The following is a 57671-nucleotide window of genomic DNA, read 5'->3' as shown; positions in this document are numbered from 1 at the left end:
CAACTGCTTGGACAATAATTGGAGGTTTATAACATATGGCAATTCAGAACCCTTATGCCGCCTATCAGAAAAATTCTATTGAGACTGCAACACCTGCCGAGTTGACGCTTATGCTTTATGAAGGCTGCTTAAAGTTCATTAGACTAGCGAAGTATGCCATTCAAAAAGAGGATGCAGAAACGAGAAATGTGAACCTGAAAAAGGCTCAAAACATCATTCAAGAATTAAATGTCACCTTAAATCGTTCTTATGACGTATCAAATAGTATGGCAAGTATGTATGATTACATTTATCGCAGACTGATTGAAGCCAATCTTCAAAATGACGAAGAGATGTTGAATGAAGTAGAGCAATACGTAACTGATTTTCGTGATGCGTGGAAGGAAGTTATTCAAACCGATCGAAAAGGGCGCCACCACTCTATCGGGGGATCTCTATGAGTATTGTGGACCAGCTGCATGACCAAACATTAAAAATGGCAGCCGAAATAACGGCAAATCCGCAAAGTGACACCTTGGTTGAAGACTTTGATGCCTTTTTAATTGAGAGAGACGAATTAATGAGAGATATTCAGCATGAGCTGACGGATCAAGAAAAAGAAAAAATCAAAGAAATCATCCAAACAGATCAACAGATGGCGAAGCAATTAACTGTGATCCAAAATGGGATCAAAGCAGATATTCAAGCCATTCAAAAAAAGAAAACGAAACAGCTGAATTATCAAAATCCATACCAGCCTATGACGAGTGACGGCGTATATTACGATAAACGGAAATAATTAGGTGAGACCTGTGGCGTATCGTTCAGATGACTATATTTTATTAACCACATATTATGAACTTCTATTTACGATAGAAGAGAGTCTAAAATATTTAGATGAAATTGAGAAGGATTTTGCTAAAACAGAAGGGGATCGGATCTTTAATGATCTGATCCATGCCTTCTTTCATTTAGAAACAACACATCCCCTTCTGCTTTCAATTATAGAAAATGAGCACTTTGCCAAAACGATTCGTTCGTTTGATCAAATTTTTTTAAGTTTTGATATACTAGCTTTCTATACATTCCCTTCAATACACTTCCAATCATTCCTTAAAGCATATTTTATACCTGAATATAGAAAGTGGATGGATGAAATACATGCCTGTATGAGGCCGTATGTCATTCATTAATTTTTGTTCAATTCAGACTTTCGGAGGAAATTATGAGACTAAAAAATCAATTTTTGTTTGGGCTTATTGTCATATGTGTATTGTTTGTCAGTATTTTAGGATTCTCAAGCTTTATCTATTACAAAACAGATCAATCCTACAAGACGCTCCTCAGTAAAGAAGTGAAGCTTTATCAGACCTCACTGGAATTAGAGGCGCTTTTGCAAAAGCAGGAAGCACAAATCAAAACCTATGTTGTCGTGCAAGATGCTGAAAATTTACAGAAAATTGAGCAAACATATGAAGAGATTAATAAGAAAACAACGGAAGCTACAAAAATGAGCTCTGTCAAACAAGCAAAAAATCTATTAGATCAAATCTCAGAAAAGAATTATCTCTACTACACCTCAACAAACCGACTATTTAATTCATTGAATATGCAAAATCAAAAAGAATTTAACACACGCCTCAATCAAGAATTACAACCTATCGAACAAGAAATACATACCTTTACAAAAGAATTTGCTCAAACCCAGTTGAAGCAACGTGACCAAAAAATCAATCAGCTCAACCAAGACAGTAATCAATTACTATTCACTCTCATTCTAGTTAGTGCGGTCATTATTGTTGGCTTTTTGTTGATTGGGACAAGATTCGTTTATCGTATGACAAAGCCGATTGTGTCTGTCACAAATGCTGCGAGAAGGATGGCAGATGGTGACCTTACACTTGAAGAGATTGAAGTGACCTCTAAAAATGAGATTGGTCAACTCGGTACTGCTTTTAATCAAATGACAAAGCATTTGCGTCAGCTCATTTTACAGGTGCAACATGGATCAAGACAATTAGCTGATTCTGCTGCTCAGTTTGAGGAAACGATTCATCAAACCATATCGGCCAGTGAGCAGACATCTAGCTCGATTGAACAGGTCAGTGAAGCTTCACGTGAACAATCAGACGCGGTCGGAAAAGTAGCTTCTGCCATTCAAGAAGTCTCGACTGGTATGCAAAATGCAGCTGAACACACATCCGATGTTTCGGGTCACTCAATTTCAGTGACTGAAAAGGCTGAAGAGGGTGCAGCGCTTATTCAGCAATTCGTAAAACAAATGAGCTCTATCAAAGCGTCTGTGAACGAGCACCATTCCACAATGGCTCATGTACAAGCCCAGTTTACAGGCATTGAAGATTTGTTAGGTCATATCCATGCCATCGCTGATCAAACGAATTTGCTTGCTTTAAATGCTGCTATTGAAGCGGCAAGAGCAGGAGAGCATGGGAGAGGCTTTGCGGTGGTAGCAGATGAAGTGAGGAAACTGGCGGAAGAATCTAGTCAGCTGACAGATCAAATTAGTCAATTGCTCGCGAACGTGAACAAAGATACTGAAAAATCATCACATTCGATGACAAAGGTTGAGCAGGATGTAGCAGAAGGTGTGAAAGTATCGCAATTGTCAGAACAGAGCTTTCATGAAATCCTGGAATCTATTCGTGATATTTCGATGAAAGCAGAGGAACTTTCAGCCACTGCAGAGGAGATTTCAGCTAGTACAGAGGAAATATCTCAGACGGTTGAAGTCATTGAAGAAGGAGCCAAACGCAATTCAGAAGAGACGGAGTACATGTCTGCGGCTGTTGAAGAATCATTGGCAGCAAATGAAGAAATGCAAGCAGCGGCGGAGGACTTAAAAACCTTATCTCAATCGCTGAAAACATCAATATCATCTTTCACCATTTAAATGTGCGCTGGTCTTTTTCAAGAATGAGCCGAATATATATTCATCACCTATCAAGTAACAGTTGACGCACCGCAAAATTCGACAAATTTCAATAAAAATTCACATTTTTTTTACGTTTGAGCAGGAGAAAAGGAGGGAAAAGTAGAAATAGGTTTACATATCCTTAATTTTAAAGGAGGCGTTCTTTACATGAATTACAATGTCAGAGGAGAAAACATCGACGTAACACCTGCACTAAGAGATCATGTCGAGAAAAAAATTGGAAAGCTGGAGCGTTATTTTGAGACAGACGTAGATGCTTCAGTCAACGTGAACTTGAAGTTTTACAATGATCAAGAATCTAAAGTTGAGGTTACCATTCCAATGACTGATCTAGCACTTCGAGCTGAGGTGCATAATGAAGATATGTACAATGCAGTAGACCTAGCAGCCAGTAAATTAGAACGTCAAATTCGAAAACACAAAACAAAAGTAAACCGTAAATTCCGAGAGCAAGGTGCCAAAAAGCACTTATTTGCTGGAGGAAATGGGACGGCTGATGTAGCTGTTCAAGATGACGAAGAAATTGATGAAACAGAAATCGTCAGACAAAAACGTTTCAATTTAAAACCGATGGATAGCGAAGAGGCCATCCTTCAAATGAACATGTTAGGTCATAGTTTCTTCGTCTTCACAAATGCTGAGACAAATTTGACCAATGTAGTCTATCGCCGAAATGATGGAAAATATGGACTGATTGAGCCGAACGCTTAATCTGATCTAAAAACAACCTAAAAAAAGTAAACCCGTTCCCTCCATGAGGGGCGGGTTTTTTGTGCGAAATCATTGCAAATTCTTTGGAAATGAAGGAAGGTATGGTATGATAAATGCAGGTAAATATGGACCTGTCAATCTTTTGGACATGCCGAAAAATTGCATGAAATAGAGGAGCGTTATTATATGCTTGGAATCTTAAACAAAGTGTTTGATCCTACGAAACGTACGATCAGCAAATATGAAAAAAAAGCAAATGAAATTGAAGCTCTTGCTCAAGATTTTGAGAAATTATCTGACGAGGCTTTACGAAATAAAACGAACGAATTTAAAGAAAAACTTGAAAAGGGACAATCCGTGGATGACCTGTTGGTTGAAGCATTTGCAACGGTTCGCGAGGCATCACGCCGCGTGACAGGAATGTTCCCATTTAAGGTGCAGCTCATGGGGGGGATCGCGCTTCATGAAGGCAACATCTCTGAGATGAAAACAGGTGAAGGTAAAACGTTGACTTCAACAATGCCTGTTTATTTAAATGCTCTTTCTGGAAAAGGCGTCCACATTGTGACAGTCAACGAATATTTGGCAAGCCGTGATGCAGAGGAAATGGGCAAGATTTTTGAGTTTCTTGGCTTAACGGTTGGCTTAAACTTAAACAGCTTAGACAAAGATGAAAAAAGAGAAGCATATGCTGCTGATATTACGTATTCAACAAACAATGAACTTGGCTTTGACTATTTACGAGATAACATGGTGCTTTACAAAGAGCAAATGGTTCAAAGACCGCTTCATTATGCCGTGATTGATGAGGTTGACTCCATCTTAGTTGATGAAGCGAGAACACCTCTTATTATTTCTGGACAAGCTGCGAAATCTACAAAGCTTTACGTACAAGCGAATGCATTTGTTCGTACATTAAAAATAGAAGATGATTTCACATACGATATTAAAACAAAAAGTGTACAGCTGACAGAAAGCGGAATGACGAAGGCAGAAAAAGCATTCGGCATCGAGAACTTATTTGATGTTAAACATGTCGCACTGAACCATCACATCGCCCAGGCGCTAAAGGCACATGTTGCGATGCAAAAAGATGTGGATTATGTCGTTGAAGAAGGTCAAGTCGTTATTGTTGACTCGTTCACAGGACGTCTAATGAAAGGACGCCGTTATAGTGAAGGTCTGCATCAAGCCATTGAGGCAAAAGAAGGTCTCGAAGTGCAGAACGAAAGTATGACCCTTGCAACGATTACGTTCCAGAACTACTTCCGTATGTATGAAAAGCTTTCTGGTATGACGGGTACAGCGAAAACGGAAGAAGAAGAATTCCGTAACATTTACAACATGCAGGTTGTGACAATCCCGACCAATCAACCAGTGGTTCGTGATGACAGACCTGATTTAATTTACCGCACAATGGAAGGTAAATTTAAAGCAGTGGCTGAAGATGTTGCACAGCGCTATATGACCGGGCAGCCAGTGCTTGTCGGAACAGTAGCGGTTGAGACGTCTGAGCTTATTTCTAAGATGCTTAAAAATAAAGGGATTCCTCATCAAGTGTTAAATGCGAAAAACCATGAGCGTGAGGCACAAATTATTGAAGAGGCTGGTCAAAAGGGTGCCGTCACCATTGCGACCAACATGGCAGGACGTGGTACGGACATCAAGCTTGGCGAAGGCGTCAAAGAGCTTGGCGGTCTAGCTGTAATTGGGACAGAGCGTCATGAATCACGACGTATTGATAACCAGCTGCGCGGACGTTCTGGTCGTCAAGGAGACCCAGGGATTACCCAATTCTATCTCTCAATGGAAGATGAATTGATGCGACGATTTGGTGCAGAGCGCACGATGGCAATGCTTGACCGCTTTGGCATGGATGACACTACGCCTATCCAAAGTAAAATGGTGTCTAAAGCCGTTGAATCATCTCAAAAACGCGTTGAGGGGAACAACTTTGATTCCCGTAAACAGCTTCTGCAATATGACGATGTGCTTCGTCAGCAGCGTGAAGTGATTTACAAACAGCGCTTTGAAGTCATTGATTCTGATAACTTAAAATCGATTGTGATCAATATGATTCAGTCTTCAATTGAGCGCGCTGTTGGTTCTTATACGCCGAAAGAAGAGCTTCCTGAAGAATGGAAACTAGATGGGCTTGTTGAATTAATCAACACGAACTATTTAGATGAAGGAGCCATTTCGGTCAAGGATATTTATGGTAAAGAAGCAGATGAAATCACCTCCTTCATTATGGATCGTATTAAAGAAAAATACGATGCAAAAGAAGAAACATATGGCGATGAACAAATGCGAGAATTTGAAAAAGTCATCGTTCTTCGTGCGGTGGATTCAAAGTGGATGGATCATATCGATGCAATGGATCAACTGCGTCAAGGGATTCATTTACGTGCGTATGCACAAACAAATCCGCTTCGTGAGTATCAAATGGAAGGATTTGCGATGTTTGAGCATATGGTCGCTTCAATCGAAGATGATGTGGCCAAATATGTCTTGAAATCAGAAATCCAAAACAACTTAGAACGTGAAGAAGTCGTTCAAGGTCAAACAACAGCTCATCAGCCTCAAGAGGGTGATGAGGAGAAGACAGTGAAAAAGAAGCCGGTACGTAAAGTCGTAGACATTGGTCGAAACTCACCATGTCACTGCGGAAGCGGCAAGAAATATAAAAATTGTCATGGGAAGACAGAATAAGTAATGGAAAGAGGTGAAAACCTCTTTCTATTCATGTTAGCCCCCATACATCTATGAGGTGAAGGATATGGAATTAGTAGAAATTAGACAAGAGCTTGAAAATATGGCTAGCAGGCTAGCTGATTTTAGGGGGTCTCTTTGACCTCGAAACAAAAGAAGCCAAAATTGCAGAACTCGAAGCGACCATGTCAGAGGCTGATTTTTGGAATGATCAGCAAAAGGCACAAGGCATCATCAATGAAGCCAATGCACTAAAGGATAATGTGAATTCATACCATGAGCTCAGTGAATCTCATGAAGAGCTGCAAATGACACATGACCTATTAAAGGAAGATTATGACGAGGAGCTTCATGTAGAGCTTGAGAAAGAGCTGAAGAACTTAACTAAGCAATTTAACGAGTTTGAACTGCAGCTTCTCTTAAGTGAACCATATGATAAAAACAATGCCATCCTCGAGCTTCACCCAGGCGCAGGCGGTACTGAATCACAGGACTGGGGTTCTATGCTTCTGAGAATGTATACTCGCTGGGCAGAGCGCAGAGGCTTTAAGGTTGAAACGCTTGATTATCTTCCTGGTGATGAAGCAGGAATTAAGTCTGTGACACTGCTCATCAAAGGGCATAACGCATACGGGTACTTAAAAGCAGAAAAAGGCGTCCATCGTTTGGTTCGTATTTCTCCTTTTGATTCATCTGGCCGTCGCCATACATCGTTCGTTTCCTGTGATGTCATGCCTGAGTTCAATGAAGAAATCGATATTGATATTCGAACAGAAGATATCAAAGTAGATACGTATCGTGCAAGCGGCGCAGGTGGACAGCACGTCAATACGACTGACTCTGCCGTTCGTATCACACATATTCCAACCAATGTCGTGGTGACATGCCAAACAGAAAGATCACAAATCAAAAACAGAGATCGTGCGATGAAAATGCTGAAATCGAAACTTTATCAAAGACGGATCGAAGAACAGCAGGCTGAATTGGATGAAATCAGAGGAGAGCAGAAAGAAATTGGCTGGGGAAGCCAAATTCGCTCTTATGTATTCCATCCGTATTCTCTTGTGAAAGACCATCGAACCAATACGGAGATGGGAAATGTTCAAGCGGTCATGGATGGAGATTTAGATTCATTTATCGATGCTTACTTACGTTCGAAATTATCATAAAAACTCGGCTTCTTGCCGGGTTTTTTTTATTGTGAGAAAATATAATGAATATAAAGGAATACATACGCCATACTGACTCTATATCCTTTGTATGATGAAATTAGCAAATAAAGGGGGAAATATTTTGGGATTAACAACATTACAAGAGACGTGGGATTTAGATGCCTTTTTTAAAGGAGGCAGCTCTTCACCAGAATTTAAAACATACTTGCAACACATTCAGCAGCTATTAGATGAATTACGACAAAAGGTCGATGCCTTTTCAAAAGAAGATACACACATTGAAAATAGGTTAACGTCTGTCCTTGACACGTATGAAACCACATATAAAAAACTGTCTCAAGCAGGTTCATTTGTTTCCTGTCTTCAATCTCAAAATACAAAGGATATGAAGGCTGGCAGTCTTCGAGGTACGATTGCTAAACTGGAAGCTGATTTAGGTACCATTCTTGCGCTGTTTGATCAGGCGCTTGCTGCCATCTCTCCTGAAAAATGGGAGGATCTCATGAATTCAGAGACCTTTTCAGATGTTCGCTACATATTAAATGAACGCAGAGAGCGCGTGAAGGATCAATTGCCTGTTGAACAAGAAACATTGATTCAAAAGCTAGCCGTTGATGGCTACCATGCGTGGGATGAGCTTTATTCTAGCTTAGTGAATAAGATTACGATTCCGTTTGAACAACATGGTGAAACGCAGATGATCTCTGTTGGCCAAGCGGAAAATGCGATGGATGATTCAGACCGTGAAGTCAGAAAGGCTGTTTATCATAACCTAGAGCATGCATGGACGCAGGACGAACATCTATTTGCAAGTACGCTCAATCATCTGGCAGGTTTTCGTTTGCAAGTATATGAAGCAAGAGGCTGGGATCATATCTTAAAAGAGCCGCTTGATATTTGCCGGATGAAACAAGAAACCCTTGATGCCATGTGGTCTGTGATTGATGAACATAAGCAGCCATTCATTGATTATTTACATCGAAAGGCTGACATGCTTGGAGTGGATAAGCTAAGCTGGTTTGATGTTGGGGCTCCTATTGGCAGTGAGACCAAGATCTATCCGTATCAGGAAGCAGCTGCTTTTATTGTGAAGCATTTCGCTGGATTTGGAGAAGAGCTTGCTGCTTTTACAGAAAAGGCCTTTAATGAGCGCTGGGTAGAAGCTGAGGATCGCCCGAACAAACGAGTAGGCGGTTTTTGTACAAATTTCCCTGACAGCGGAGAGTCACGCATTTTTATGACCTTCTCAGGCAGTCCATCCAATGTGGCGACACTCGCGCATGAGCTTGGTCACTCGTTCCATCAGGAAGTGATGCAGGATGTTCGCATTCTTAATCGCAAATATGCGATGAATGTAGCTGAAACGGCGTCGACATTCGCAGAAATGATTGTGGCTGATGCTTCATTAAAAGAAGCGGCAAATGAAGAGGAGCGCCTCAGCTTGTTAGAGGATAAGCTGCAGCGAAGTGTAGCTTTTTTCATGAACATTCAATCTCGTTTCTTATTTGAACAGCGCTTTTATGAAGAGCGTAAACAAGGAGAAGTGCCGGCGGACCGGTTGAATGAGCTGATGGTAGAAGCGCAGAAAGAAGCCTTTGGCGACTCACTAGATGAATACCATCCGCATTTCTGGGCGTCTAAGCTGCATTTCCATATCACGGGTGTACCGTTTTATAATTTCCCGTACACATTCGGCTACATGTTCTCACTAGGAATTTATGCAAAGGCCTTGCAGGCTGGTACTTCGTTTGAAGAAAAGTACATTGCATTACTAAAGGATACAGCTTCAATGACAGTAGAAGATTTGGCCTATAAGCACTTAGGTGTCGACCTTACCCAAAAAGACTTTTGGGAGGAAGCCATTAGCCTCGCTGTAGCAGATGCTGAAGAGTTTTTAGAAGCGACGAAAAAGTGAAAATAAAAAGCTCCCATTACGGAAGCTTTAGATTGTTGACAAAGGGCTAAAATGATCTTTATTTTAGCCCTTTGTCTTCTTTTGGCGTGATAGAAAACCTTTGAAGTCTAGGAAGGACGAGCACTGGCACGGGGCGAATTTGACATTTGTGAGCACCAGCGCGCAGGACTGACAACGAATGCGAGGGTTTGTCTACACGCTGAACCTTCCATTACGGGAGTTTTTTTGCTGGTTTTAGCCATCTAAGCACCGTCTGAATGATATCCTTTTGCTGTGTGAGGGCTGGAATGTCCGCTGGCTGATCACCTTTTTGTTTACCATACAGGCCAAACTGAGCATGGTTCCCGCCTTTTATTTCATGATAAACGGTTTGAGACGGCAAATTTGTTTTCGATTGCTTGATTTTCTCTTGTGTCGCAAGTCCATCCTTTTCACCTGATATAGAGAGGACGTTCAAGGACGATGATTTCAGCTCATCTGATGCTGGATAAGACGCAAGGAAAAAAAGACCGTCGAGCTTGCGCTGATTTTTTTCTGCAAACATAGCGGCGGCTGTTCCGCCTAGTGAATGACCGCCAATATACCAATGTTTGATCGTTTGATGATCTTTCATGATATCTTGTGCTTTATTTGTATGAAAAATCGCAAACGAAAATGGCATGTCAGGGATAAAGACAGAGTAGCCTTTTTTCATCAATTCATTCCCGATATAGGCGTATGAAAGTGGTTCTACCTTTGCTCCTGGATAGAGAATGATGCCCGTATCGCTTTTTGTTGATGCAAATGTATAGATGTCGTTTTTATGTTCCACTTGCTCGATGTTCACTTGCTTTTTTAATGCGGCAGATGGTCCGTATGTAAAGCGGCTCCATGTATAGAAAGCACCAAAAGCCAAAATGATCAGTGCAAGTAATGTAATGCCTATGATCTTCAGTATTTTCTTCATCGCATGTCCCTTCTTTCTCTTGTACATATTAAATATACCATCATTTGCTCCTATGCCAAACGGCAAGCACGCTGATCCGTTTGTGTGATAAAGTATTAATCCATTAGCACTGCATTTGGCTGTTATTTACATTCGTAATAGGAGGGCTTAAAATAGGTGTGCATTCAGAAGTAACGGAGGAAGACAGACATGAAGCAGGGACATTCACAATTATGGATTGAAGCAAAAAATTACTTGTTCATTTTAATCGGATCAGCCATTGTGGCGATTGGATTTAATACGTTATTATTACCGAATCAGATTGCCGCAGGTGGTGTGAGCGGGATTAGTACGATTATGCAGTCATTCGGCTTTGAAGCGGCATATGTGCAGTGGGGGCTCAACATTCCGCTGTTTATCGCTGGCTTTTATTTATTAGGCGGTACATTTGGCGTGAAAACGCTCGTTGGCTCTATTTTCTTACCTTTGATGGTGTTTGTCACAAGACATATTGCACCTGTGACACATGAAGCGCTCTTAGCAGCCATTTTTGGCGGAGTGGTGATTGGGATCGGTATAGGGCTCGTGTTCCTTGGAAATGGATCAACAGGTGGAACGGCGCTCGCTGCCAAAATCATCAATAAATATACAGGCCTCACGCTTGGCACCTGTTTAGCGATGATGGATGGCCTAATTGTACTGGCTGCGATGACTGTTTTCGGGATTGAAGAGGGACTGTACGCTGTCATTGGTGTGTTTATTTCAAGTAAAACGATTGATGTCGTACAGGCCGGCTTCAGTCATTCGAAAATGGCGATGATCATTACAGGGCATGAGGATGAAGTCAGACAGGCAGTATTTGATCAAATTGACCGTGGTGTCACAAAAATCTCAGCAGTCGGAGGATATACCGACCATGACCGTCCAATTCTAATGTGTGTCGTTGGACAGTCACAATTCACAAAGTTGAAACAAGTGGTGAAAGCAATCGATGCATCAGCATTTGTCATCGTAATGGATGCAAAAGAGGTGCTTGGTGAGGGTTTTAAAAGGGCGTAAACAAGGATATAATAGCGTTGACCAAATGATTGTAAGGGAGGGAAATTGATGCAAAAGAGCGGATTAATGATGCTGTTTGTAGTGATGCTTCTTGTTCTTGCGGCTTGTGGAGGTAATTCAAGCAGCAGTGACAGTGACAAAGAAGGCAGCAAAAGTGCTTCAACTGTGAGCAGTGGTGAGGAAATTTATCAGCAAAACTGTATTGGCTGTCATGGGAAAGACCTATCTGGCGGAGGCGGACCAAGCCTGAAAGAAGTAGGGAAGAAATATAATGAAAGCCAAATTGCAGATATTGCACAGAATGGTAAAGGCTCTATGCCAAGCGGAATGGTAGATGAGAAGCAAGCAAAAGAAGTAGCAAAATGGCTTGCAGAGAAAAAATAAAACCTTTGTCTAATCGACAAGGTTTTTTTGTTTTTATATGTAGAAAAAGACTTTTGAATAGTATGAAAACGCATTATATTAAATTTTATTTAAAAAATAAGGGTAAAAAGACACACTTTTCGGTTTTAAACGTTGTTTTTACCTTTTAACGATAAGTTTTGAAATATAAATGTAATACCATTGCGTCGATTCATGACGTATAATTGGAGTTGTTGAAATTTAGACGATTCATTTTTTTCATCTTTTTGGATGAAAAGGACATAAATTGCTTGTACGTATCGAAGGGTATGTGCGTGACCATACATAACGTTTTTTGACGATAAGTGTCAAAACATCATGATAAGCTGTTAGTCAGCAATAAGAAAAGATTAGGTGATTACATGATTGAAATGAAGGAAGTCTACAAGATCTATCCTAACGGTGTAAAGGCGATCAATGGAATCAATGTCTCTATCCACCCAGGAGAGTTTGTGTATGTTGTTGGTCCCAGTGGTGCTGGTAAATCCACTTTCATCAAAATGATGTATCGTGAAGAGAAGCCAACCAAAGGGAAAATCTTAATTAATAGCAGAGATTTAGCCTCAATTAAGGAAAAAGAAATTCCTTACGTAAGAAGAGAAATTGGCGTAGTGTTCCAAGATTTCAAACTACTTCCAACCCTCACGGTGTTTGAGAACGTGGCATTTGCTCTTGAAGTCATTGGGGAACAGCCTCATATCATTAAGAAAAAAGTGCTGGATGTACTTGATTTGGTACAGCTCAAGCACAAAGCACGACAATTTCCTGACCAGCTGTCTGGCGGTGAACAGCAGCGTGTATCTATCGCTCGTTCAATCGTGAATAGTCCTGAGGTTGTCATTGCAGATGAGCCGACAGGAAACCTTGATCCAGATACATCTTTGGAAATCATGAAGACACTCGAAGAGATTAATAACCGCGGAACAACAGTCGTCATGGCGACACACAACAAAGAAATTGTAAACAGCATGAAGAAACGCGTCATCGCAATCGAAGATGGAATGATTGTGCGTGACGAAGCAAGAGGGGAGTACGGCATTTATGATTAAAACTCTCTCGCGGCATTTACGTGAGAGCTTCCGTTCACTTGGAAGAAACACGTGGATGACATTTGCATCAATTAGTGCGGTCACTGTCACATTGATTTTAGTTGGGGTTTTTCTTGTGATTATGCTCAACTTGAACAACATGGCATCGAATGCTGAAAAAGAAGTAGAAGTAAAAGTGTTAATCGAATTAACGGCGAATCAAAAGCAGCAGGATGAATTAAAAGCAGAAATTGAGAAGATTCCTGAAATTAGTGATGTCAAGTACTCATCTAAAGATGACGAACTAAAAGCGCTGATTAAAAGCTTTGGTGAAAATGGACAATCCATGGGACTTGTTGATCAAGAAAACCCATTAAACGATGCGTTTATTGTGAAAACATCAGATCCACACGATACACCAAAAGTAGCGAAGAAATTAGAAAACCTAAAAGGTACGTATAAAGTAACCTACGGAAAAGAAGAAGTCAGCCGACTCTTTAATGTGGTTGGAGTGGCGCGAAATGTAGGGATTGCGCTCATCATTGGGCTTTTATTTACAGCTATGTTCTTGATCTCTAATACGATCAAAATTACGATTTTTGCTAGACGTAAAGAAATCGAGATTATGAAACTCGTAGGTGCAACGAACTGGTTTATCCGCTGGCCATTCTTCATTGAAGGATTACTGCTTGGTGTATTTGGTTCCATTATACCAATCGCTCTATTGCTTGGCACATATCAATATGCAGTGGGCTGGGTGGCACCAAGAGTACAAGGCTCATTTATTTCCATGCTTCCATATAACCCATTTGTCTTTCAAGTTTCACTGGTCCTTCTATTGATCGGTGCAATCATTGGTGTATGGGGCAGCTTGACATCCATTCGTAAATTCTTAAAAGTATAAATCTATTTTTGATGGCAGCACTCGAGAATTTGCTAGAAGATGTGACCGGTTGAACCGATTCATCCGGTCGACTCTTCATGCAGGCAGTTGTCATAGGAGGGGAATATCGTTTTGAAAAGAAAGCTGATGATGGCTGGAATGGCAGCGTTTATTGGAACAACGTGGCTATACATTCCAGGGAACGAGAATCGTGCATTCGCATATGAAGACCTAGATCAAAAACGTCAACAAATCGAAGAGAAAACATCAAAGACTGAATCAACTTTGAAGAAAAAGAAATCAGAGCTGGCTAAGCTTGAAAAGAAAGAATCCAAGCTCAAAAAAGAAATTGAAAAGATTGACCACAAGGTAAGTGCTGCAACTGAAAAAGTCGCTGAAAAAGAAAAAGAAGTCAAACAAACGAAGCAAGAGATCAAGAAACTAAAAAAAGACATTCAAGTCATCAATGATCGAATTGAAAAAAGAAAAGCTATATTCAAAGATCGAATTCGTTCGATGCAAAAAAGCGGCGGTACGATCAACTATTTAGATGTGCTGCTGGGTGCTCGCAGCTTTAGTGATTTTGTCGGTCGTGTTGGGGCTGTCACAACCATTGTCGAAGCAGACAAAGACATGATTACAGAACATGAAAATGATTTAAAGCTGGTGGAGCAAAAAGAAGCAGAGCTAAATAATCAGCTAAGTGGACTTGAAACATCTCTGAAAGAGCTAGAAGAGTTGAAAAAGGATTTGTCTAAACAGCAAAAAGAAAAAGAGAAAATCTTAGGGAATGTAACAGATAAAAAGAATCATACTCATGATGAATTAGGCAAACTTGAAAATGAACAAGAAATTTTAGCGAACCAAAAAGCGGCTGTGAAGTCTGAGGAAGCACGCCGCCAAAAGGAAGAAGCAAAGAAAGCGAAACAAGCAGCTGCTGAAAAAAGTGCACCTACACCTCAAAGTGGCGGTTCAGATCAAGTATCTGATACACCAGCAAGCAGCTCAGGCTTTGTTAAACCAGCTGCTGGCCGATTCTCATCTGGCTTTGGCGGACGTTCTGGCGGAAACCACTTTGGATTAGATATTGCAGCAAAAGGCACAGTATCTGTCGTCGCAGCTGCATCTGGAACAGTCACGAACTCAAGCTACTCATCGAGCTACGGGAATGTAATATTCATTACGCATAATATCAATGGACAGACCTATCAAACGGTATATGCTCACCTATCTACAAGAAGTGTGTCCACAGGGCAGAGAGTCGAGCAAGGACAATTCCTTGGATATATGGGGAATACAGGCCAGTCACATGGTCAGCATCTCCATTTTGAAATTCATAAAGGATTATGGAATGGCGCAAAATCAAATGCAGTCAATCCAGCGCAATATATTCGCTAATCAAAAAGCCGATAACATCACGTTATCGGCTTTTCTTATTCTAAATAAAATTAAAATAACAGCAGTAAACCGGCAATAATAGGTGTTAACAGTACAGCCGATTTCAATAAAAGCTTCGGTGCAAGGCGTGTGAATTTTGCGCCAATATATGCGCCTAATACTGTTCCGATTAAAATTTGAATGAGCAAGATAAAATCAACATAGCCCTCTGTAATATATCCAATTCCACCACCGATGGAAATCGGAATAATGACAAGCATTGTCGTGCCAACTGCCTGTCGAATGGAAAGTCTCAGTAAAATCAAAAGTCCTACTTGGATAAATGGTGCGGACCCGATACCAAACATACCTGACAGCAATCCGGATACAATTCCTAAAATAATACCCCTTATGAGCAGTTGATGTGAAGAAAGCGGCTGATGCTCAGCTTCTTCCTTCAGAACAAATAATTTGATCATCATAAACACAGCGGATAAAAAGAGCATGCCAGCTGTTAAATAGTGCAGATTTCCTTCTGGGATAAAAGGAGCAATCTTAGCTCCTGCAAAGGAAGCAAAACAAGCCAAAGCTCCGACGATCAAACCAGATTTCAGCTGAATATTCCCTTCCCGGTAATGGCTGTATGCACCTGATAACGTCGTAAATGCCATTGCGGCTAAAGATGTCCCAAGTGCGGTATGGATAGGGATATCAAAAATTAACGTAAGCAATGCGATAACAAAACCAGCACCGCCTGCACCTACAAATCCTAATAAAATTCCTAATAATAGCATCGTCAATATAATATACATAGCGAAGACTCCTTCTCGATCATAACAAAATAAAAATTACACCTAATAAAATAATTAGTCAAGCCTTCGCGACAGAATGTCTTTACATGAAATCCCTTCTTCTGGCATATAATAACTCAGGTCATCAGGAAGAGTTGAAGAAGGAGGCCAAATATGAAAAAACAAATCGCATCTATTATGGCAAGTGTCGTTCTATTAATCAGTGCAGGGGTGATGACGCATAAAGAGGGAACTCATGCAGAGTCACCGCAAGCAGCTGCTGCAATGGCTGGACAAGCTCAATCAAGTGATAAGGCGAAAGAGAATGGGATGGAGAAAATTGAGAAAGCCTATGACCTTATTTCGAATGAATATGTAGAGGAAGTGGATCGCCAAAAGCTGCTTGAAGGCGCCATTCAAGGAATGCTTTCAACTTTAAATGATCCGTATTCAGTATACATGGACAAGCAAACCGCCAAGCAATTTTCTGATTCGCTTGATTCTTCTTTTGAGGGAATTGGGGCAGAAGTGGGGATGGATGAAGGAAAAATCATTATCGTCTCTGCCTTTAAAAAATCCCCTGCAGCAAAAGCAGGTCTAAAGCCGAAAGATGAAATCATCAGCATTGATGGTGAGTCGATGAAAGAAAAAAGCTTAAACGATGCTGTACTGAAAATAAGAGGGAAAAAAGGAACATCCGTCGCTCTGAAAATCAGACGAAATGGGATTGGAAAAGAGTTAACATTCCATATCAAACGAGAAGAAATCCCACTTGAAACCGTGACTTCCTCTATGAAAGAGGTGAATGGTCATAAAACAGGTTATATCGCGATCTCAAGCTTTTCAGAAGATACTGCGAAGGATTTCACATCAAGCCTGAAACAGCTCGAGAAAAAGGGCATAGAAGGTCTTGTGCTTGATGTAAGAGGAAACCCTGGCGGCTATCTGCAAAGTGTAGAAGACATTTTGAAACACTTTATTACAAAGGATCAGCCTTATATTCAAATTGCAGAACGGAACGGCGACAGGAAACGCTATTTTTCAAAGCGGAAAGAACAGAAGCCTTACCCAGTTAATGTTTTAATTGATAAAGGCAGTGCATCCGCTTCTGAAATACTTGCTGGTGCTATGAAAGAAGCCGGAAAATATGAAGTCGTCGGTGATGTCTCCTTTGGTAAAGGCACTGTGCAGCAGGCGGTTCCAATGGGTGACGGCAGTAACATTAAATTAACGTTGTATAAATGGCTCACGCCAAAAGGGAATTGGATTCACAAAAAAGGTGTCGTACCAACGATTGCGATTCATCAGCCAGATTACTTTACTGTAGGACCGCTTCAGCTGAAAGAACCACTTCAGCTTGATATGAACAATGAAGAAGTGAGACAAGCACAGACGCTATTAAAGGGATTGTCATTCGACCCCGGCAGAGTAGACGGCTACTTTGATGAAGAAACGAAAAAGGCGGTATTAGCCTTCCAAAGCACATACAATCTCGATAAATCAGGTGTAATTGATCTGAAGACAGCGAAAATGATGAACAAAATGGTGGATGAAGTGAAATCCTATGAAAAAAATGATCTTCAACTGCAGACTGCACTAAAAGCACTATATCTTAAAAAATAAAGAGGCGAATAAATGCCTCTTTTTTTTGGTTCATAAGTGTCACAAACATGTAATAGTTTATTCTTAAAAATAAATTATATCGAGAAATATATTCATTTATTTTACAAAAAACATAACATTCCTTCGATTTTACCCGATAACTTATTTATATAAGAGACTTTCTGTTGATTTAAACATGTCATGAAAATGAAACTTTTGAAAGTTGTATGTTACATAAATAATTCTTACAATATAAAGTAGCACTCATTTTAAATATTTTATTTTTTGCGGATATTCAGCTTGAGCATTAAGCTGTACCGAGGTTTGCGCTTTTCTTAAAAGAACTAGTAAATGGGGGTACACAATTGAAAAGGGCAAGTATTGTGAGAGAGAAAAAATATTACGAGTTGGTAGAGGAGCTTAAGAGTCGTTCGAAAGATGTGACGTTTTCCGCTACAAAGGCATTAAGTCTGCTCATGCTGTTAAGCAGGTACTTGGTCAATTACACAACGGTAGAATCAGTCGACGAAATCGATGAAGACTGTGCTGAGATATACTTCAATTATTTAATGGATAATCATAAGAGACTTGGTATAAACTTAACCGACATCAAGAGGTCGATGCAGCTGCTCGGCGGCATACTAGATGTAGATGTCAATCACTACTTAAAAGATTTTTCACTGTCGAATGTCACACTTTGGATGAATCAGGAGAAATAAACCTGGTGTCAAGCATCGATTTATTTGATAGAATAAGAGAAAATGCTTGACTTGGGCGGTGAACGATAATGAGCTCGGAGTGGATGGGAGCTGGATTAAAAGCGGTCGGTCTGTTTTTAATCCACCCTCTTTTTTATTTCATGATATTAATCAGCCTGTTACATGGCTACATCCGCGTAAAGCGGGAGAGAAAAGCGTTTCAAACAAGAATAGAAGATGTATACGATGAACTTAAATTTACATATTCAAAAGGATGGATTCTAGGAATTTGCCTATCCGTCATTTCAGTAGGCTTAGGGATTGCCCTCCCACCTGGATTCATCGTGCTGATTGCAGCGATGACCATCGTTTGCTCTTTATTCTTTAAGGCGAGTGCGCTTTCGTCTGCATACACACTCGGTTTCAGTTTTATTGCGGCACTAGGACTCATGTATTTCCAAGTGAGTCATTCATGGCTGCCGCAGCTCTCAATGATGAATGCATCAGCCGTTGTTATTCTGCTAGGTCTTTTATTAATGACCGAGGGGATTCTAGCCTATCGAACGGCGCATTTACGAACATCGCCTGCAATGGTGATGAGTGCGAGAGGACTTTTGATTGGCCAGCAGCGGGCAAACCGTCTGTGGCTTTTACCGCTTGTTTTGCTGATGCCGGCAGGTGAATTTACTTCTTCTCTGCCATGGTGGCCGGTGCTTCAAGTACACGATCAAAGCTTTTCATTTATTTTGATTCCATACATCATCGGTTTCGGGCAGCGGATTCAAGGATCGCTGCCAATTGTGAGCATTCAAATTACGGCACGGCGTATTCTCATACTTGGACTCGCTGTTGCTTTACTAGGTGCTGCAAGTATTTGGTTTACGCCGATTGCATGGGCAGCTGTATTAATAGCGATTGCCGGAAGAGCTTTCCTTTCATGGAAACAGAGAGTCAACGACAATGCGGCTCCATTCTACTTCTCTAAGCGTAATCAAGGGCTAATGGTGCTGGGAATCATTCCGAATACACCTGCAGCTGATTTAAAGCTTGAGATCGGAGAAGTCATTACAAAGGTGAATGGAATTGAAGTCAAAACCGTTTCGGAATTTTACGAAGCCCTTCAAACCAATCGTGCTCTGACAAAGCTTGAGATCATTGGCTTGAATGGTCAGACAAGGTTTGAGAAACGTGCTTCTTACGAAGGGGAGCATCATCAGCTTGGCATCCTGTTTGTGAAGGATGATCCACAGCAAGAATCAACGGCGATTTCATCATAAAAAAAAGCTGCTAGAGATGGCAGCTTTTTTCTTTTGGGCGCGCTTCTTTTCCATAGGATTGGCCCCATTCACGCATAGCGAAGATGATAGGCTTTAACGTATCTCCTAGAGAAGTGAGTGAATATTCGACACGAGGAGGGACCTCCTCATAGACTTCTCTGTGAACAACGCCGTCTTGTTCTAGCTCGCGCAATTGCAGCGTAAGAACACGCTGAGAAATTCTTGGCAGAAGCCGGCGTAATTCGTTGTATCGTTTTGGACCGCAAGTCAAATGATAAAGGATCACTCCTTTCCATTTTCCACCTATTACACTCGAGGTGGTTGAAACGGGACAGCCATGATTGACAATACTGACTGGATTGGATGGTGCACTCATTTTTACACTCCTTTCTAAGACGAAATGGGTGATAAACGAACATGATTGTAACTAACGAACAAAAATGTGCGTACTTGAATCAAAGGAAACTTTTCTTTTAACATAGAGGTATCACATCACACATTCGGGCTGTTTGTTTTCTTATCATAACAATTTCTATATGGAAATGGAAAGAAATTGGATTGATGAAACACACCCTAATCGTTCACTAGAAAGGATGAATACCATGAGAGACAAAGAGCAATTAAAAAAAGAAATCATAGAGGCGTTTGAATTCCGTCATGCGACAAAAGAGTTTGATCCGGCGAAAAAGATTCCAGAAGATGATTTTTCGTTCATTTTAGAAACAGGAAGACTTTCCCCAAGCTCTGTCGGATTTGAGCCTTGGAAGTTCCTCGTCGTTCAAAATGAAGCATTTAGAGAGAAATTAAAAGAATATACATGGGGTGCGCAAAAGCAGCTTCCAACTGCCAGCCATTTTGTGATCATTTTGGCAAGAACAGACGCCCGGTATGATTCACCATATGCAGAATACATCAACAAGGAAATCAAGGGAATGACAGACGAAACGTTTGAGATGGTAAAAGAACGCTACAAACAATTCCAAGAGAATGATCTTCATTTGATGGAAACTGACCGTACGCTCTTCGATTGGGCTTCCAAACAAACGTATATTGCCCTTGGAAATATGATGACAGCCGCGGCACAAATCGGCATTGATTCATGCCCTGTTGAGGGATTCAGCTACGATGAAATTCATCGTATGCTTGAGGAAGAAGGATTACTTGAAGATGGTCAGTACGACATCTCTGTCATGGCTGCCTTTGGGTATCGAGTCATTGAGCCAAAGCGCGGCAAAACGCGTCGTCCAATGGATGAAGTAGCCGTTTGGATTCGTTAAAAGAAAATGTCTGAAAAAGGCTGTTGACAATTGCGTGGTTAGTCAGTATATTTAAAAAATAAAATCTTTTATAAATAGACAAATTGACTATAAAACGCTTTGACTTGAGAATAGTAAATGAATATCCGTTTTCTAAGAGAGCTGCGGGTTGGTGCAACGCAGTAAAACGGATCATTGAACTCGCTCAAGGAGCGGCAAGACTGAATGAATAGTAAGTCTTTACGTGTGACCTCCGTTATCGGGTTTCAAGTTGGATTCAGCTATGTCTGAGTCAATAAGAGTGGTAACGCGGTTGCAAGGTCAGTCGTCTCTTCAAGGAGATGACTGGCCTTTTTATATGCTTTTATCTTATATTTGTCTGAAGATTCAAATTTAAAGGAGCTATAGAAAATGGAAAAGGAACATGTGCAGTTAAAACGAACAATGACGTCAAGGCATATCATGATGCTCGCACTTGGCGGAGCCATCGGTGCTGGTCTGTTTAAAGGAAGCAGTTCTGCCATTGATATCGCGGGTCCTGCTGTCATTTTGGCATATATGATTGGTGGTCTTATTTTATTATTTATTATGCAAGGACTTGCCGAAATGACGGTTGCACGACCTGGCGCTAGAACATTCCGTGATTTAATTGAACCTGTGTTAGGCAAATACCCCGCCTATTTCTTAGATTGGATCTATTGGAAAATGTGGGTGTTGAACATTGCAGCAGAAGCGATCGTTTCTGCAATCTTTATTCAGTACTGGTTCCCGCAAGTACCGATTTGGACACTTGTGTTAATCATTTCACTTGTTGTGACATTGATCAATGTTTGTTCAGTCAAAATGTTTGCTGAGACAGAGTACTGGTTAGCTTCTATTAAAATTGCTGTCATTCTTTTATTTATTATCATTGGGTTAACGATGCTGTTTGTCTCATTCGGACAGCATGCAGCACCGGGATTATCCAACTTAACCGAACACGGAGGATTTTTCCCGAATGGAACAGGCGGCTTAATTGCGGCAATGCTGGTGGTCGTGTATTCATATGGCGGAACTGAAATGATTGGGGTTACATTAGCAGAAACGAAAAACCCTGAAAAAGTCATCCCAAAAGCCATTCAAAGTACATTTGTACGAATCATCGGTTTTTATGTACTTCCGTTCTTCATCATCGTCAGCTTAATTCCTTGGAATCAAGTAAACAATGAACAAGTGAGCCCATTTGTCACGGTGTTTGCAACGATTGGTGTGCCATATGCAAGTGATATCATGAACGGGATTATTTTATTAGCGATCTTGTCTTCTATGAACTCTGGTCTGTATGCTTCTTCAAGGGTACTATTTACACAGGCAATGGATGGTCGTATATGGAAGGGCTTTTCGAAGCTGTCGAAACAGCAGGTGCCAGTCAGAGCGATTCTAGTATGTACATCTACTTTGTATGCAGCCGTATTAATCTCTCTTTTTGTAGGAAGTCAAACCTTTAATTATTTAATGGGATCTTTAAGCTACACGGTCTTATTCATTTGGTTTATTATTGCTGTCGGGCATCTAAAGTCTCGAAGCGTAGCAGCACCAGGAGGATATCGCGTCAAGCTGTATCCTTTCACAACATGGTTTTCTGTCATTGCGATCATTGCCATTTTTATTGGCGTAGTATCAACAACTCCGATTGTCCAAACCTTGGTCACAATGGGTATCTATCTCATCATCACGCTTTCTTTCTTCATCAATAGAAAGCGGTTTGAAACAGCTGTTTAATTTAAAAGCGTGCAGGACTTTTGAAGAAGGTCTCGCACGCTTTTTTTAATGCAGTTTTATTGTTTGAACGAAAGCAATCGACTATCCTTTTGAAAGGAATTGATGCATAAAAGTAGATGATCAAAAAGGGGCTGAAAATAGCTGTTCAAATTTAGGCGACTGATGCGTATATTTGGATGAAACGAATGACCTTACCTACAAAATCTAATTGGTTATATCGTATGCAGGTCTTCATCGATTGGAGTATTTGGCAGCTGGATGATGGCTGTCGTACCGTATCCTGGCTCAGATTGAATAACGAACGTGCCATGATGTTTTTTCATGATTTGATAGACAATAGCTAGTCCAAGGCCTGAGCCGCCATCTTTTCTCGTACGTGCCTTATTTACTCGGTAAAATCGCTCAGAAACATGTGGAAGGTCTTCTTTTGGAATGCCGTTGCCCTCATCTGTCACTCTCAATTCAGCTTTATGTTGGTGAACTAGTAATTCAATCGAGACCGATTTTCCAGAGGGAGTGTAATGAATGGCATTGTCCAGTAAATTACGAACCACTTGTTGCAGTCGATCGCTATCGCCATACACAATACAATCCTCATCAAGTGTCCGTTTCAGATAAATGCCCTTTTGATTAGCGATAAATGCCATTTGATCAAGAACGTCATGAATCAGCTGAGCAAAGACGATTGGCTCCATCGTTAGTGGATAAGAATCTCCTTCTAGCTGCGCAAGGTCTAAAAGATCGTGCACAAGCCGGCTTAAACGAGCGGCCTCATCCTGGATGATGTGCATTCCTTTTTTTTGATCAATAATCCCTTCTTCAATACCTTCAGCATATCCTTTCATATAACTTAGCGGAGTTCGAAGTTCGTGGGAGACATTCGCAAGAAATTTCCTGCGGTGCTGCTCAACTTTTTCAAGGGTAGAAGACAGTTTGTTAAAAGAGCGGCCCAGCTGGTTTAATTCATCTCCGTTTTTGGTCACAGCCATCCGTTTTGAAAAATCGCCAGATTCCATTTCCATTGCAATTTCTTTCATTTGATTAATTGTCCGAACGACTTTATTGGAGCTTTTATATCCGATAAAGAAAATCAGGAGCAGAATTAATAAAATGGATATGCCAAGTGTCAATCTGATTTGGACAAAGGGTTCATATACATCCGATAAGGGCATGGATAGAAAAATTGTCCCTGATAGCTCATCTTTGCTTGAGAAGACAGGGATGGCGATGCCAAGAATATCTTGATGAAACTGTGAGTGTTCTCTAATCAACACGACGGTTTCCCCTTGAAGGAGCTTTTGGCGTTCCTTGAACGTGATGAGGTTATCATTTGTGTTCGTATCAAAAGGAAGACCACTTGAAAGTTCCATTGGGTCATCTGTAAAAATAATGTTCGCCTGACTCGAGTCGTTAGCCCATTTTATTCTATCGGTAAAATACGTATCTTTCCCGTGTTGATGATAGATTTGTGCCAGCTTTTTACCTTGTAAACTTAAGGAATCAATCTGCTTATCAACATATAAGTGCTGGTATAAGTAATAGGTGAGGGCAAGAGCTGAGGCAGCAACGATTCCGGTCACTACAAGGATTAAGAAGAGCACTTTCTTTTTAATCGATAAAGGCTTCATTCTTCCTCCTCAAACTTATAGCCGACACCCCAAACGGTTTTTATATGCCGTTCCGCTCCCTTTAATTTCAGTCTCAGCGTTTTGATATGTGTATCGACTGTTCGTAAAGAGCCGCTAGTAGAATGTGATTCCCACAATTTTTGATAGAGCTGTTCTCGTGAAAACACTTGGCCTTGATTGAGTAAAAGAAACATGAGCAAATCGAATTCTCTTCTAGTTAAATTAATGGGCTCCTGATGGATATAGACTTGTCTACCATCCTGATCAATCTCCATGTCACCAAACTGTATGCGGCTGCGCTTTAGCGAAAGACCTCTAATTCGTCTCAAAGTTGTTTCAATTCTTGCTGCAAGCTCACGTAGACTGAAAGGCTTCATGATGTAGTCATCCGCACCAATTTCTAGGCCTCTAATTCGATCTTCCTCATAACTTCTAGCTGTTAAGAATAAGATGGGGATTTGAGAAGTTTGTCGAATACGCTGGCAGACTTCAAATCCATCCATATCAGGCATCATGATATCTAGTACTACAAGGTCAACAGGTTCTTTTTCAAGCTGACGTAAGGCATCCAATCCATTACTAGCTGTGATGATGTGAAAGCCTTGTCTTTTTAAGAAGGACCCGATTAACTCAAGCATATCGAACTCATCGTCTACGATTAAAATATGCATTTGTTCTTTCATTTCTTTTCCTCCAACACGATAGCATAAGGTCCTGATGGGACATTCAGTCGATTTTTCATCATGAATGTATGTTTATCGATAATTGATACTGAATTGTCATCTAAGTTACTCACATATATTGATGTGGTATCAGCGGTGATATAATTCGGATTTTGACCAGTTTCAACAGAAGCAAGCTGCTTATTCGTCTCTGTATCTACTTTGTATAGCGTATGATCTCCATGACAAAGTACATATAAAGTAGAAGAATTTTTCTCTGAAAAGAATGCAACAGGCATAACGCCTAGTTTTATTTCTCGCTGTTTTTTACCTGTTTGAGGGTCGTAAGCAAAAATGCTCTTATTTAAGGTGCCTGGTTTACCGTGACCACCGATCCAAATGGATTGTCCATCAAAATGAATACCAGAAGGTCGTTCAAGTACAGAGAACGTACGTATATGTTTTTCCTTCTCAATATCTATGACAGAGACAGTATGACTTTCTGCATTTAAAACAAATAAAGTACCTGACGGAGAAAGTGTCATAGAAGAAGGTAACTTTCCGGTCTTCACAGTTGCTTTTATTTTTTTACGCTGCGTATCAATAAAATAAACGACATTTTTCTGTGAATCCGCTGCAATTAAGGTGTGAGAAGCTGCATCATATGTAAGGGAAGTCAGCCCTTTATTCACATCCATATAATCTGTTGCTGTACCTTTTTTTAAATTAATTTCGATAAGCGATTCTCCTTCTTTACTAGTTGCGATGATGACGTCTTTGTTGATTTGGATAAGATCAGTGAGCGGATGTTTTAAATCAACGGAAGAGATCATTTTATTCTTTTGTAAATCAACTATTGAAAAGGAGGCTTTTTTTAATTGAGAGATGACCGCGATCAATTGAGAGCTGCCAGGTGGAGTAAACTGCTGGTCTTTTCCACAGCCTGACATGAATAACAATAGAGCTGATAAATAGATCAAAACATATTTTACACGTTCCATTCTTCCGCTCCTTTGCGTCCTCTATTTTCAAAAAGCATACCACAAAAATTGTGAAAAAAAATCGAAGTTATCAATGCTGAAAGAGTTGAAAAACAGATCTTAGGTGGATGAATGAGGACAATTCGATTTAAAGTTCCTTTTTTGTCTAGCCATATGGCTTTTTTTCCTCTTTAAAAAAGGATTTTCAATATTTGATTCCTGTGCCAGCTATAGCTTACAGTGATAAAAATAATGAAAACTCCCCCGCTCTAAATCGACATAGAGCGCAGGGAGTCATTAGGCAGAATGCCCAGATGATGGAGAGGTAGATTTCGTTTTGACGCGTTGGGATAAAAGGAAGCCGAGGATTCCTGCGCCCATTAATACAATAAATAAAGGTTGGAAACCACTCATGATACCAATCAAAGTCGACGAAATGATACTGCCAAAATATCGAAAGGTTGAGAAAATACCAGAGGCCGAACCAGATAAACTTTGATCAACAGCTGTTAAAGAAGCCATCTGCATACTGGTCATACCAATCCCTGATGAAATTCCACCTGCGACTAGTGTCACGATCAGCAGTGGTAAGGTTGGGTACTGACTCAGTGTAATTAACATGATGCCTGTTAAAGTAAGGCAGAGAAATGAAAAGCGAATCATTTTTTTCGCGCCTTTTTTAGGATGGAGTCTTGCGCCTAATAAACCGCTAAGAGACATACAAAGAGAAAATACCGATAGAATCATACCGCTTTGTGTATGAGAAAGGGCAAGTTGCTGTTCCATAAACAGCGGCATAATGAGAAGGATGGCATACATCACAAAATTACTTAGCATGATCGACAGATTCGCATTTGTAAATGAACTGTTTTTAAATAGGGATAAATCGATAATTGGATTCTTTACTTTCCGTACATGTTTAAAGAATAAAGGAATGACAATCAATGCTAGAATGCCATAAATTAAATATTCATTTAGTAGCTGGCTTTTTGTGCATAGAATGACTGTGGCAATTCCGATGGTTAAATACAATGAACCGATCATATCTACCCTTGCGTGTATGCGTGTATGCTTTATGTTTGGAATGAGTAAAACGCCGGTGACTAGTGTAAGAAATAGGAATGGGATATTCACTAAGAATATGGAATGCCAATCAAAACTCTGAATGAGAATCGATCCAAGAAAAGGCCCAAGTGCGGCACCAATACCAGCACCAAATCCAAAGTAACCCATTGTTTTAGACAGTTTTTCGGGTGAGACTGTTCCACGAATCAAAGCAATGCTATTCGGTGTTAAAATAGCCCCGCCAGCTGCTTGAATGGAGCGAAAAATGATGAGAAATGCTAGATTAGGTGCTAAAGCACAGCCAATCGAGCCGATTAAAAAGAGTGTCACTCCGGTTAAATACATGCGGCGGTGTCCGTATATATCTCCTAACTTACCAGCGATAGGCTGGGTGACCGCCATGACAATAAGATAAATCGTGACAACCCAAGTAATGTTTGAAATGGATTGATCATAATAAGTTGATATGGATGATAAAGCGACTGCGATCATCGTTGAGTTGACCGGAACTAGTATAGCTCCAAGTAACAAAGAATAGATGATCAAACTCTCTTTTTGCAATTTCAATGTGTGTATACCACCTTTTGGAAAAAAGAAGAATTCCACCCTTTAAGCGGGAGAAATTCCTCTCATGAAAATGTGTGTGTATGTCTCAATAAAATCATCTTTTTGTGTTAATACGAGCTGGAAGTCTTGCTCAAGCTGCTGAATAAAAAAACCGAAATACGTACTAATGAAAATGTCTGCATAAATGTCTTCTTTTCCATTTAAGAGATGATGCTGAGCACTCATCTTTTTGAAATATTGCATCAGCATTTCCCTTAGTTCTTGAGGATAAATTTTTTCATGACTAGTCAAATCTTTAAACATAGCCGGTTCTCGCATGCTGATATAAATAAATTCTTTTTTTGAAGTTAAATCTTCAAGGAAATATGAACCGAGAAACTTTAAATCGGTGTGTAAATCGCCTTTAAATTCTGCTTCTAAGGTTTTTGTCGGTGTTGATTTCATTTTCATAATGGCAGCAATGACGCCGCGTTTGTTTTTAAAGTTGCGGAAAATAGTCGCTTCACTGACATTCGCTTTTGTGGCTATTTCTTTGGTTGTGGTTTTTTGATAGCCCTTTTCAGTTAATAAATCCATTGTTGCGCGAATGATTCGTTGATTTGTAGATTTTAACAAGCATACTCACCTCAGGTCATGAATGTGTTTGCAACAAAGTAAGTATACCGATAAAACCTATGACCGCCAATATGATCCAAAATGATAAAGTTAGGCACGTGCATGCTGTTTTAATATCTGAATGCGTCCATTGCTTCCATCTACTGTCACAAGGTCACCGGATTGAAGTGTTTCAGTCGCTATTCGGGTACCTAGGACAGCTGGCATCATATACTCTCTAGCAATAATAGCTGAATGAGACAAAATGCCTCCAGCATCGGTTATGACTGCTTTTGCATCTCTAAATAAGCTCGTCCATAAAGGTGTGGTTGTTTTGCAAACTAAAATATCATCCTTTTGAAATTGTGAGAATTCCTCAGCACATGTAATGACTTTTACTCTTCCAGAAACAATACCGCTAGATGCGCCAATTCCATAGATCATATCGCTTGTGTTGTTTTCATTTTCTCTTAATGAACCGAGCATTCTTTCTACTTGCTGCAATTCAGATTCAGTTGGGGTGCCCATATAAGCTGGTGGCTGAATGGCTTCATTTTCTTTCATGTCAATTTTTCTTTGTGCGATGACCGTATCAAATGTTGTAGACGTTGTGAGCGCTGTGTGTACCTCCTCATCGTAGAGATACCATAGATCTTCTTGATGAGGAATCGCTCCTTTTTGTACAAGAAGTTCACCAATTTTTAATAGATATACCCTGGCTTTAGCATCTAACATGGCATCAATGTAGAAGTGGTGATCGTCACGGATATTAGCGGCCTGTAGAGCAAATTGATAAAGTGTCTCAAATTTCGTTTTAAACGCTTCATCCTTCACTTGGCTCATAAAATGTTCATATGTCTCTTGTCTTTTGATGACGGCTTGTGCAAATTCTTCATCAAAATCACATTGGTGTTGAATGTTGTTTCTGATGATATCTAGTATAAACTCAGGGTTTTCCGCCCATGTCTCCTCCGTAAGATCATGACTTTTAACAGATCGCCAGCCATAGACTTGAAGAAATTCCTCTAATTCCGAAATGAAGTGTCTGCCTTTTTCCGATTGAGTGAGTGCATCAAGCAGCTCTGGGTTCTTTTCATGCTTCATAAACGCTTGATGAAGTTCAGTATCTTGAAGGACACTCTTTGCAAAATCAGATAGCTTCTTGTCTGTTTCAAGAGATTTGTTCATCACGCCTATCATCATCTCATGCAGCAGGATCACTTGTGATTGATCACCAGTATACGTCACAAGCATGTCTTCAATCATAGTCGATAAAATGACTTGAGGTATGACAATATCAAAATGATCATCGTATGCTTGTATATAAAAAGTCTTTAATTTTTCGAAGCCGACGATGGCGTCTTCAATGGTCATCGGTTCCTTCATTTGGCGATCGAGTTTTTCATAAAAGGGAAAGAAATTTTTCTCTAAAATCTCATACATACGTTCACTTAAATGTGGAAATAACTCAAATATGCTCTCATCAAAAACTGGTGCAGTTTCTGCACTCGCTTCAGGCAGGGACGGTGATGAATACAGGTGACCTCTATAAAGCTTGATATCTTTAATATTCAGATCAGGCACTTGATATTTTTCACCATTTTTCTTCATACCGCTTTTTAATGCTGGGATGATCAGACTTGAAAAGAGAGGACTTGTTGGGCCCGGCATATGATCGTCCATTGAGATCCAGAAATCCTGCAGCTCGTCTGGCTGCATTTGAAAAGAAGCGCCCGCTGTCTCATCTGCTGCTTTTGAGAGGGCTGTAGTAATCGGCCTGGCTTGAAGTAAATAAAATGTGCCATTTGCTATTCCAAATTCGATATCGACGCTATGACCATAAAGTGCTTCTACTTGTTTGGTGATTTGCGTGATTTCTACTAATTGGTCATCATTCAGGCAAAACTGACCAGCCATTTCCTCAGTTACTGATTGTTCAATGACACCTTCTTGATAAGGTACAATTTGCAGTTCTTTCGTTCCAAGTGATTTTTCAATAGAAAGTGTCTCTTTGTCTACAATAAATGTGTCTGGTGTCACAATCCCGGAGACGATTGCTTCTCCTAGTCCGTAGCTTGCTGTGAGCATCATTTCATTTGTTTTTCCTGTTACGGGATTTTCACTAAAGATGACACCGGAGACGTCAGAATGGATCAATCCTTGAACGACAACAGCCATGAGCGGCATCTCTTCCTCGTTTTCACCCATCTCTTCCTTATATTCTGTCACTCTCGCTTCAAAATAAGAAGACCAGCATTCTTTGACAGCTTGTAAGAATTCTTCATTTGTTTTGATATTTAAATAGGTCTCGTACTGTCCTGCAAATGAGGCGCCTTCGAGATCTTCAGCAACAGAAGAGGATCGAACTGCAACTGAGGGATAAGTCTTCCGCAATGATTGAAAGGACGAAAGGAGTTCTGCTTCCATTTGAGAAGGGAACGATGCTTTTTTGATTTTGTCAGCAAGGTTTTGTTCAGTTTGGTGCAGGTTGTGATATGAAAGAAAGCTTGAAAAGCTGTTGGTTTTGATAATAAATCCATCTGGGACTGGCAGGCCGTGATTGTTTAATTTGATTAAATTCAGGCCTTTTGCCCCTGCGAGTGCTGCGGATTCTTCAGCCGCATGAAATAAAACTGAATACATGGGAATGCCCCCTTATCCAAATAGCCAATGGTTTGTCTATCTCTCTATTGTTTTTAAAATGATAGTGCGCACTATCATTTTAATCATAGGATTTATTGGATGTTACTGTCAAAGACGGAAAGACCTATCTTTACAAAGGGGACATTCTCACTAATTTCCTTCTATATCTATAACAAAAGTCTCCGAACAGAAAGAAAAATAGGTGAAATTGAAAACTGTGAATTGTTCAATATGCCAATCTTTACTATAATCAAGGGAGTAGACCAAGAAGAGGGAGGGTTTATGTGATTACAAAAGCCATATTTGCACTTGTTTTTCCTTTCCTGCTCGTTATTTTATTTTCAAAGGTTACTTATAATCATTATGTGGGCATTGCATTAACAGCAGCGCTTTTATTTGCCTCGTACATGAAGGGCTATACAGAAACCTACTTTATTGTGGGATTAGATATCATTTCTTTAGTAGCTGGGGCATTATATATGGCTAAAAAAGAAATTGAAAAGAGAGAAAAGGCTGAAAAAAATCATTGATATCATCATCAAGAGCGTGTTAGGCAGAAAGATGACGTTTTATAAGCTGTGCTTACGAATTATAGTGAGTGCAGCTTTCTTTTTGTGCTCTTTTTCTGCTCATCGAATATCTCTCACCGAAATGTTCCATACTGAAAGGAAGGTTTTCGCAAGAGGGTTATTTGGTATTGAAGAGAGGGTATGACTGTATTGGAAATAAAAATCAAGCAAGAGCCGAACTTTAGTTCGTATTTTTGTGTTCTTTTATGATAATATATTCATTAGATAGATTTCGTAACGAAACGGAGGCTTTGATGTGAGTGACCGCTTTGAATTAGTTTCTAACTATCAGCCCCAAGGAGACCAGCCGAAGGCGATTGAAAAGCTTGTTGAGGGGATCCATCAGGGAAAACAGCATCAAACGCTGTTAGGTGCTACAGGTACGGGAAAGACCTTTACTGTATCCAACCTGATCAAAGAAGTGAACAAACCGACACTTGTCATTGCGCATAACAAGACACTTGCCGGTCAGCTATACAGCGAGTTCAAGGAATTCTTTCCGAATAATGCTGTCGAATATTTTGTGAGTTACTATGATTATTACCAACCAGAGGCGTACGTGCCTCAGACTGATACATTTATTGAAAAGGATGCCAGCATCAATGATGAGATTGATAAACTGAGACACTCTGCTACGTCCTCGTTATTTGAGCGGAGAGATGTCATTATCATTGCCAGTGTCTCCTGTATTTATGGCTTAGGTTCGCCAGAGGAATATCGAGAGCTTGTGCTGTCTTTACGTACTGAAATGGAGATTGAACGCAATCAGCTTCTTCGTAAGCTGGTGGACATTCAGTATTCTCGTAATGATATAGATTTTCAGCGCGGAACCTTCCGAGTACGAGGAGACGTCGTTGAAATTTTCCCTGCTTCACGTGATGAGCATTGTATCAGAGTGGAGTTTTTCGGTGATGAAATTGAACGTATTCGTGAAGTGGATGCACTGACTGGAGAAATACTCGGTGATCGTGAGCATGTGGCTATTTTCCCAGCATCTCACTTCGTCACAAGAGAAGAAAAAATGGAAAAAGCAATTATTAATATTGAACAAGAGCTTGAAGAGCAGCTCGAAAAACTTCGAGATAATGAAAAATTGCTAGAAGCGCAGCGTCTTGAGCAGCGGACAAGATATGACCTTGAGATGATGAGAGAAATGGGCTTTTGTTCAGGAATCGAGAACTACTCAAGGCACCTAACCTTGCGTCCTCCTGGTTCAACACCCTACACATTGCTTGATTATTTCCCAGATGATTTTATGATTGTTGTCGATGAGTCACATGTGACAATACCGCAAATACGCGCGATGTACAACGGGGACCAAGCAAGAAAGCAAGTGTTGGTTGATCACGGATTCCGTCTGCCTTCAGCACTTGATAACAGACCGCTCACCTTTGATGAGTTTGAAAAGCATATTAATCATATTGTACATGTATCTGCCACTCCTGGTCCTTACGAGCTTGAGAAAACCCCAGAGGTTGTGGAACAAATTATTCGTCCAACAGGTTTACTTGATCCAATCATTGAAGTGCGTCCGATTGAAGGGCAAATTGATGACTTAATTGGAGAAATTCATGCGCGGGTTGAGAAAAATGAACGTGTGCTTGTGACGACGCTGACGAAGAAAATGTCTGAGGATCTTACAGATTACTTAAAAGAGATCGGAATCAAGGTCAATTATCTGCATTCAGAAATTAAGACCCTTGAGCGGATTGAGATTATTCGCGATTTACGTCTCGGAAAATATGATGTGCTTGTGGGAATCAACCTTCTTCGTGAAGGACTGGATATTCCAGAGGTCTCGCTCGTGACGATTTTAGATGCAGATAAAGAAGGCTTCTTACGCTCTGAAAGATCCCTCATCCAGACGATAGGCCGTGCAGCGAGAAATTCGGAAGGCCGGGTCATTATGTATGCAGATAAAATGACCAAATCAATGGATATTGCGATTCAAGAAACGAAGCGAAGACGAGAGCAGCAAGAGGCGTATAATGAGAAATATGGAATTACTCCGCAAACCATCCATAAGAAAATCAGAGATGCCATTAAAGCAACAAAGATACATGAAGAATCGGAAGAATATGAAACAAATGCAGCACCAAAGCTGTCAAAAATGAGCAAAAAAGAACGAGAAAAAGTGATCGAAAAGGTCGAGATGGAAATGAAAGATGCAGCAAAAGCGCTTGATTTTGAAAAAGCAGCAGAATTAAGAGATCTATTGCTAGAGCTAAAAGCGGAAGGATGATTGCCTGATGGCTATGGAACGAATAGAGGTGAAAGGTGCTAGAGCCCACAACCTTAAAAATATTGATGTGAATATCCCGCGTGACCAGCTAGTGGTCATCACGGGTTTATCTGGTTCAGGAAAATCGTCTCTTGCCTTTGATACCATTTATGCAGAGGGTCAGCGCAGGTACGTTGAATCTCTTTCAGCGTATGCGCGCCAATTTCTCGGTCAAATGGATAAACCGGATGTAGATGCCATTGAAGGTCTTTCTCCGGCGATTAGTATTGATCAGAAGACGACGAGCCGGAACCCTAGATCAACAGTTGGAACCGTTACTGAAATCTATGATTATTTACGACTCTTGTATGCTCGAGTTGGGAAACCTATTTGTCCGATACATGGGATTGAAATTACGTCCCAAACGATTGAGCAGATGACAGATCGTATTTTAGAATATCCAGAAAGAACGAAATTGCAAGTGCTAGCGCCGGTCGTATCTGGCCGCAAAGGAACACATGTTAAAGTACTTGATCAAATTCGAAAGCAGGGCTATGTTCGAGTAAGAGTCGATGGAGAGATGGAAGATCTGTCAGAAGAGATCGAGCTTGAAAAGAACAAGAAGCATTCCATTGAAGTCGTGATTGATCGAATCGTGGTGAAGGAAGGCGTTGCGGCTCGGCTGTCTGACTCCCTTGAAACGGCGCTGCGACTAGGTGAAGGCCGTGTGATGATTGACGTGATTGGACAAGAAGAGCTGTTATTCAGTGAACATCATGCCTGTCCGCACTGCGGATTTTCTATTGGTGAGCTTGAGCCAAGAATGTTTTCATTCAATAGTCCTTTTGGTGCCTGTCCGAGCTGTGATGGGCTTGGCTCTAAACTAGAAGTTGACCCTGAGCTTGTCATTCCTAATAAGGATTTGACGTTACGACAGCATGCCATTGCCCCTTGGGAGCCGCAGAGCTCACAATACTATCCTCAGCTCCTTGAGGCAGTATGTACACATTACGGCATCGACATGGACATTCCAGTGAAAGATATACCGTCGCATTTATTCGATAAAATTTTATATGGCAGCGGCTCTGAACGGATTTATTTTAAATATGAAAATGATTTTGGTCAGGTACGTGAAAATGAAATTGAATTTGAAGGTGTTCTTCGTAACATTGAACGACGCTATAGGGAAACCAGCTCTGATTATATTCGTGAGCAAATGGAGAAGTATATGGCGAACCAGCCATGTCCGACATGTAAAGGATATCGTCTGAAAAAAGAGACGCTTGCGGTTCTGATCAATGGCAAACATATCGGAGAAATCACTGATTTGTCTGTCTCTGATGCCCTTGATTTATATGGTGAAATCGAGTTGTCTGAGAAAGATTTGCAGATTGCCCAGCTCATTTTACGGGAAATCAAAGAGCGCTTGTCCTTTTTAAATAATGTGGGATTAGATTACCTCACATTGAGCCGCTCGGCTGGTACACTATCCGGAGGAGAGGCGCAGCGGATTCGTCTGGCGACTCAAATTGGGTCAAGGCTGACGGGTGTTCTTTATATATTAGATGAACCATCCATTGGCCTGCATCAGCGTGATAATGACCGGTTGATCGGGACATTGAAAAACATGCGCGACATCGGGAATACCCTCATTGTCGTAGAGCATGATGAGGATACAATGCTAGCCGCTGATTATTTGATTGATATTGGACCTGGAGCAGGAGTTCATGGAGGAGAAGTGATTTCAGCTGGGACGCCGGAAGAAGTCATGAAGGACAAGAAATCTTTAACAGGACAATATTTATCTGGTGAGAAATTTATCCCGCTACCGATTGAAAGAAGAAAGTCTGACGGCCGCTACATTGAGATCAAAGGGGCAAAAGAAAACAACCTGAAAAACGTCAATGCGAAGTTCCCTCTAGGCATCTTTACAGCTGTGACCGGTGTGTCAGGTTCAGGGAAAAGTACGCTTGTGAATGAAATTCTATTAAAATCACTTGCGCAAAAACTGCACAGAGCGAAGACGAAGCCAGGACAGCACAAAGAAATCAAAGGAATGGATCACTTAGATAAGGTGATTGATATTGATCAATCTCCAATCGGTCGTACGCCGAGATCCAACCCTGCCACGTATACAGGCGTATTTGATGATGTGCGGGATGTGTTTGCACAAACCAATGAAGCAAAGGTACGAGGGTATAAAAAAGGTAGATTCAGCTTTAACGTCAAAGGTGGACGCTGTGAGGCATGTCGCGGAGATGGCATCATTAAAATCGAAATGCACTTTTTACCTGATGTGTATGTGCCTTGTGAGGTGTGCCACGGGAAACGGTATAACCGCGAGACACTTGAGGTCACATATAAAGGGAAGAACATTGCTGATGTGCTTGAAATGACCGTGGAGGACGCACTCCAATTTTTCGAGAACATCCCGAAAATTAAGCGGAAGCTTCAAACGATTTTTGATGTTGGACTAGGGTACATTACACTTGGACAGCCTGCGACGACATTGTCCGGGGGAGAGGCGCAGCGTGTGAAATTGGCATCTGAGCTTCACCGCCGTTCAAACGGAAGGTCTCTTTATATTTTAGACGAGCCGACAACAGGTCTGCATGTGGATGATATTGCCCGTTTATTAAAAGTGCTTCAGCGTTTGGTCGAAAACGGAGATACGGTGCTAGTGATTGAGCACAACCTTGATATTATTAAGGCTGCTGATTACCTCGTTGATCTCGGACCAGAGGGCGGTGCAGGCGGCGGAACGATCATTGCCTCAGGGACTCCTGAGCAAATTGCAAAAGAAAAAGCTTCTTACACTGGTCGATACTTAAAGCCTATTTTAGAGCGTGACCGTAAACGAATGAAACAGTTGGTCAAAGAAACGGAACGTGTGACATCGTCATAAGAAAAAACCCCTCTTTATCGAGGGGTTTTCCTTTTATTGCGCATCTTCCTTCGGCATTAAATGACTGAGTTGCGTTAAATCCTTTAAAATATGCGTGCTGCTGCTGTCGAGCAGTACTTTTAAATAACGGATATCACCATACTGTGGATGAGACGGATGAATGGTCTCAAGCTCCCTGATCATATCGCTGTTCATGCTTTTTTGTTTCTGTATAAGGTCTAAAAGCGCTTGAGCCGTGTGGTTAGTATTATGATGATCTGTCAAAATAATTACCCCCTATAATGATAATCACCATCTTTTCAACATATTTTAAAGGGTAATCCGTGAAGAATCTACACTTAGGTGCAAAAAGATGTAATTTGTGTCTAAGGTCATATGTAAATCGAATGATTTTGAAACTTTTGATACGCAATAAACGTATGAGTTAGAAAGGAATTTTCATCATGAAGGAGCGAATATATATGAATAGAGATCAGTCGATCATTGCATCAATTTGTTATTTTAGTGTATTTTTTATGCCGTTTATTGTACCGATCGTGGCATATTTTGTAGTCGACCAAAAGGAACCGAAACGGCACGCGATGCGGGCATTATGGTCACATGTTTTGCCAGTCGCAGCGTGCGTGTTGCTGGTTTTTGGATCTATTCCATTTTTATTATCGACACAGGCAAGTGACTCACTCATGCCAGTGATCACGATGCTCATCCTGTCCTTTTTAGTCGCCATTGGCTTTTTGATCTCTGTCATTTGGAATATCATTCAAGGTATTAAAGTACTTCAATCCATCAAATCGTAGGAGGGCTATGTATGAATGAAAAAGAACGCATTTTAAAATTAGTAGAAGACGGGACATTATCGGCAAAAGAAGCGATTACGCTGCTTGAAAAACTGGAGGAAAGTCCGTCTGTTTCATTAGAAAAATCAACGGCTGACCACACCTTTCATGAAGAAAAAGCTGGCACAGAGAGCAAAGGAACTGGTACCGAAAATCTTGGTGCAAAGCTGTTTGGCTGGTTAGATTCTGCGGTGAAAAAGGTGAAAGACGTAGATCTTGATTTGAACTTTGGACAGTCGGTCGACGTTGAGCACATTTTTCAGTTCAAAGACGCCTCACTCTCTCATTTAGATATTCAATTGGCGAACGGCAGTCTCAATGTGATGCCTTGGGACGATGGCGATATTCGAGCAGAATGCCATGCGAAAATCTACCGTGCAGAAGACGGAGAGCAGGCAAGACAGCAATTTCTCAATCAATTGGACTGCGGTCTCGAAGGGGATAAATTTTTTATCCGGACCGAAAAGAAGACAATGAAAGTCAATGTCACTTTATATGTACCGCGTATCCAATACGATAAAATCAAGGTTAAACTGTTTAATGGTCCGATTCGCGGGGAAAAGCTAAAGACAAAAGAACTTGCTGCGAAAACCACCAATGGTGTTGTCTCTTTTGCCTCTCTACAGGCTGAAAAGGTTGGAATTGAAACAGCAAACGGACAAATTAAACTGGCGGATCACGAGTGTGGTATGATTGAAGTAGAAACCATCAATGGGCTCATTGACCTACGCGGGAAAAGTGAATCAATTGATGCCCAAAGCTTTAACGGAAACATAGCGGTTCAGCTGTCGGATGAAAAGTGCCGTTCCATTTATGCGAAAACGACAACAGGCAGTGTGGACGTCGAGATCCCGCGTGCGTGTGCAGTGACCGCTGAGCTGAAAAGCAATCTTGGGTCTATTTCTCACGATTTGCTTGATGCAGAGATGATTAAAGAGAAAAATGAGACATTACAAAAAGAGAAAATGATCAAAGCCAACCAACAGGCAGTGAACAGTATATCCATTTTTGCAGAAACAAAAACAGGTTCAATACAAGTAAAGCACCAATCAGACAAGGAGTGATTCTACATGAAGAAGCTTTATCGTTCAGCAACAGATAAAAAAATAGCGGGTGTTGTTGGTGGACTTGCCGAATACTTAAGTGTCGATGCATCTCTGCTTCGCATTTTAACGGTCATCATCGGATTTATGACAGCATTTATGCCAATTTTCTTGGTCTACTTCATCTGGTATTTTGTTGTTCCGGAAGAAGGCACTAACTAAATGCTTAGATGGATCGTCAGTATTTTAGTCAATGCATTACTTTTAATCGTCATTGCGGGATATTTTGATTCAGGCATTCTGCCAGGGCTTGGGAGCGTATATATTGAAGGGTTTGGCGCAGCCATTGTGGCAAGTATTATTTTATCCTTGCTCAATATTTTAGTGAAGCCGTTTTTGATCATTTTAACGCTTCCAGTAACCGTTCTTACACTAGGATTGTTCTTATTTGTGATTAATGCCATCACACTTATGATGACATCAAGTTTTATGGGCGATAGTTTTAATATTGATGGGTTTGGAACGGCCATTTGGATGGCTGTCATATTATCCATTTTCCACCTGTTGATACAAAAAGGAATTGTGGAGCCGTTAGCGAAAAAAAGCTAACGGTTTTTTTTGACCCATTTTGTATCGTTTCTCCGTTTCATCTGACATAAAAACTTCCTTCAGGAGACACAATATCCGAAGGGAGGCGGTGCACGATGGTGAACATGAGCAGACAAATCATGCTTTTATGTTTTTTTATCATTCTTTTTTGTTTCAATCAGCCTGCTTCAGCAGGGCCTTTTATTCAAACACAAGTCAATATACCGGACAAGCCTTTTTCTCCTATTATCTTTGATCCCTTTCATGTGGATGTCCGTCCAGTTCTAGGGGAAAAAAGCCGTGATCTCCAGTTTCGTGCGTCAATTACGGATCCGGAACAAATTTTGTCTGCGAACTTGTATTATAAACAAAGTGATGAGCTAGGGTACCGTTTGATCCCAATGGAACGGCTGCCAGGTATGAAGCCAGAATTTACAGCGAAAATTCCGCCAGATCAATTATGGAATTCAACCGTTCGTTACTATACAGAGTTTCTTACGCAAAAGTCCGTGATCAAAACGGCAGAACAATCTGTCCACTTAAATGGGTTTGAAGAGGATCTTTCGCGCATTCCGGACTTAGTCATCACAGAAATTGTTGTCAATTCAAAAAATCGCAAAGGCAAAGATGCATTTGAATTTATTGAGGTGTATAACACAACACATGAGCCTATCTCTCTTAAACATTATCAGCTTCGCTATCGCAATCCTGCACAAGGAACTGAAATGGATGATGTGTATTCCTTTCACACAAATCCAGTCACTCTTTCACCTGGAAAACCGTATGTTTTCTGGCTGAGGAAAAAAGGACAGGAGCATTTAACTGTAGCGGACTTCAATGCTATGTACAAAAGTCAATTAAAAGAGGGAGAGCATGTATCTGTCATCGAAAGCAAAGGGCTGTCCAACTCTAAATCTCGTCTTGTTTCCATCACAACAAATATAGGGGAGGAGATTTCATCAGCAGCATTTCGCTTAAAGCCTTCATGGTTTAGTGAGCATAAATCTTTGCTATTCAAATATCCAATGGACGGTACTTCGCAAATGAAGCTGATCTCCAAAATTGAAGAAGAGCCTACGCCTGGAAAAGTGCTAAAAGCACAAATTCCATCTGAGAAAAAAGAAATTTCTCAAGATATCCATAAACCTGTGATTGAAGATATGACAGTGAGAAAACCAGTGAAACCAACTGAAAGCATAGAGATTAAAGCAGATGTACAGGATGATCAGGTCGTCAAAACCGTCAAGCTTCGCTATCGAACAAATCGGAAAGATGATTTTAAGGAGATACTGCTTCAAAAAGATCATAACGACCGGTTATTTCATCATATTATTTACTCTCCTGTGTTGATTGGTAAAGAACAATTGGAATATCAGCTTGAAGCGTCAGACGGTGAAAATACAGCAATGACGATGAAAAAAATAATTGATGTGGAGCAAGTTAGCAAAGCTCATGGCCTTCGATTCAATGTAGAAGAAGGAGATACGGTTTCAGGATTATTTCCATTAAAAGCAACGTCTGATCAGAAAAAAAGCATTGAATTATTGATAGATGGAAAGCGGAATCAGCAAGTGTTTTCTGCCCTTGAAGCAGATCCATATATTGCATTTGATGTCAAAGGGACAAATTTATATTTTAAAAATGGTGTGTCCATAGGTAAGCACTTACTTTCTATTTTTGATGATTCGACAAAAGTGTATCGTACCTATACAATGCCAATACCAGAAGCAGAGATGAAAAAAGAAGGTCTCCAAACAATCTCCTTCCATGCTGGAACAAAATCTTCTCCAGTTGATCGGCTGCCTGGTGAGAATCACGATGATTTTGAATTAAAAAACGTCCGGATGATTTTGTCGAATGGAACTCAAATTCCTCCAATCAATGCAAAGCCAGAAAAAGAATGGAGAATGGGAGACAGTGGTAATGCCAAAAAGGTCAGAACATTTCAATTTGAAATACCAAAAGAAGCTTATGTTTCAACGTTTATGAAGTGGGATACAAGAAGGTTGAAAGAGGGGCCGCACCTGATTGAGGCCAAAACCTCAGACGAGCATGCATCTGTACATGTGATGGTCGATAATACAGGTCCAAAAATTAAGACCAATGTCCAAACAAAGGATCCATATAAAGGAGCCTTTACGTTAAAAGCAAAGGTAACGGATCGCTGGAGTGACATAGAGGAGATGAAGGCATATGTAGATGGCAAGCCAATTTCGTTGCCATACCAGACGTCCTCTAGCGAATTAAACCCGGGGGAACACACGTTGACAATTAAAGCAAAAGATGCAGCAGGGAACATGACGACGGTGAAAAAGAAATTCAAGACGGTGCATGAACACCCTGAGCCACCAGAACGTGTAGCAGATAAGACGAAAATGAAATCGTCAAAGCAAACTGTGCTCACCAAGGACCCAACGAATGATAAGCTGGATTATTCCTTTTACCGTGCCTATCAATATACATCGTTGCATCCATCAATGAACATTTTGAAATATGCAGCGGAGACAGAACCGCCAAAGAGCTTTAACGAAAAAGGAGAAATGATTTTTTCTCATCAAGAAAGGAATCGCATTGCATTTGCTGATGGTAAGTCAGTAGAAACGAAGGATTTACATCGTTTTCCCTATCATCGTTTTCAAATCAAGGTTCATCAAGATGTACGTGAAAAGGATGTCGTCGAGGCGATGTGGAAAGGGAGTTCATTGTCAGGGAGAAAGGTGACCATGTATGCCTGGAATCATCAGCAAGAAAAGTGGGATAAAATCACTCATCATTTTGCTAAGGATCAAAAGGAATTTTACCTGAAAGGACTGCTGTCAGTCAGACAGTACATGAAGAATCATACGTTTGATTTGCTTGTACAGGATGAAATCAGCAAAGCGCAAAAGCCATATAAGATGGTTTGGATGTCTGACACACAATATTATGCAAAGAGCTATCCTCATATCTTTAAACAAATGGTCGAGTGGATCAGAGACCAGAGAGAAAAGTTAAACATCCAATATGTGTTCCATACAGGTGACATTGTGGATGATTCAAAAGATAAACAATGGCATCGTGCTGATACGTTTATGCGTGTGTTAGATGAGCATCAAATTCCTTATGGAGTTTTAGCAGGAAATCATGATGTTCGACATAAGGACGGTTTTTATGCGGAATATGGAAAATATTTCGGGGAGAAACGCTTTGCAAATAAACCGTACTATGGTGAATCCTATAAAAACAATCGAGGTCATTATGATCTCATCTCTGCCGGTGGCAATGATTATATGATGGTATACATGGGCTGGGGGATTAAGCAAGATGAAATTGATTGGTTGAACCGTGTGATTTCTGAGCATCCAGACCGTATTGTCATTTTAAATTTCCATGAGTATTTGTTGGTCAGTGGCAACCGCAGTCCGATTGGCGACCTCATCTTCCATCAGGTAGTGAAGCGCCATCCCAATATTGTGGCAGTATTTAGCGGTCACTATCACGGAGCGAGCAGGAAAGTAGATGAGCTTGACGATGACAATGATGGTAAAGTAGACCGGAAAGTATATCAAATACTCGCTGATTATCAGTCAGGACCTGAAGGTGGACAAGGGTTTATGCGATTGATAACAGCCGATCAAGAAAAAAACCAGCTTCATTTTACGACATACTCACCTTACATGAATCAAGAGCATTTCTACGATCCTAAAACGTATGGAGATCAAGATGAATTTTCAATCGATGTGGATTTGACACCAAAAATGAAATCTGTCAAAACCAACTATTTTGAACTCAATGTGTACACAAATGTTTTGATAGGAGAGGCGCGCGGCGTAAAAAGCGGCAAAAAAGCAAGCTTTGAGTGGAAAGGCTTAAAGCCAAATGAAGACTATTATTGGTACACCGTAGCAAAAGATCGTTTTCAAGGAAAAGCGATTTCACCTATATGGAAAATTCATACAAAAGATGATCGTGAAGAAACATTTCTTAGGAAATAAAAACAGTGCTTCTTTGATAAGGGCACTGTTTATCTTTCCATTGTATGAATGAGCTTGTAACGATCTCCTCTATAAACGGAAAGAACATATTCAAACGGAATATCATTCTGAAAATAAGTCGTTCTTGCGATTGAGAGCACGGGATCGCCTGTTGAAATAGACAGCACGTGTGCTTCTTCATTTGAAGCAACATTCGCTTCAAGCTCTTGTTTTGCATGAGCAATTGTAAGGCCTGTTTGAGTCTCTATATATTCATATATAGAGCCAGTTAAATGTTCCCTTGTTAAATCTCCTGCAAATGCTTCAGGGATATAGCTCGTTTCAATCGCCATCGGTTCATCATTTGCGAGGCGTATCCGTTTGAGTTCATATATAGCATCGTCATTTGACAGTTGTAAGACAGGCAACAAGTGATCTGGGCAGACGGTTTTTGTGAAGTCAATCAGCTGGCTTGAAGCTTTAAGACCACGCTGACGCATATCCTCTGTAAAGCTTGTTAAACCTTGAAGCGGCTGTTCAAATTTTCTTCGGCTCACAAAGGTGCCTTTTCCTTTTTGTCGATACAAATATCCTTCGTTCACAAGATTCGATAAGGCTTGTCTGACAGTCATTCGACTTATACCAAAGCGTTCGGCATATTCTCTTTCAGAAGGAATGAGTGTATCAGGTGCTAATGTTCCATTCTCAATCTGTTTTTTCAAATTCTCCATAATCTGATGGTACATCGGAATAGGTGACTGCTTATCAATAAACATGTGAAAATCCTCTCGTGTTTAGCTTTAGCGTAGTGAACCAGCTTCTCGATCAATCAAAATCGTCACATCTTCATGAAGTTTCAGAGCAGATGCTGGGAAGTCTGGATGTATCTCAGTCTGTTCTAAATATTGTATCACTTCCGCTTTTGATTTTCCTGATGCAAGAAGGAGAATCTTTTTACTAGAAAGAATGCTCGCAATGCCCATGGTGATGGCATGTGTAGGCACTTCATCAATAGAAGAAAAGTATCTTGCATTGGCCTGCCGGGTATTTTCATCTAGTTGCACGACATGAGTCTTTGAGTTAAACGGAGTACCGGGCTCGTTAAAACCAATATGTCCATTTTGACCGATTCCAAGAAGTTGAAGGTCGATGCCGCCTATGTTTTGAATGAGCTGATCATATCTTAAGCATTCCTTTTCTAAATCAGGTGTAGCGCCATTTGGAAGGAAATACTGATCCTGTGGAAGATCAATGTGATCAAATAAATGACGTTTCATATAGGTCATATAACTATTTTCATGATCTGAATCAAGCCCTGCATATTCATCTAAATTGACTGTTTTTGTTTGTTTGAAAGACAATTGTTGTGATTGATGAAGGTGAATTAACTCTTGATACGTATCAAGAGGTGTACCGCCCGTTGCCAGGCCGAGTACGGCATCTGGTTTAGAAGCGATTGTGTGCGCGATCAGGGCTGCTGCTTCTTTTCCTAATTGTTCTTTATCTTCAAATTCAATGATGTTCATTAGTGGTTGGCCTCCTTTTTCTCAAAGACGATTTGTCCATGGCAGATCGTCATCATTAGTTCACCAGACTCATCCCAGATCACAAGGTCAGCTTGTTTTCCAACTTCAATCGAACCAAGCTGCTGATCAAGTCCTAGCTGAATGGCTGCATTAGTTGAGGTCATCTTTGCTATCTCTGTCCATTCACAATGTGTGATCTGTTTCATTCGTTTGACGCCATCTTTCATTCGCAGAATTGATCCTGCAAGTGTACCATCTTCCAGTAAAGCTTTTTCGCCGCTGACTGTGACTGTTTGGCCCCCAAACTCATACGTGCCATTTCCAAGTCCTTTTGCGCGCATCGAGTCTGTGATCATCATTAAACGATCACTTCCTTTTGCCAAATACGCCAGCTTGATGGAAAGTGGGTGGGAGTGTATCCCATCCGTAATCAGCTCAGTATGGAGATCCTTGTTTGTAAGAGCAGCTCCTACAGCGTTTGGTTCACGATGCTGAAACGAACTCAGTGCATTATAAAGATGTGTGACATGGCGTGCACCATGCTTTGCTGCTAATTCAATCATGTCATGATGGGCATTCGTATGTCCAATAGAAGGAATAATGTTTTTTTCTTGCAACAAGGAAAGAAAAGCAAAATCAGGGTCTTCCTCAGGTGCGAACGTGACGATTCGAATAAGCTGTTCAGAAGCATCCAGCCATTTTTCAAAAAGAGGGCGATCGGGCTGCTTTATCCATTGAACAGGCTGTGCCCCTGCTTTATCTTTAGAAATAAAAGGACCTTCAAGATGGATACCTAAACATTGTGCCTGAACGCCTGCTTGTTCTTCATTGTATTGTTTCCACTGGGCGACATTTTTAAGTGCTTGCTCTATCTCATGATGGTTTTGAGTGATGGTTGTGGCTAAAAAACTTGTCGTTCCTTCTGATGGTAAGTTGTCAGCGAGTGTATTCATGGCTTCTGATGTCGCATCCATCATATCTGCTCCATATCCGCCATGGATGTGAATATCAATCATTCCGGGAAGTAAATAAAAGTTTTCCCGGGAAATATATACTTTTTCATAATTTCCTGTCGGTGGTGTTGTTGAAATATAGTCAATCTTGCCGCCGCGTAAACCGACAAAACCGTTTGCAATCATTTCGGTCTTTGTCACAATATGAATATTGGAGAGCAATAAAGAGTTGCTCATGATTGTGCCCCCTTTAGTCATTGTCTTTGACTTAGTTTACCCTTTTTAAGTATAGTTGTCTATACCAGTAAATGAACGGAAACAGGATCAGGATAAAATACTGTTTTGGGATCATCATTGAAAGTGATAAAATAGAGCTGTATTTCTGAATCGCCTGTGATAAAAGGAGGAAGAAGCGTGCCGAAAGTTCGTACGAAGGACATAATGGAACAATTTCATCTTGAACTGGTAAGTGGGGAAGAAGGGATTAATCGTCCCATTACAATCAGTGATCTTTCCAGACCAGGTATTGAAATGGCTGGTTATTTTACATATTACCCAAAAGAAAGAGTTCAACTTTTAGGGAAAACAGAGCTTTCTTTTTTTGAACAGCTCCCAGAACGCGAACGAAAGCAGAGAATGATGTCTCTTTGTACTGATATTACCCCTGCAATTATTTTGTCACGAGATCGTGAAGTGCCGAAGGAATTAATTGAAGCTTCAAATGAAAATGGTGTACCTGTGTTACGTTCAAGCCTAAAAACGACAAGACTTTCGAGTCGTTTGACCAACTTTTTAGAAAGCAAGCTTGCACCTACGACCGCGATTCATGGCGTACTCGTTGATGTATATGGTGTAGGTGTATTGTTAATTGGAAAAAGCGGAGTAGGAAAAAGTGAAACAGCCTTAGAATTAGTGAAGAGAGGACACAGGCTGGTCGCAGATGATTGCGTGGAAATCCGTCAAGAGGATCAGGATACGTTAGTCGGAAGCGCACCAGAGCTGATTGAACATCTTTTAGAAATCCGTGGATTAGGCATCATTAATGTGATGACCTTATTTGGAGCTGGGGCTGTCAGAAGCTATAAGAGAATTACGATTGTCATGAACCTTGAGCTTTGGGAACAAGGCAAACAGTACGATCGTTTAGGACTTGAAGAAGAGAAGATGCGAATCATCGATACAGATGTACCGAAGCTGACCATTCCTGTCCGCCCTGGTCGAAACTTAGCGGTTATCATTGAGGTGGCTGCGATGAACTTCAGGTTAAAACGCATGGGACATAATGCGGCGGAACAATTTACAAGTAAACTAGCCGATGTCATTGAAGACAATGGCCAAGATGAATAGGAGTTGTCTATATGAACGAAGCGATTCAGCCAATTGATCCGATTGCTTTTCAGCTCGGACCTCTTTCGGTTCATTGGTATGGTGTGATCATTGGGGTCGGAGCTTTACTAGGACTCTGGCTCGCACTGAGAGAATGTGAGAAAAGAGGAATCAATAAAGATACGTTTATTGATTTAATCTTATTTGCCATTCCAATAGCGATTATTTGTGCACGAATTTATTATGTATCCTTCGAATGGGATTACTATCAGCAGCACCCAAATGAAATCATTAAGATTTGGCATGGCGGAATTGCCATTCATGGCGGGCTGATAGGTGCTGTGCTGACAGCGATCGTATTTGCAAAAGTGAAAAAGGTGTCCTTCTGGAAAATAGCCGATGTAGCAGCACCTAGTATTTTACTAGCGCAGGCCATTGGACGCTGGGGGAACTTTATTAATCAGGAAGCGCATGGTGAGGCTGTTTCAAGAGCCTTTTTAGAGAATTTGCATTTGCCTGAGTTTATCATTAATCAAATGTATATTGATGGGACGTATTATCACCCAACGTTCTTATACGAATCATTATGGAATCTTGCCGGTGTTGTGATCTTGATTTTATTACGTAGAACATCGATGCGCAGAGGCGAAATCTTCTTGTCTTATTTAATTTGGTATTCAATCGGTCGTTTCTTTATAGAAGGTATGAGAACGGACAGTTTGATGCTGACAGAACATCTTCGAATCGCTCAAATGATTTCGATTGCCATTTTTGTAGTGGCTGTTCTGCTGATGATCTTTAGAAGAATAAAAGGGTACGCATCGATTCCGTATAAAGAGAACAACTCATCGAATTAAAGCAGGGGGGATCAGAAGAGATGGGGGATACATGGAAAAACGGCTTAAAAGCAGGGCTATCGACAACTTGGACACTTGGAAAAGTCATCTTTCCAGTTACCATTCTCGTCAGTATCTTGCAGCATACGCCTGTTATGGATTGGATCATTCGATTCATACGGCCATTTATGGGGTTGTTTGGTCTTTCAGGAGAAGCGGCCATTCCACTTGTATTAGGAAATGTGCTGAATTTGTATGCGGGCATAGCTGCCATTTTGACACTAGATCTTCCTGTGAAGGAAGTGTTTATTTTGGCCGTGATGCTGTCCTTTTGCCATAACCTGATCATCGAATCGACTGTGGCAGCAAAGGTTGGACTGAGAGTGTCTGTCATTTTGCTTGTCAGAATCAGTCTTGCTGTTATTTCGGCTATTGTCATTCATCTCGTTTGGCAGGGAGGCCAGGAGCCGGCACAATATGGACTGCTGACAGCAGCTCAGACGGCTGATGTGCCTTCCAGCTGGTACATGATCGTCCTTCTCGCTTTACAAAAAGCCGTACTCGGTGTGCTCCAGCTCGCCTGTATCGTCATCCCTCTCATGATCATCATTCAATTCATGAGAGATTTAGGATGGCTCCATACGCTGTCTAAGTGGCTGTCTCCATTTACGAGAATGCTTGGAATGAAAGAAAATACGTCGATGACGATGGTCGCTGGGTTAACCATTGGTCTGGCATACGGAGCTGGCGTGATGATGAAGGCAGTGGAAGAGGACGGCGTGAGTAAAAAAGATTTAACCCTTGCTTTCATTTTCCTTGTTGCCTGCCATGCAGTGGTCGAAGACACGCTGATATTTATTCCACTTGGGATTCCTGTGTGGCCGCTTCTTGTCATCCGCCTGATATCTGCTATTTTATTAACAGCTGCCATTAGCTATATTTGGCGAAAGCGTGAGCTCGCAGCTGTTAGAAAGGAAGCCATATGAACGAATCAACTATTAACACCGTGCTGTTTGATTTAGATGGCACATTAATCAATACGAATGAATTAATTATTGCTTCATTTCAACATACGCTTGATCATTATTACCCTGGTCAGTACAGCCGTGAAGAGATCCTCCATTTCATTGGTCCGTCATTATTTGATACATTCTCTGCGATGGACCCTGATCTAACGAATGACATGATTCAGATGTACCGTACGTTTAATCATGAACAGCATGATCTGCTCGTGACTGAATATGAGACTGTTATAGATACATTGAAAGTCTTGCAGGATCGAGGATTTAAGCTTGGAATTGTCACAACAAAGATACGTGACACAGTGTTAATGGGATTGAAGCTGACCGGTTTAGAGCCATTCTTTGAGGTGATTGTGACGCTCGATGATGTCCAAAATGAAAAGCCGCATCCGGAGCCTGTCCAGCTGGCATTATCCAAGCTTGGCAGTGATCCACATGAAGCGGTGATGGTTGGCGATAATTATCACGATATTTTGTCTGGTCAAGCGGCAGGGACAAAAACAGCAGGTGTTGCTTGGTCGATTAAGGGAGAAGAGGCCCTTTTAAAGCATCGCCCTGATTTTATGCTAAAGAAAATGAGTGATCTCCTGGCGATTGTTGGAGCTGATTGAGTTGAGAAAAACAGATCGTTATCCTGTAAAAGGGGTCAATTCGTTACGACAAGTCTATCGGACGGTCCCTTTTTTCAAAGTGGTGAAAAACTTTATTTTCATTCAAATCGCACGGTACACGCCTTTTATGGGAATGAAAAATTGGATATACCGAACCTTTCTTCGTATGAAGGTCGGCGAAGATACAGCGTTTGCCTTAATGGTCATGGTGGATCTCATGTTTCCTGAGAAAATCACGGTCGGTCGAAATTCGGTGATTGGCTATAACACAACCATTTTGACCCATGAGTATTTGATTAAAGAATACAGACTTGGTGAAGTCTATATTGGGGATGAAGTCTTAATTGGAGCCAATTCCACCATTTTACCTGGTGTGACCATTGGGGATGGGGCGATCGTGTCGGCTGGTACACTTGTTCATAAGGATGTTCCAGCAGGCTCATTTGTTGGAGGTAATCCAATGCGCATGATTTATACGAAAGAAGAAATGAAAGCACGTCAATCTACGTCTGCTGAGTAGCTCGGCAGACTTTTTTGTTGACAATATGTTATGGTGTAACTATAATGATTACAACAGAGGTGAGAAAACATGAAAATCAGCAGCAGATTTACTGTCGCTGTCCATATTCTGGCCTTGCTATCACTTGAAAAAGGATCATTACAGACATCGGAGGATATCGCGGGAAGTGTGAATACAAACCCAGTGGTCATCCGCCGTATTATGAGTAAATTAAAAAAAGCAGGCCTAATCTCAACGAGTCTTGGCAAAGGCGGTTCTCAGCTGAACCGCAGTGAAGACGATATCACGCTGCTTAATGTGTATAAAGCGGTTGAAGTGGTGGATGAGGGAGAATTGTTTCAAATCCATGAAAGCCCAAATCCTGACTGTCCGATCGGTGCAAATATCCAGGCTGTGCTTGAGTTAATCTTGTGCCGCGCTCAAAGTGCGATGGAGCAAGTGCTTGCTGAGATCAAATTAAGTGAACTAACGCAGGTGTTAATCAAAAAAATTGGATGATCTATTCAATTTTTTTTACCTCTGTTGTAACTGAATTGGTTACATCTTTGTTTATCAAATAAAATCATTTTACAGGAGGAATTCATATGAAAATTGGTATTATTGGCGCTACAGGTAAAGCAGGACAGGAAATTGTAAAAGAGGCTCAATCAAGAGGACATGAGGTAACAGCCATCGTTCGAGATGCGAAAAAAGTGACAGATTCATCCGTAGCTGTTATTGAGAAGGATGTGTTTCATTTACAAGCAGAAGACATCAAAGGCTTTGATGTTATCGTCAATGCATTTGGCGCACCTGCTGGACAAGAGCACCTTCACGTAGAGGCAGGGAAAAAGCTGATTGATATTTTGAAAGAGGTATCTGATACGCGTTTAATCGTTGTGGGCGGAGCGGGCAGTCTTTTTGTTGATGAAGCCAAAACAACAAGACTTGTTAATACACCAGAATTTCCAAAGGAGTATGTGCCTACTGCTTCACAGCAAGGTGAAAACCTAAAAGATCTTCAACAAACCGAAGGATTCAAATGGACTTTCCTCAGCCCTGCTGCATTCTTTGATCCAGCTGGCAAACGCACAGGTTCTTATGTGAAAGGGAAAGACCAACTGATTGTCAATTCTAAAGGTGACAGCTATGTGAGCTATGCCGACTACGCCATTGCGCTTGTCGATGAAATTGAGCAGTCTGCCCATGTTGGAGAACGTTTTACCGTTGTATCTGAAGCAGAATAAGTGATTCGTTGCCGCTAAAAACGATGAGTGAGGAGTTTAACGTATGAATGATCAAGAATTGTCTCTCATTTATGTATGGGATGCGTATTGTGGCTGGTGTTATGGGTTTTCCAACAGTATCCGTACTTTGCATGAGAACCATCCTGAAATGTCACTGACGCTCGTATCTGGCGGCTTATTTGTAGGAGAAAGAAGTCTTCCAATAAAGGAATATCCACATATATCAGAAGCAAATCAACGGATCAGTCAGCTAACTGGCGTTGAGTTTGGTGAACGTTATCAGAAGCTGCTAGCAAACGGGACATTTCTCTTAGACTCTGAGGCTGCAGCCATTGGGTTTTCAGCATTAAGATCCGTTGCTCCAGATCGTGCATTGTACTTGGCAGCATCGATGCAAAAGGCTTTTTATCAAGACGGAAAAAGCCTGAGCGATGATGAAACGTATCAGGAGATTGCTCTGGCACATTATCTTGATCCTAATGCCGTCATTGAACGAATGAAAACAAAAGAAGTCTTCAATGATGCGTATGCCGACTTTGCGAAGGTTCATCAACTTCAAGTGAATGGATACCCTACCCTTTTATTAAAAAAAGGGGATGAATACTTCAGTGTAGGCGGAGGAGCGATGACAGCTGAAAAGCTTGAGGAGCGCCTGAAGGAAATCATAGAAGCATCATCATGAAAAAAACCATCCTCTATTCGGATAGAGGATGGTTTTTCATGTTTTCAAAGAGAAATTGTTCTAGGCTTTAATGATAATCGCCTGCCTGCCCATCTGTTCCCAAGAATCTTCAAACTGATCGCGATCGACTTTTTGATTCTTTTCTCCGTATGGGTTATTTAAGTAGACATGCTCCTTGTCATAGCCTGTGATGACCACGCTATGCATATTAAAGCTTACATCTATTTTGCCATTTGGTGTATTCCATGTTTCGATGTTATCTATTTTGTCAAAGGTGGATGTGGTAATCACCCAAACAGGATACCCTTTTTCAAGTGATTGATAGATGGCCTTTTTGACAGGTTTTCCGCTTAAGTCGACGACTTGAGCGCCCGCATGTTTTTTCGCAAGCTGATAAATAGGTTCATGGTATACACCAAGACCTGGTCCATTCTCCATATCGCCTACAAACCCGTCATGTGGGTCTCCTTTTAAGCCATTTTCATAATTGAGTGGAACACGTTTAATTTCATTTGCCAATGTGTCTTTCGTCACTTGCTCGTAGCCGCTGTAATGAAGAAGCATCGCTAAGCTTGTGACTTCGCATCCATTATAAAGCTTTGGGGCATCCATTTGATTGTAGAGGATGACGTCCATGGCTTTTTTGCTTCCTTTTAAGGAAGAATAGGTGGTATCTGTTTTTTTCGTTAATCGTGTTTCTTCAGCTGCGAGTGCCGTATCGTTTTCTTTTTCTTTGGCTGCTTCGTGTGGTGAAGCTGTCTTCTTGACTTGGTCGATTTGTGTCACGTATATAAAGCCGAAATAAACAAGGCATGCGCACAACAAAGTTAAGATTAATGTCTGGATGAACTTCACTGTAATCTCCTGTGTTATTCAATATTTTTATGTATTATAGCACGTTCTTTCATCCAACATGCAGAAAAGAGACAGGTGTCACTTGAATGTAATAATTCCACAAATTTTTCATGAAAATAGAGAGAAAATAAAAATGATTGATTTAATCACTTTATTTTGTTAGCATGTTATCATATTAGCGAACTAAAGGATTCGGAATTTTTTGTTTTAATGTGTTGGAGGTGTAGAAGAACATGTTTATGTTTGAGAAACCATATGGTATGCGGGATTCATTACCAGGATTGTATGAGACGAAGAAAAAAGTGAGACATTCCTTAACAGAGGTCATGAATGGTTGGGGTTACCGGTTGATGGAAACACCAACGCTTGAATTTTACGATACAGTCGGTGTTCAATCGGCGATTACAGATACACAGCTCTTTAAGCTGTTAGATCAGAACGGGCAAACCCTTGTACTCAGACCTGATATGACGGGACCTATTGCTAGAGTGGCAGCATCAAAGCTTCATGAACAGGCGTATCCACTTCGCGTTGGGTATGCGGCCAATGTGTTCCGGGCACAGGAAAGAGAAGGCGGGAGGCCATCAGAATTTGAGCAGGTCGGAATTGAGTTAATTGGAGACGGTTCGATTAGTGCAGATGCTGAAGTGATCGCGCTTGTCGTATTCGCATTAAAAAATGCTGGGCTCAAGTCCTTCAAAATCGCGATTGGGCATGTCGCTTTAGCAGAGACGTTATTTGTAGATGTACTGGGAAATACAGAGCGTGCAAACGTTCTTCGCCGATTCTTATATGAAAAGAATTATGTAGGATACCGTCAGCATGTGAAGCAATTGCCACTCTCCTCCATCGATAAAACGAGGCTGTTACAGCTTTTAGAGTTAAGAGGCGGCCAGGAAGTCACAGAGCGGGCAGAGGACATCGTCGTTTCACAAGAAGGAAAAGAGGTGCTTACGCAGTTAAAGTCGCTTTGGGAGACACTTGAAGATTACGGCTGTACAGAATATATCCGTCTAGATTTAAGCATGGTGAGTCATATGAGCTACTACACGGGTATTTTGTTTGAAGTATTTGCAGATCATGTTGGGTCAGTCATCGGAAGTGGCGGCAGATATGACCACTTGCTTGCTCATTTTGATGCACCTGCACCAGCTACAGGATTCGGACTTCGATTAGATCGTCTGCTTGAAGCGCTTGATGCAAAAGAAATCAATGAACCGCAGGAGGCAGTGATTTTTAGTAAAGAACAAAGACTGGAAGCTTTTGCTTTTGCAGAAAAGGAGCGGTCAAAAGGGAAAAAGATCGTGCTGCAAGACTTAGCAGGGATTGAAAATATTGACGCGATGACCAAGGCATTTGAGCAGGTGACTTATTTTATCGGCGCTAGAAAGGGAGAGCAAAATGGGTAAAGTGTTGACGATGGCGATGCCAAAGGGCCGAATATTTGAAGAAGCCGCAGGGCTGTTAAGGCAGGCAGGATATCAACTGCCAGAGGAATTCGAGGATTCAAGAAAGTTAATCATCGATGTACCGGAAGAAAACCTCCGCTTTATTTTAGCGAAGCCAATGGATGTGACGACTTATGTAGAGCACGGTGTAGCAGATGTTGGCATTGCAGGAAAGGATGTCATGCTCGAAGAAGCTCGTGATGTGTACGAGGTGCTTGATTTAAACATCAGTAAATGCCATTTAGCGGTTGCCGGATTGCCGGGAGCCAGCTGGGGCGGTGTCGCACCGCGTGTGGCAACAAAGTACCCAAATGTCGCATCTTCCTATTTTAGAGAACAAGGGGAGCAAGTAGAGATCATTAAGCTGAATGGTTCCATTGAATTAGCACCGCTCATCGGACTCGCCGATCGTATTGTAGACATTGTCTCTACAGGTCAAACACTCAAGGAAAACGGACTTGTTGAAACGGAGCATATTTGTGATATTACATCACGGTTTATTGTCAATCCTGTGAGCTATCGGATGAAGGATGTAGTGATCGATGAAATGGCGCAGCGCCTTGCAAGAATCATTGAAGGGGAGGAAACATCATGAACATCACCTACATACAAGAAGGTGAGACAGAGACACTCTCGCTCAAACGGACTTTAGATACAGGCACGGAAGAGCAGCGCCTGGCTGTTCAGCGGATTATACAAGAAGTGAGGCTAAATGGTGATCAAGCGGTACAGTCTTTTACAAAGCAATTTGATGGGGTGCTGCTTGAAGATCCGCTTGTCACAGACGAGGAAATGACAAAAGCCTCCGAACGTTTGGACCCAGCCATGATTCAAGTGATCCAAACGGCTATCCGTCATATTCGCACATACCATGAGCGTCAGCTGACATCCTCTTGGTTTTATCACCAGCAGGATGGCTCGATGCTCGGACAAAAGGTGACACCACTTGATGCAGTTGGTGTGTATGTCCCCGGCGGAACAGCTGCTTACCCATCATCTGTTTTAATGAATGTGATTCCGGCGCTTGTCGCTGGTGTTAAGCGAATTGTCCTTGTGACACCCCCAGGGAAAGACGGCTACCTCTCTGACGCTGTACTCGTTGCTGCGAAGGAGCTCGGTATTACAGAGATGTATAAAATGGGCGGTGCACAGGCGATTGCGGCACTTGCCTATGGAACAGAAAGCATCCAGCCTGTTGATAAAATCACAGGTCCAGGCAACATCTATGTCGCACTGGCAAAGCGGGAAGTATTTGGTCAGGTAGACATTGATATGATTGCCGGTCCAAGTGAAATTGCGGTTCTAGCAGACGACACGGCCATAGCACATGAGGTGGCGGCCGATTTACTTTCTCAGGCAGAGCATGATGCGCTGGCATCTAGTATTTTGGTGACCCCGTCTAAGACACTTGCTGAAAATGTGCGAGCTGAGGTGCAAGCGCAACTGGACACCTTGCCAAGAAAATCAATCGCTGCACAATCCATACAACATCATGGCCGTATATACGTGACAGATTCCATGGATCGTGCAGTAGACGTCGTCAATCAGTTAGCGCCAGAGCATTTAGAGGTGCTGACAGCATTTCCAGAATCATTTCTTGGTCAAATCAAGCATGCAGGGGCGATTTTTTTAGGGCGTTATAGCCCTGAGCCGGTGGGAGATTATTTTGCAGGACCGAATCACGTGCTGCCAACCAACGGAACAGCTAGATTTTCTAGCCCGCTTGGTGTGACCGATTTTCAAAAGAAAACGAGCATTATTTCATATAGTCAAGAAGCCTTTGAGACACACAGGGATAGCATTGCGGCTTTTGCCAGGTTAGAAGGGCTCGAAGCACATGCAAGGTCGATTGAATCGAGAAAGCGGGGGGAATCGTCATGAGACAGGCGGAAACAGCGAGACAAACAAATGAAACGAATATTTCATTATCGTTAGAGATTGATGGGGAAGGAAAAGCGGATATTCAAACAGATGTCCCTTTTATGACACACATGCTCGATCTATTTACGAAGCATGGACACTTTAATTTGACCGTTGATGCGAAAGGAGATACAGATGTTGATGATCACCACACAACAGAAGATATCGGCATCGTGCTTGGGCAAATGTTTAAGGAAGCGTTAGGTGATAAAAAGGGGATTAAGCGGTACGGGTCCAGCTTTGTTCCAATGGATGAAACGCTTGCGCAGGTCGTGGTCGACTTAAGTAATCGTCCTCATTTGGAAATGAGAGCGGCCTTTCCAAGTCAAAAGGTCGGTACCTTTGATACAGAGCTCGTACATGAGTTTCTTTGGAAGTTTGCGTTAGAAGCTCGTATAAACCTTCATGTAATTGTTCACTATGGAAGCAATACGCACCATATAATTGAAGCTATTTTTAAAGCGATGGCACGTGCTTTGGATGAAGCAACAACCATTGATCCACGTGTGAAAGGGATTCCTTCGACAAAGGGGATGCTCTAATGATCGGAGTCATTGATTACGGAATGGGAAATTTGTTCAGCGTATCAAAAGCACTGGAACGAGCAGGTGCCCGTTATATTGTCTCCGCTGATGTGGAGGAGCTCAAAAAGGCAGATGCTTATATTTTGCCTGGGGTCGGTTCGTTTCGTGATGCGATGCAGCTGTTAAAACAGACAGGGCTTGAGGCGTTTATCCACCAAGTAGTGCAGGAAGGAAAGCTGCTATTTGGCATTTGTCTTGGGATGCAGCTGTTATTTGAAGAAAGCGAAGAGGCAGGGCGTACGAAAGGTTTGGGGCTGCTAAAAGGGCGTGTCGTTCTTTTAAAGGATCGTGACCAGGATGGGCAAAGGCTGAAGGTGCCTCATATGGGGTGGAATGAGCTCACATTTCATCAGCCCTCCCCATTGTTTGACGGGGTATCCGAAGGATTTGCGTACTTTGTTCACTCTTATTATGTGAGGGATATGAATCCAGAAGAGCAATTAGCAAGCGCAGACTATGGCGTTCAAGTACCCGCAGTTGTCGGCAAGGGAAATGTGCTAGGCGCACAGTTTCACCCTGAAAAAAGCAGTACAACGGGCATGGCGCTCCTCAAACAATTTATTCAATTAGCAAACGAACAGAGGGTGAACAAATGAGTGAATTTACATTGTATCCAGCGATTGATATGAGAAATGGCAAATGTGTACGGCTCGTGCAAGGAGATTATGATCAAGAAACCATTTATGGAGATTCGCCGCTCGATATGGCGACGCGATTTGCAAATGAAGGAGCAAAGTGGATTCATCTCGTTGATCTAGATGGTGCGAAAGCGGGGAATCGCGTCAATCATGAGCATGTGCTGGCGATTGCTTCATCCTTAGATGTAAATGTACAAATTGGTGGCGGCATTCGGACAGAAGAAGACGTTGCCTTTTATTTAAACAATGGCGTAGCTAGAGTCATCCTTGGCAGCTCGGCTGTTTCTAACCCAGCCTTTGTGAAAAAAATGCTTTCGCAATATGGGGAGAAAATAGCGATTGGCATTGATGCGCGAAATGGATTCGTATCGACTGAGGGGTGGCTTGAAACATCGAAAGTGAAGGCAGAGGAACTCGGCAAAAAATTGGCAAAGGAAGGCGCGGAGGTCTTTATTTTCACGGATATTCAAATGGATGGCATGCTGGCTGGTCCTAATGTAGAAAGTACAGTTCGCTTAGCAGAAGCTACTGGCAAACAAGTCATTGCTTCAGGCGGTATCAGTTCGGTAGCCGATCTCCAAAAGCTGTCAGCACAAAAACAGTCAGGCGTTTCTGGTGCGATCATTGGAAAGGCACTTTATACGGAGCGGTTTACTTTAGCTGAAGCAATTGAAGGGCTTGACCGCGTATGATGACAAAACGAATCATCCCATGTCTCGATGTGAAGGAAGGTCGTGTGGTCAAAGGGGTGCAATTCCTCGGCTTAAAG

General features: G+C 41.3%; 56 protein-coding genes and 1 other annotated feature (2 of these 57 cut by a window edge). Of the genes, 42 read left to right on the top strand and 14 right to left on the bottom strand.

Annotated features, from left to right (window positions below; genetic code table 11):
• The 9 genes from MKY18_RS16150 to MKY18_RS16110 all read left to right on the top strand — a co-directional run.
• Positions 1 to 18, top strand: the 3' end of a protein-coding gene (locus tag MKY18_RS16150) for a flagellar hook-associated protein 2 (RefSeq protein WP_044139343.1). Its footprint begins 1512 nt before the window's first position; only the last 18 of its 1530 coding nucleotides appear in the window; its start codon lies beyond the left edge, outside the window; its stop codon occupies positions 16 to 18.
• Positions 19 to 35: 17 nt separating this feature from the next.
• Positions 36 to 440, top strand: coding sequence for a flagellar export chaperone FliS (fliS, locus tag MKY18_RS16145; protein ID WP_003212886.1), 405 nt, complete (start codon positions 36 to 38; stop codon positions 438 to 440).
• A complete protein-coding gene (gene fliT / locus MKY18_RS16140; RefSeq protein ID WP_003212921.1) occupies positions 437 to 778 on the top strand; it encodes a flagella biosynthesis regulatory protein FliT in 342 nt (113 codons plus the stop codon). Before fliS ends, fliT begins: the two co-directional genes overlap by 4 nt.
• A 13-nt stretch (positions 779 to 791) precedes the next feature.
• Positions 792 to 1172: a hypothetical protein gene (locus tag MKY18_RS16135; protein ID WP_003213093.1), complete on the top strand. Its 381-nt coding sequence runs from the start codon at positions 792 to 794 to the stop codon at positions 1170 to 1172.
• A gap of 32 nt (positions 1173 to 1204) precedes the next feature.
• On the top strand, positions 1205 to 2890 hold the full coding sequence (locus MKY18_RS16130; protein ID WP_044139344.1) for a methyl-accepting chemotaxis protein: 1686 nt from the start codon (positions 1205 to 1207) through the stop codon (positions 2888 to 2890).
• Positions 2891 to 3079: 189 nt separating this feature from the next.
• The gene (raiA, locus tag MKY18_RS16125; protein WP_003213481.1) at positions 3080 to 3643 is read left to right on the top strand and encodes a ribosome-associated translation inhibitor RaiA; all 564 of its coding nucleotides are present in this window, start codon (positions 3080 to 3082) and stop codon (positions 3641 to 3643) included.
• Positions 3644 to 3829: 186 nt separating this feature from the next.
• Complete coding sequence (secA, locus tag MKY18_RS16120; protein ID WP_065097934.1) at positions 3830 to 6355, top strand: preprotein translocase subunit SecA; 2526 nt, start codon at positions 3830 to 3832, stop codon at positions 6353 to 6355.
• Between the two features lie 67 nt (positions 6356 to 6422).
• Positions 6423 to 7524, top strand: a protein-coding gene (gene prfB, locus MKY18_RS16115; RefSeq protein WP_106067051.1) for a peptide chain release factor 2 whose coding sequence is annotated in 2 segments (ribosomal slippage) — positions 6423 to 6494 and positions 6496 to 7524 — 1101 coding nt in all. Because the reading frame shifts where the segments join, the coding sequence is not laid out codon by codon here.
• 124 nt (positions 7525 to 7648) lie between these two features.
• Entirely contained in the window at positions 7649 to 9442 is a 1794-nt protein-coding gene (locus tag MKY18_RS16110) for a M3 family oligoendopeptidase (RefSeq protein WP_185107784.1), read from the top strand.
• Between the two features lie 211 nt (positions 9443 to 9653).
• Here the strand turns inward: MKY18_RS16110 and MKY18_RS16105 are convergent, their stop codons facing one another.
• Positions 9654 to 10388: an alpha/beta family hydrolase gene (locus tag MKY18_RS16105; protein ID WP_342487498.1), complete on the bottom strand. Its 735-nt coding sequence runs from the start codon at positions 10386 to 10388 to the stop codon at positions 9654 to 9656.
• Positions 10389 to 10577: 189 nt separating this feature from the next.
• On the opposite strand from MKY18_RS16105, the gene MKY18_RS16100 reads away from it, so the two are divergent.
• The 5 genes from MKY18_RS16100 to MKY18_RS16080 all read left to right on the top strand — a co-directional run bounded on the left by MKY18_RS16100 (position 10578) and on the right by MKY18_RS16080 (position 15137).
• Positions 10578 to 11426 carry a YitT family protein gene (locus tag MKY18_RS16100; protein ID WP_003212797.1) on the top strand — a complete coding sequence of 283 codons (849 nt, stop codon included), beginning with the start codon at positions 10578 to 10580 and terminating at the stop codon, positions 11424 to 11426.
• A gap of 48 nt (positions 11427 to 11474) precedes the next feature.
• A complete protein-coding gene (gene cccB, locus MKY18_RS16095; protein WP_185107789.1) occupies positions 11475 to 11810 on the top strand; it encodes a cytochrome c551 in 336 nt (111 codons plus the stop codon).
• Positions 11811 to 12190: 380 nt separating this feature from the next.
• Positions 12191 to 12877 carry a cell division ATP-binding protein FtsE gene (gene ftsE / locus MKY18_RS16090; RefSeq protein ID WP_034660129.1) on the top strand — a complete coding sequence of 229 codons (687 nt, stop codon included), beginning with the start codon at positions 12191 to 12193 and terminating at the stop codon, positions 12875 to 12877.
• Positions 12870 to 13760, top strand: coding sequence for a permease-like cell division protein FtsX (gene ftsX, locus MKY18_RS16085; protein WP_044139350.1), 891 nt, complete (start codon positions 12870 to 12872; stop codon positions 13758 to 13760). The genes ftsE and ftsX overlap by 8 nt, the downstream gene beginning before the upstream one ends.
• A gap of 111 nt (positions 13761 to 13871) precedes the next feature.
• Complete coding sequence (locus MKY18_RS16080; RefSeq protein WP_185107791.1) at positions 13872 to 15137, top strand: M23 family metallopeptidase; 1266 nt, start codon at positions 13872 to 13874, stop codon at positions 15135 to 15137.
• Positions 15138 to 15187: 50 nt separating this feature from the next.
• On the opposite strand, the gene MKY18_RS16075 is transcribed toward MKY18_RS16080, so the two are convergent.
• Complete coding sequence (locus tag MKY18_RS16075) at positions 15188 to 15928, bottom strand: sulfite exporter TauE/SafE family protein (RefSeq protein ID WP_185107793.1); 741 nt, start codon at positions 15926 to 15928, stop codon at positions 15188 to 15190.
• A gap of 153 nt (positions 15929 to 16081) precedes the next feature.
• On the opposite strand from MKY18_RS16075, the gene MKY18_RS16070 reads away from it, so the two are divergent.
• The 3 genes from MKY18_RS16070 (at position 16082) to MKY18_RS16060 (ending at position 19484) form a co-directional block, all read left to right on the top strand.
• Entirely contained in the window at positions 16082 to 17530 is a 1449-nt protein-coding gene (locus MKY18_RS16070) for a S41 family peptidase (RefSeq protein ID WP_106067773.1), read from the top strand.
• A 344-nt stretch (positions 17531 to 17874) separates the two neighbouring features.
• Positions 17875 to 18228, top strand: coding sequence for a swarming motility protein SwrAA (locus tag MKY18_RS16065; RefSeq protein ID WP_003212923.1), 354 nt, complete (start codon positions 17875 to 17877; stop codon positions 18226 to 18228).
• A gap of 68 nt (positions 18229 to 18296) precedes the next feature.
• Complete coding sequence (locus tag MKY18_RS16060; RefSeq protein ID WP_065097943.1) at positions 18297 to 19484, top strand: PDZ domain-containing protein; 1188 nt, start codon at positions 18297 to 18299, stop codon at positions 19482 to 19484.
• A gap of 10 nt (positions 19485 to 19494) precedes the next feature.
• Here the strand turns inward: MKY18_RS16060 and MKY18_RS16055 are convergent, their stop codons facing one another.
• Entirely contained in the window at positions 19495 to 19860 is a 366-nt protein-coding gene (locus tag MKY18_RS16055) for a winged helix-turn-helix transcriptional regulator (RefSeq protein WP_185107795.1), read from the bottom strand.
• A gap of 226 nt (positions 19861 to 20086) precedes the next feature.
• On the opposite strand from MKY18_RS16055, the gene MKY18_RS16050 reads away from it, so the two are divergent.
• Complete coding sequence (locus MKY18_RS16050; protein WP_065097944.1) at positions 20087 to 20761, top strand: NAD(P)H-dependent oxidoreductase; 675 nt, start codon at positions 20087 to 20089, stop codon at positions 20759 to 20761.
• 90 nt (positions 20762 to 20851) lie between these two features.
• Positions 20852 to 21076: a binding site (T-box leader), on the top strand.
• 75 nt (positions 21077 to 21151) lie between these two features.
• The gene (locus MKY18_RS16045) at positions 21152 to 22501 is read left to right on the top strand and encodes an amino acid permease (RefSeq protein ID WP_003212968.1); all 1350 of its coding nucleotides are present in this window, start codon (positions 21152 to 21154) and stop codon (positions 22499 to 22501) included.
• A gap of 212 nt (positions 22502 to 22713) precedes the next feature.
• Here the strand turns inward: MKY18_RS16045 and MKY18_RS16040 are convergent, their stop codons facing one another.
• The 6 genes from MKY18_RS16040 to MKY18_RS16015 all read right to left on the bottom strand — a co-directional run bounded on the left by MKY18_RS16040 (position 22714) and on the right by MKY18_RS16015 (position 30640).
• Complete coding sequence (locus tag MKY18_RS16040) at positions 22714 to 24129, bottom strand: ATP-binding protein (protein WP_185107797.1); 1416 nt, start codon at positions 24127 to 24129, stop codon at positions 22714 to 22716.
• A complete protein-coding gene (locus MKY18_RS16035; RefSeq protein ID WP_113768125.1) occupies positions 24126 to 24812 on the bottom strand; it encodes a response regulator transcription factor in 687 nt (228 codons plus the stop codon). Before MKY18_RS16035 ends, MKY18_RS16040 begins: the two co-directional genes overlap by 4 nt.
• A complete protein-coding gene (locus MKY18_RS16030; RefSeq protein ID WP_283923967.1) occupies positions 24809 to 25792 on the bottom strand; it encodes a YncE family protein in 984 nt (327 codons plus the stop codon). The genes MKY18_RS16035 and MKY18_RS16030 overlap by 4 nt, the downstream gene beginning before the upstream one ends.
• A gap of 276 nt (positions 25793 to 26068) precedes the next feature.
• Entirely contained in the window at positions 26069 to 27403 is a 1335-nt protein-coding gene (locus MKY18_RS16025) for an MFS transporter (RefSeq protein WP_065097948.1), read from the bottom strand.
• A gap of 42 nt (positions 27404 to 27445) precedes the next feature.
• On the bottom strand, positions 27446 to 28018 hold the full coding sequence (locus tag MKY18_RS16020) for a TetR/AcrR family transcriptional regulator (RefSeq protein ID WP_065097949.1): 573 nt from the start codon (positions 28016 to 28018) through the stop codon (positions 27446 to 27448).
• A 90-nt stretch (positions 28019 to 28108) separates the two neighbouring features.
• Positions 28109 to 30640, bottom strand: coding sequence for a PEP/pyruvate-binding domain-containing protein (locus tag MKY18_RS16015; RefSeq protein ID WP_342497577.1), 2532 nt, complete (start codon positions 30638 to 30640; stop codon positions 28109 to 28111).
• A gap of 284 nt (positions 30641 to 30924) precedes the next feature.
• Here MKY18_RS16015 and MKY18_RS16010 point away from each other — a divergent pair, with 284 nt between their 5' ends.
• The 3 genes from MKY18_RS16010 (at position 30925) to uvrA (ending at position 36335) form a co-directional block, all read left to right on the top strand.
• Complete coding sequence (locus tag MKY18_RS16010; protein WP_003212837.1) at positions 30925 to 31170, top strand: CsbA family protein; 246 nt, start codon at positions 30925 to 30927, stop codon at positions 31168 to 31170.
• A 295-nt stretch (positions 31171 to 31465) separates the two neighbouring features.
• A complete protein-coding gene (gene uvrB / locus MKY18_RS16005; RefSeq protein ID WP_044139364.1) occupies positions 31466 to 33451 on the top strand; it encodes an excinuclease ABC subunit UvrB in 1986 nt (661 codons plus the stop codon).
• 7 nt (positions 33452 to 33458) lie between these two features.
• The gene (gene uvrA, locus MKY18_RS16000) at positions 33459 to 36335 is read left to right on the top strand and encodes an excinuclease ABC subunit UvrA (protein ID WP_113768122.1); all 2877 of its coding nucleotides are present in this window, start codon (positions 33459 to 33461) and stop codon (positions 36333 to 36335) included.
• Positions 36336 to 36368: 33 nt separating this feature from the next.
• On the opposite strand, the gene MKY18_RS15995 is transcribed toward uvrA, so the two are convergent.
• Entirely contained in the window at positions 36369 to 36599 is a 231-nt protein-coding gene (locus MKY18_RS15995; RefSeq protein WP_065097952.1) for a hypothetical protein, read from the bottom strand.
• Positions 36600 to 36796: 197 nt separating this feature from the next.
• Between MKY18_RS15995 and MKY18_RS15990 the strand changes: the two genes are divergently transcribed.
• From MKY18_RS15990 to MKY18_RS15970, 5 genes are all read left to right on the top strand, one after another.
• The gene (locus MKY18_RS15990) at positions 36797 to 37132 is read left to right on the top strand and encodes a membrane protein (RefSeq protein ID WP_044139366.1); all 336 of its coding nucleotides are present in this window, start codon (positions 36797 to 36799) and stop codon (positions 37130 to 37132) included.
• Between the two features lie 11 nt (positions 37133 to 37143).
• The gene (locus tag MKY18_RS15985; RefSeq protein ID WP_217012120.1) at positions 37144 to 38235 is read left to right on the top strand and encodes a DUF4097 domain-containing protein; all 1092 of its coding nucleotides are present in this window, start codon (positions 37144 to 37146) and stop codon (positions 38233 to 38235) included.
• Between the two features lie 6 nt (positions 38236 to 38241).
• Positions 38242 to 38436 (top strand): PspC domain-containing protein, encoded by a 195-nt coding sequence (locus MKY18_RS15980; protein ID WP_044139369.1) that lies wholly within the window; start codon positions 38242 to 38244, stop codon positions 38434 to 38436.
• Entirely contained in the window at positions 38437 to 38823 is a 387-nt protein-coding gene (locus tag MKY18_RS15975) for a phage holin family protein (protein WP_003213568.1), read from the top strand.
• 95 nt (positions 38824 to 38918) lie between these two features.
• Positions 38919 to 42776 carry a metallophosphoesterase gene (locus tag MKY18_RS15970; protein WP_065097955.1) on the top strand — a complete coding sequence of 1286 codons (3858 nt, stop codon included), beginning with the start codon at positions 38919 to 38921 and terminating at the stop codon, positions 42774 to 42776.
• Positions 42777 to 42805: 29 nt separating this feature from the next.
• Here the strand turns inward: MKY18_RS15970 and MKY18_RS15965 are convergent, their stop codons facing one another.
• From MKY18_RS15965 to nagA, 3 genes are read right to left on the bottom strand one after another with little or no spacing between them, the layout of a single operon-like run.
• Positions 42806 to 43531 (bottom strand): GntR family transcriptional regulator, encoded by a 726-nt coding sequence (locus MKY18_RS15965; protein ID WP_106067324.1) that lies wholly within the window; start codon positions 43529 to 43531, stop codon positions 42806 to 42808.
• Between the two features lie 24 nt (positions 43532 to 43555).
• Entirely contained in the window at positions 43556 to 44281 is a 726-nt protein-coding gene (gene nagB / locus MKY18_RS15960) for a glucosamine-6-phosphate deaminase (protein ID WP_340913106.1), read from the bottom strand.
• Complete coding sequence (gene nagA, locus MKY18_RS15955) at positions 44281 to 45471, bottom strand: N-acetylglucosamine-6-phosphate deacetylase (RefSeq protein WP_106067322.1); 1191 nt, start codon at positions 45469 to 45471, stop codon at positions 44281 to 44283. The genes nagB and nagA overlap by 1 nt, the downstream gene beginning before the upstream one ends.
• A gap of 177 nt (positions 45472 to 45648) precedes the next feature.
• Here nagA and hprK point away from each other — a divergent pair, with 177 nt between their 5' ends.
• The 8 genes from hprK to MKY18_RS15915 all read left to right on the top strand — a co-directional run bounded on the left by hprK (position 45649) and on the right by MKY18_RS15915 (position 51457).
• Positions 45649 to 46581, top strand: coding sequence for an HPr(Ser) kinase/phosphatase (gene hprK / locus MKY18_RS15950; RefSeq protein ID WP_003212943.1), 933 nt, complete (start codon positions 45649 to 45651; stop codon positions 46579 to 46581).
• Between the two features lie 11 nt (positions 46582 to 46592).
• Positions 46593 to 47417, top strand: a complete 825-nt coding sequence (gene lgt, locus MKY18_RS15945; protein ID WP_106067321.1) for a prolipoprotein diacylglyceryl transferase — start codon at positions 46593 to 46595, stop codon at positions 47415 to 47417.
• A gap of 20 nt (positions 47418 to 47437) precedes the next feature.
• A complete protein-coding gene (locus MKY18_RS15940; protein ID WP_044139376.1) occupies positions 47438 to 48382 on the top strand; it encodes a nucleoside recognition domain-containing protein in 945 nt (314 codons plus the stop codon).
• Positions 48379 to 49029, top strand: coding sequence for a pyrophosphatase PpaX (gene ppaX, locus MKY18_RS15935; RefSeq protein ID WP_065097960.1), 651 nt, complete (start codon positions 48379 to 48381; stop codon positions 49027 to 49029). Before MKY18_RS15940 ends, ppaX begins: the two co-directional genes overlap by 4 nt.
• Position 49030: 1 nt before the next feature.
• Positions 49031 to 49549, top strand: a complete 519-nt coding sequence (locus MKY18_RS15930; RefSeq protein ID WP_106067319.1) for an acyltransferase — start codon at positions 49031 to 49033, stop codon at positions 49547 to 49549.
• Between the two features lie 69 nt (positions 49550 to 49618).
• Positions 49619 to 50047 carry an Rrf2 family transcriptional regulator gene (locus MKY18_RS15925; RefSeq protein ID WP_106067318.1) on the top strand — a complete coding sequence of 143 codons (429 nt, stop codon included), beginning with the start codon at positions 49619 to 49621 and terminating at the stop codon, positions 50045 to 50047.
• A gap of 86 nt (positions 50048 to 50133) precedes the next feature.
• Positions 50134 to 50775, top strand: coding sequence for an NAD(P)-dependent oxidoreductase (locus MKY18_RS15920; protein ID WP_342497576.1), 642 nt, complete (start codon positions 50134 to 50136; stop codon positions 50773 to 50775).
• 43 nt (positions 50776 to 50818) lie between these two features.
• A complete protein-coding gene (locus MKY18_RS15915) occupies positions 50819 to 51457 on the top strand; it encodes a DsbA family protein (protein WP_065097963.1) in 639 nt (212 codons plus the stop codon).
• Positions 51458 to 51517: 60 nt separating this feature from the next.
• On the opposite strand, the gene MKY18_RS15910 is transcribed toward MKY18_RS15915, so the two are convergent.
• Positions 51518 to 52312: a C39 family peptidase gene (locus MKY18_RS15910; RefSeq protein WP_126740921.1), complete on the bottom strand. Its 795-nt coding sequence runs from the start codon at positions 52310 to 52312 to the stop codon at positions 51518 to 51520.
• A gap of 233 nt (positions 52313 to 52545) precedes the next feature.
• Here MKY18_RS15910 and MKY18_RS15905 point away from each other — a divergent pair, with 233 nt between their 5' ends.
• The 7 genes in view from MKY18_RS15905 to hisF are tightly spaced (each overlapping or abutting the next) and all read left to right on the top strand, a layout consistent with a single transcriptional unit that may run on beyond the window.
• Positions 52546 to 53721, top strand: coding sequence for an ATP phosphoribosyltransferase regulatory subunit (locus MKY18_RS15905; RefSeq protein ID WP_065097965.1), 1176 nt, complete (start codon positions 52546 to 52548; stop codon positions 53719 to 53721).
• A complete protein-coding gene (hisG, locus tag MKY18_RS15900) occupies positions 53714 to 54355 on the top strand; it encodes an ATP phosphoribosyltransferase (protein ID WP_065097966.1) in 642 nt (213 codons plus the stop codon). Before MKY18_RS15905 ends, hisG begins: the two co-directional genes overlap by 8 nt.
• Positions 54352 to 55641, top strand: coding sequence for a histidinol dehydrogenase (gene hisD, locus MKY18_RS15895; RefSeq protein WP_113768114.1), 1290 nt, complete (start codon positions 54352 to 54354; stop codon positions 55639 to 55641). The genes hisG and hisD overlap by 4 nt, the downstream gene beginning before the upstream one ends.
• The gene (hisB, locus tag MKY18_RS15890; protein WP_065097968.1) at positions 55638 to 56222 is read left to right on the top strand and encodes an imidazoleglycerol-phosphate dehydratase HisB; all 585 of its coding nucleotides are present in this window, start codon (positions 55638 to 55640) and stop codon (positions 56220 to 56222) included. The genes hisD and hisB overlap by 4 nt, the downstream gene beginning before the upstream one ends.
• Positions 56222 to 56860, top strand: coding sequence for an imidazole glycerol phosphate synthase subunit HisH (hisH, locus tag MKY18_RS15885; protein WP_044139384.1), 639 nt, complete (start codon positions 56222 to 56224; stop codon positions 56858 to 56860). Before hisB ends, hisH begins: the two co-directional genes overlap by 1 nt.
• Positions 56857 to 57594 (top strand): 1-(5-phosphoribosyl)-5-[(5-phosphoribosylamino)methylideneamino]imidazole-4-carboxamide isomerase, encoded by a 738-nt coding sequence (hisA, locus tag MKY18_RS15880; protein WP_342497575.1) that lies wholly within the window; start codon positions 56857 to 56859, stop codon positions 57592 to 57594. The genes hisH and hisA overlap by 4 nt, the downstream gene beginning before the upstream one ends.
• Positions 57591 to 57671 carry the 5' end (the start) of an imidazole glycerol phosphate synthase subunit HisF gene (hisF, locus tag MKY18_RS15875; protein ID WP_044139386.1) on the top strand. 678 nt of this gene lie beyond the right edge of the window, so the window shows 81 of its 759 coding nt (coding positions 1-81); the start codon lies at positions 57591 to 57593; its stop codon lies beyond the right edge, outside the window. Before hisA ends, hisF begins: the two co-directional genes overlap by 4 nt.

The organism is Bacillus sp. FSL R7-0672 (assembly GCF_038601465.1).
In the GTDB taxonomy this organism is placed as follows: domain Bacteria; phylum Bacillota; class Bacilli; order Bacillales; family Bacillaceae; genus Bacillus; species Bacillus pumilus.
The sequence above is the reverse complement of the archived record's forward strand: the minus strand, read 5'-3'. Positions and strand labels throughout refer to the sequence as shown.

Excerpts from the sequence above, each read along its gene's own strand:
- MKY18_RS15980 (WP_044139369.1), top strand. The coding sequence starts at position 38,242 with ATGAAGAAGCTTTATCGTTCAGCAACAGATAAAAAAATAGCGGGTGTT.
- hisG (WP_065097966.1), top strand. The coding sequence starts at position 53,714 with ATGGGTAAAGTGTTGACGATGGCGATGCCAAAGGGCCGAATATTTGAA.
- MKY18_RS16130 (WP_044139344.1), top strand. The coding sequence starts at position 1,205 with ATGAGACTAAAAAATCAATTTTTGTTTGGGCTTATTGTCATATGTGTA.
- MKY18_RS16105 (WP_342487498.1), bottom strand. The coding sequence starts at position 10,388 with ATGAAGAAAATACTGAAGATCATAGGCATTACATTACTTGCACTGATC.
- fliS (WP_003212886.1), top strand. The coding sequence starts at position 36 with ATGGCAATTCAGAACCCTTATGCCGCCTATCAGAAAAATTCTATTGAG.
- MKY18_RS15905 (WP_065097965.1), top strand. The coding sequence starts at position 52,546 with ATGTTTATGTTTGAGAAACCATATGGTATGCGGGATTCATTACCAGGA.
- MKY18_RS16015 (WP_342497577.1), bottom strand. The coding sequence starts at position 30,640 with ATGTATTCAGTTTTATTTCATGCGGCTGAAGAATCCGCAGCACTCGCA.
- MKY18_RS16075 (WP_185107793.1), bottom strand. The coding sequence starts at position 15,928 with ATGTATATTATATTGACGATGCTATTATTAGGAATTTTATTAGGATTT.
- fliT (WP_003212921.1), top strand. The coding sequence starts at position 437 with ATGAGTATTGTGGACCAGCTGCATGACCAAACATTAAAAATGGCAGCC.
- raiA (WP_003213481.1), top strand. The coding sequence starts at position 3,080 with ATGAATTACAATGTCAGAGGAGAAAACATCGACGTAACACCTGCACTA.
- lgt (WP_106067321.1), top strand. The coding sequence starts at position 46,593 with ATGAACGAAGCGATTCAGCCAATTGATCCGATTGCTTTTCAGCTCGGA.
- MKY18_RS16055 (WP_185107795.1), bottom strand. The coding sequence starts at position 19,860 with ATGAGTGCACCATCCAATCCAGTCAGTATTGTCAATCATGGCTGTCCC.
- nagA (WP_106067322.1), bottom strand. The coding sequence starts at position 45,471 with ATGAGCAACTCTTTATTGCTCTCCAATATTCATATTGTGACAAAGACC.
- MKY18_RS16060 (WP_065097943.1), top strand. The coding sequence starts at position 18,297 with ATGAGCTCGGAGTGGATGGGAGCTGGATTAAAAGCGGTCGGTCTGTTT.
- hisH (WP_044139384.1), top strand. The coding sequence starts at position 56,222 with ATGATCGGAGTCATTGATTACGGAATGGGAAATTTGTTCAGCGTATCA.
- ftsX (WP_044139350.1), top strand. The coding sequence starts at position 12,870 with ATGATTAAAACTCTCTCGCGGCATTTACGTGAGAGCTTCCGTTCACTT.
- MKY18_RS15920 (WP_342497576.1), top strand. The coding sequence starts at position 50,134 with ATGAAAATTGGTATTATTGGCGCTACAGGTAAAGCAGGACAGGAAATT.
- MKY18_RS15975 (WP_003213568.1), top strand. The coding sequence starts at position 38,437 with ATGCTTAGATGGATCGTCAGTATTTTAGTCAATGCATTACTTTTAATC.
- MKY18_RS16050 (WP_065097944.1), top strand. The coding sequence starts at position 20,087 with ATGAGAGACAAAGAGCAATTAAAAAAAGAAATCATAGAGGCGTTTGAA.
- hisA (WP_342497575.1), top strand. The coding sequence starts at position 56,857 with ATGAGTGAATTTACATTGTATCCAGCGATTGATATGAGAAATGGCAAA.
- uvrA (WP_113768122.1), top strand. The coding sequence starts at position 33,459 with ATGGCTATGGAACGAATAGAGGTGAAAGGTGCTAGAGCCCACAACCTT.
- MKY18_RS16070 (WP_106067773.1), top strand. The coding sequence starts at position 16,082 with ATGAAAAAACAAATCGCATCTATTATGGCAAGTGTCGTTCTATTAATC.
- hisB (WP_065097968.1), top strand. The coding sequence starts at position 55,638 with ATGAGACAGGCGGAAACAGCGAGACAAACAAATGAAACGAATATTTCA.
- MKY18_RS16035 (WP_113768125.1), bottom strand. The coding sequence starts at position 24,812 with ATGAAAGAACAAATGCATATTTTAATCGTAGACGATGAGTTCGATATG.
- MKY18_RS16030 (WP_283923967.1), bottom strand. The coding sequence starts at position 25,792 with ATGGAACGTGTAAAATATGTTTTGATCTATTTATCAGCTCTATTGTTA.
- nagB (WP_340913106.1), bottom strand. The coding sequence starts at position 44,281 with ATGAACATCATTGAATTTGAAGATAAAGAACAATTAGGAAAAGAAGCA.
- MKY18_RS15985 (WP_217012120.1), top strand. The coding sequence starts at position 37,144 with ATGAATGAAAAAGAACGCATTTTAAAATTAGTAGAAGACGGGACATTA.
- MKY18_RS15925 (WP_106067318.1), top strand. The coding sequence starts at position 49,619 with ATGAAAATCAGCAGCAGATTTACTGTCGCTGTCCATATTCTGGCCTTG.
- MKY18_RS16040 (WP_185107797.1), bottom strand. The coding sequence starts at position 24,129 with ATGAAGCCTTTATCGATTAAAAAGAAAGTGCTCTTCTTAATCCTTGTA.
- secA (WP_065097934.1), top strand. The coding sequence starts at position 3,830 with ATGCTTGGAATCTTAAACAAAGTGTTTGATCCTACGAAACGTACGATC.
- hisD (WP_113768114.1), top strand. The coding sequence starts at position 54,352 with ATGAACATCACCTACATACAAGAAGGTGAGACAGAGACACTCTCGCTC.
- MKY18_RS16045 (WP_003212968.1), top strand. The coding sequence starts at position 21,152 with ATGGAAAAGGAACATGTGCAGTTAAAACGAACAATGACGTCAAGGCAT.
- MKY18_RS15990 (WP_044139366.1), top strand. The coding sequence starts at position 36,797 with ATGAATAGAGATCAGTCGATCATTGCATCAATTTGTTATTTTAGTGTA.
- MKY18_RS15915 (WP_065097963.1), top strand. The coding sequence starts at position 50,819 with ATGAATGATCAAGAATTGTCTCTCATTTATGTATGGGATGCGTATTGT.
- MKY18_RS15940 (WP_044139376.1), top strand. The coding sequence starts at position 47,438 with ATGGGGGATACATGGAAAAACGGCTTAAAAGCAGGGCTATCGACAACT.
- MKY18_RS15970 (WP_065097955.1), top strand. The coding sequence starts at position 38,919 with ATGGTGAACATGAGCAGACAAATCATGCTTTTATGTTTTTTTATCATT.
- ppaX (WP_065097960.1), top strand. The coding sequence starts at position 48,379 with ATGAACGAATCAACTATTAACACCGTGCTGTTTGATTTAGATGGCACA.
- ftsE (WP_034660129.1), top strand. The coding sequence starts at position 12,191 with ATGATTGAAATGAAGGAAGTCTACAAGATCTATCCTAACGGTGTAAAG.
- MKY18_RS16100 (WP_003212797.1), top strand. The coding sequence starts at position 10,578 with ATGAAGCAGGGACATTCACAATTATGGATTGAAGCAAAAAATTACTTG.
- cccB (WP_185107789.1), top strand. The coding sequence starts at position 11,475 with ATGCAAAAGAGCGGATTAATGATGCTGTTTGTAGTGATGCTTCTTGTT.
- MKY18_RS15965 (WP_106067324.1), bottom strand. The coding sequence starts at position 43,531 with ATGTTTATTGATAAGCAGTCACCTATTCCGATGTACCATCAGATTATG.